Origin of the sequence: Nocardiopsis listeri NBRC 13360, from assembly GCF_001570765.1 — a bacterium.
Lineage (GTDB): Bacteria > Actinomycetota > Actinomycetes > Streptosporangiales > Streptosporangiaceae > Nocardiopsis > Nocardiopsis listeri.
Genome location: NZ_BCSH01000042.1, coordinates 1 through 57671, shown reverse-complemented (window position 1 = coordinate 57671; position 57671 = coordinate 1). Strand labels below are relative to the sequence as shown.

48 protein-coding genes (1 of these 48 running past the window's edge) are annotated in these 57671 nt (G+C 67.9%); 22 read left to right on the top strand and 26 right to left on the bottom strand.

Annotated elements, in window-relative coordinates; genetic code table 11:
* From NLI01S_RS14095 to NLI01S_RS14085, 4 genes are all read right to left on the bottom strand, one after another.
* Positions 1-813 carry the 5' portion of a DEAD/DEAH box helicase gene (locus NLI01S_RS14095; RefSeq protein WP_223809242.1) on the bottom strand. 2079 nt of this gene lie to the left of the window's left edge, so only the first 813 of its 2892 coding nucleotides appear in the window; it begins with the start codon at positions 811-813; the stop codon falls past the left edge of the window.
* Positions 814-1095: 282 nt separating this feature from the next.
* A complete protein-coding gene (locus tag NLI01S_RS14090) occupies positions 1096-2130 on the bottom strand; it encodes a serine/threonine-protein kinase (RefSeq protein ID WP_067604504.1) in 1035 nt (344 codons plus the stop codon).
* 624 nt (positions 2131-2754) lie between these two features.
* Entirely contained in the window at positions 2755-2901 is a 147-nt protein-coding gene (locus NLI01S_RS26045; RefSeq protein ID WP_190318467.1) for a hypothetical protein, read from the bottom strand.
* Positions 2898-5648, bottom strand: coding sequence for a hypothetical protein (locus NLI01S_RS14085; RefSeq protein ID WP_157091032.1), 2751 nt, complete (start codon positions 5646-5648; stop codon positions 2898-2900). The genes NLI01S_RS26045 and NLI01S_RS14085 overlap by 4 nt, the downstream gene beginning before the upstream one ends.
* 994 nt (positions 5649-6642) lie before the next feature.
* Here NLI01S_RS14085 and NLI01S_RS14080 point away from each other — a divergent pair.
* A complete protein-coding gene (locus NLI01S_RS14080) occupies positions 6643-7143 on the top strand; it encodes a metallophosphoesterase family protein (RefSeq protein ID WP_067604500.1) in 501 nt (166 codons plus the stop codon).
* Between the two features lie 222 nt (positions 7144-7365).
* Here the strand turns inward: NLI01S_RS14080 and NLI01S_RS14075 are convergent, their stop codons facing one another.
* Positions 7366-7785: a hypothetical protein gene (locus NLI01S_RS14075; RefSeq protein WP_223809241.1), complete on the bottom strand. Its 420-nt coding sequence runs from the start codon at positions 7783-7785 to the stop codon at positions 7366-7368.
* 132 nt (positions 7786-7917) lie between these two features.
* Positions 7918-8481 carry an ATP-binding protein gene (locus NLI01S_RS14070; RefSeq protein WP_067604498.1) on the bottom strand — a complete coding sequence of 188 codons (564 nt, stop codon included), beginning with the start codon at positions 8479-8481 and terminating at the stop codon, positions 7918-7920.
* A gap of 231 nt (positions 8482-8712) precedes the next feature.
* Here NLI01S_RS14070 and NLI01S_RS14065 point away from each other — a divergent pair, with 231 nt between their 5' ends.
* The 6 genes from NLI01S_RS14065 (at position 8713) to NLI01S_RS14040 (ending at position 12966) form a co-directional block, all read left to right on the top strand.
* Complete coding sequence (locus NLI01S_RS14065) at positions 8713-9573, top strand: helix-turn-helix domain-containing protein (RefSeq protein WP_067604496.1); 861 nt, start codon at positions 8713-8715, stop codon at positions 9571-9573.
* Complete coding sequence (locus NLI01S_RS14060; RefSeq protein WP_067604494.1) at positions 9573-9824, top strand: DUF397 domain-containing protein; 252 nt, start codon at positions 9573-9575, stop codon at positions 9822-9824. The genes NLI01S_RS14065 and NLI01S_RS14060 overlap by 1 nt, the downstream gene beginning before the upstream one ends.
* Positions 9825-9975: 151 nt before the next feature.
* Complete coding sequence (locus tag NLI01S_RS14055) at positions 9976-10182, top strand: hypothetical protein (RefSeq protein WP_067604492.1); 207 nt, start codon at positions 9976-9978, stop codon at positions 10180-10182.
* Positions 10179-10733 carry a DUF6879 family protein gene (locus tag NLI01S_RS14050; protein ID WP_067604490.1) on the top strand — a complete coding sequence of 185 codons (555 nt, stop codon included), beginning with the start codon at positions 10179-10181 and terminating at the stop codon, positions 10731-10733. The genes NLI01S_RS14055 and NLI01S_RS14050 overlap by 4 nt, the downstream gene beginning before the upstream one ends.
* Positions 10733-11575: a helix-turn-helix domain-containing protein gene (locus tag NLI01S_RS14045; RefSeq protein ID WP_067604488.1), complete on the top strand. Its 843-nt coding sequence runs from the start codon at positions 10733-10735 to the stop codon at positions 11573-11575. Before NLI01S_RS14050 ends, NLI01S_RS14045 begins: the two co-directional genes overlap by 1 nt.
* 251 nt (positions 11576-11826) lie before the next feature.
* On the top strand, positions 11827-12966 hold the full coding sequence (locus NLI01S_RS14040) for a methyltransferase domain-containing protein (protein ID WP_223809240.1): 1140 nt from the start codon (positions 11827-11829) through the stop codon (positions 12964-12966).
* Between the two features lie 346 nt (positions 12967-13312).
* Here the strand turns inward: NLI01S_RS14040 and NLI01S_RS14035 are convergent, their stop codons facing one another.
* Positions 13313-13804 carry an HIT family protein gene (locus NLI01S_RS14035; RefSeq protein WP_067604486.1) on the bottom strand — a complete coding sequence of 164 codons (492 nt, stop codon included), beginning with the start codon at positions 13802-13804 and terminating at the stop codon, positions 13313-13315.
* Positions 13801-14910 carry a HesA/MoeB/ThiF family protein gene (locus NLI01S_RS14030; protein WP_067604483.1) on the bottom strand — a complete coding sequence of 370 codons (1110 nt, stop codon included), beginning with the start codon at positions 14908-14910 and terminating at the stop codon, positions 13801-13803. The genes NLI01S_RS14035 and NLI01S_RS14030 overlap by 4 nt, the downstream gene beginning before the upstream one ends.
* A gap of 190 nt (positions 14911-15100) precedes the next feature.
* On the opposite strand from NLI01S_RS14030, the gene NLI01S_RS14025 reads away from it, so the two are divergent.
* The 3 genes from NLI01S_RS14025 to NLI01S_RS14015 are packed head-to-tail and all read left to right on the top strand — an operon-like array spanning position 15101 to position 16690.
* Positions 15101-15301 carry a hypothetical protein gene (locus tag NLI01S_RS14025; protein WP_067604481.1) on the top strand — a complete coding sequence of 67 codons (201 nt, stop codon included), beginning with the start codon at positions 15101-15103 and terminating at the stop codon, positions 15299-15301.
* A 1-nt stretch (position 15302) separates the two neighbouring features.
* Positions 15303-15830 carry a DUF6879 family protein gene (locus tag NLI01S_RS14020; RefSeq protein ID WP_067604479.1) on the top strand — a complete coding sequence of 176 codons (528 nt, stop codon included), beginning with the start codon at positions 15303-15305 and terminating at the stop codon, positions 15828-15830.
* Positions 15827-16690, top strand: a complete 864-nt coding sequence (locus tag NLI01S_RS14015; RefSeq protein WP_067604477.1) for a helix-turn-helix domain-containing protein — start codon at positions 15827-15829, stop codon at positions 16688-16690. Before NLI01S_RS14020 ends, NLI01S_RS14015 begins: the two co-directional genes overlap by 4 nt.
* Before the next feature lie 87 nt (positions 16691-16777).
* On the opposite strand, the gene NLI01S_RS14010 is transcribed toward NLI01S_RS14015, so the two are convergent.
* The 3 genes from NLI01S_RS14010 to NLI01S_RS14005 all read right to left on the bottom strand — a co-directional run bounded on the left by NLI01S_RS14010 (position 16778) and on the right by NLI01S_RS14005 (position 18722).
* The gene (locus NLI01S_RS14010) at positions 16778-17812 is read right to left on the bottom strand and encodes an endonuclease domain-containing protein (protein ID WP_223809239.1); all 1035 of its coding nucleotides are present in this window, start codon (positions 17810-17812) and stop codon (positions 16778-16780) included.
* 112 nt (positions 17813-17924) lie between these two features.
* Positions 17925-18446: a hypothetical protein gene (locus NLI01S_RS25270; protein WP_223809238.1), complete on the bottom strand. Its 522-nt coding sequence runs from the start codon at positions 18444-18446 to the stop codon at positions 17925-17927.
* A gap of 75 nt (positions 18447-18521) precedes the next feature.
* Positions 18522-18722 (bottom strand): hypothetical protein, encoded by a 201-nt coding sequence (locus tag NLI01S_RS14005; RefSeq protein ID WP_067604475.1) that lies wholly within the window; start codon positions 18720-18722, stop codon positions 18522-18524.
* 324 nt (positions 18723-19046) lie between these two features.
* On the opposite strand from NLI01S_RS14005, the gene pglX reads away from it, so the two are divergent.
* The 3 genes from pglX to NLI01S_RS13990 all read left to right on the top strand — a co-directional run bounded on the left by pglX (position 19047) and on the right by NLI01S_RS13990 (position 26581).
* Complete coding sequence (pglX, locus tag NLI01S_RS14000) at positions 19047-22445, top strand: BREX-2 system adenine-specific DNA-methyltransferase PglX (protein WP_067604473.1); 3399 nt, start codon at positions 19047-19049, stop codon at positions 22443-22445.
* Positions 22446-22658: 213 nt separating this feature from the next.
* The gene (locus tag NLI01S_RS13995) at positions 22659-25721 is read left to right on the top strand and encodes a DEAD/DEAH box helicase (RefSeq protein WP_067604471.1); all 3063 of its coding nucleotides are present in this window, start codon (positions 22659-22661) and stop codon (positions 25719-25721) included.
* Between the two features lie 338 nt (positions 25722-26059).
* The gene (locus NLI01S_RS13990; protein WP_067604469.1) at positions 26060-26581 is read left to right on the top strand and encodes a metallophosphoesterase family protein; all 522 of its coding nucleotides are present in this window, start codon (positions 26060-26062) and stop codon (positions 26579-26581) included.
* Positions 26582-26773: 192 nt separating this feature from the next.
* Here the strand turns inward: NLI01S_RS13990 and NLI01S_RS13985 are convergent, their stop codons facing one another.
* On the bottom strand, positions 26774-27097 hold the full coding sequence (locus NLI01S_RS13985; protein ID WP_067604466.1) for a hypothetical protein: 324 nt from the start codon (positions 27095-27097) through the stop codon (positions 26774-26776).
* 315 nt (positions 27098-27412) lie between these two features.
* Here NLI01S_RS13985 and NLI01S_RS13980 point away from each other — a divergent pair, with 315 nt between their 5' ends.
* Positions 27413-27829, top strand: a complete 417-nt coding sequence (locus NLI01S_RS13980) for a hypothetical protein (RefSeq protein WP_067604464.1) — start codon at positions 27413-27415, stop codon at positions 27827-27829.
* Between the two features lie 200 nt (positions 27830-28029).
* A complete protein-coding gene (locus NLI01S_RS13975; RefSeq protein ID WP_067604462.1) occupies positions 28030-28620 on the top strand; it encodes a tetratricopeptide repeat protein in 591 nt (196 codons plus the stop codon).
* A gap of 138 nt (positions 28621-28758) precedes the next feature.
* Here the strand turns inward: NLI01S_RS13975 and NLI01S_RS13970 are convergent, their stop codons facing one another.
* The 3 genes from NLI01S_RS13970 to NLI01S_RS13960 form a co-directional block, all read right to left on the bottom strand.
* Positions 28759-30216 (bottom strand): MDR family MFS transporter, encoded by a 1458-nt coding sequence (locus NLI01S_RS13970; RefSeq protein WP_067604460.1) that lies wholly within the window; start codon positions 30214-30216, stop codon positions 28759-28761.
* 650 nt (positions 30217-30866) lie between these two features.
* Positions 30867-31619 (bottom strand): SWIM zinc finger family protein, encoded by a 753-nt coding sequence (locus NLI01S_RS13965; RefSeq protein WP_067604458.1) that lies wholly within the window; start codon positions 31617-31619, stop codon positions 30867-30869.
* A complete protein-coding gene (locus NLI01S_RS13960; RefSeq protein ID WP_067604456.1) occupies positions 31619-34798 on the bottom strand; it encodes a DEAD/DEAH box helicase in 3180 nt (1059 codons plus the stop codon). The genes NLI01S_RS13965 and NLI01S_RS13960 overlap by 1 nt, the downstream gene beginning before the upstream one ends.
* A gap of 121 nt (positions 34799-34919) precedes the next feature.
* Between NLI01S_RS13960 and NLI01S_RS13955 the strand changes: the two genes are divergently transcribed.
* The 5 genes from NLI01S_RS13955 to NLI01S_RS13935 all read left to right on the top strand — a co-directional run bounded on the left by NLI01S_RS13955 (position 34920) and on the right by NLI01S_RS13935 (position 43719).
* Entirely contained in the window at positions 34920-36527 is a 1608-nt protein-coding gene (locus tag NLI01S_RS13955) for a TIGR02677 family protein (protein ID WP_190318466.1), read from the top strand.
* Positions 36524-37837 carry a TIGR02678 family protein gene (locus NLI01S_RS13950; protein ID WP_067604454.1) on the top strand — a complete coding sequence of 438 codons (1314 nt, stop codon included), beginning with the start codon at positions 36524-36526 and terminating at the stop codon, positions 37835-37837. The genes NLI01S_RS13955 and NLI01S_RS13950 overlap by 4 nt, the downstream gene beginning before the upstream one ends.
* Positions 37838-37899: 62 nt before the next feature.
* Positions 37900-42078, top strand: a complete 4179-nt coding sequence (locus NLI01S_RS13945) for a TIGR02680 family protein (protein WP_067604452.1) — start codon at positions 37900-37902, stop codon at positions 42076-42078.
* Positions 42075-43355, top strand: coding sequence for a TIGR02679 family protein (locus NLI01S_RS13940; protein ID WP_223809237.1), 1281 nt, complete (start codon positions 42075-42077; stop codon positions 43353-43355). Before NLI01S_RS13945 ends, NLI01S_RS13940 begins: the two co-directional genes overlap by 4 nt.
* A 148-nt stretch (positions 43356-43503) precedes the next feature.
* Entirely contained in the window at positions 43504-43719 is a 216-nt protein-coding gene (locus NLI01S_RS13935; RefSeq protein ID WP_067604450.1) for a hypothetical protein, read from the top strand.
* Between the two features lie 74 nt (positions 43720-43793).
* Here the strand turns inward: NLI01S_RS13935 and NLI01S_RS13930 are convergent, their stop codons facing one another.
* Positions 43794-44504, bottom strand: coding sequence for a DUF2267 domain-containing protein (locus tag NLI01S_RS13930; RefSeq protein ID WP_067604447.1), 711 nt, complete (start codon positions 44502-44504; stop codon positions 43794-43796).
* 128 nt (positions 44505-44632) lie between these two features.
* Positions 44633-45124, bottom strand: coding sequence for a DUF421 domain-containing protein (locus tag NLI01S_RS13925; protein ID WP_067604445.1), 492 nt, complete (start codon positions 45122-45124; stop codon positions 44633-44635).
* A 262-nt stretch (positions 45125-45386) separates the two neighbouring features.
* Here NLI01S_RS13925 and NLI01S_RS13920 point away from each other — a divergent pair, with 262 nt between their 5' ends.
* Both NLI01S_RS13920 and NLI01S_RS13915 read left to right on the top strand, forming a co-directional pair.
* Complete coding sequence (locus tag NLI01S_RS13920) at positions 45387-47225, top strand: SpoIIE family protein phosphatase (RefSeq protein ID WP_067604443.1); 1839 nt, start codon at positions 45387-45389, stop codon at positions 47223-47225.
* 413 nt (positions 47226-47638) lie between these two features.
* Complete coding sequence (locus NLI01S_RS13915) at positions 47639-49111, top strand: catalase (RefSeq protein ID WP_067604441.1); 1473 nt, start codon at positions 47639-47641, stop codon at positions 49109-49111.
* An 86-nt stretch (positions 49112-49197) separates the two neighbouring features.
* On the opposite strand, the gene NLI01S_RS13910 is transcribed toward NLI01S_RS13915, so the two are convergent.
* The 9 genes from NLI01S_RS13910 to NLI01S_RS26600 all read right to left on the bottom strand — a co-directional run.
* A complete protein-coding gene (locus NLI01S_RS13910) occupies positions 49198-49575 on the bottom strand; it encodes an ankyrin repeat domain-containing protein (RefSeq protein WP_067604518.1) in 378 nt (125 codons plus the stop codon).
* A gap of 142 nt (positions 49576-49717) precedes the next feature.
* Entirely contained in the window at positions 49718-51004 is a 1287-nt protein-coding gene (locus tag NLI01S_RS13905; RefSeq protein ID WP_067604516.1) for a DUF5685 family protein, read from the bottom strand.
* A 122-nt stretch (positions 51005-51126) separates the two neighbouring features.
* Positions 51127-52149, bottom strand: a complete 1023-nt coding sequence (locus tag NLI01S_RS13900; protein ID WP_067604439.1) for an SEC-C domain-containing protein — start codon at positions 52147-52149, stop codon at positions 51127-51129.
* 76 nt (positions 52150-52225) lie between these two features.
* The gene (locus NLI01S_RS13895; RefSeq protein WP_067604437.1) at positions 52226-54109 is read right to left on the bottom strand and encodes a hypothetical protein; all 1884 of its coding nucleotides are present in this window, start codon (positions 54107-54109) and stop codon (positions 52226-52228) included.
* Positions 54110-54491: 382 nt separating this feature from the next.
* Positions 54492-55463, bottom strand: a complete 972-nt coding sequence (locus NLI01S_RS13890; RefSeq protein WP_067604435.1) for an aldo/keto reductase — start codon at positions 55461-55463, stop codon at positions 54492-54494.
* On the bottom strand, positions 55463-55891 hold the full coding sequence (locus NLI01S_RS13885; RefSeq protein ID WP_067604433.1) for a MerR family transcriptional regulator: 429 nt from the start codon (positions 55889-55891) through the stop codon (positions 55463-55465). The genes NLI01S_RS13890 and NLI01S_RS13885 overlap by 1 nt, the downstream gene beginning before the upstream one ends.
* 137 nt (positions 55892-56028) lie before the next feature.
* Positions 56029-56679: a TetR/AcrR family transcriptional regulator gene (locus NLI01S_RS13880; protein WP_067604431.1), complete on the bottom strand. Its 651-nt coding sequence runs from the start codon at positions 56677-56679 to the stop codon at positions 56029-56031.
* A gap of 49 nt (positions 56680-56728) precedes the next feature.
* Complete coding sequence (locus NLI01S_RS13875) at positions 56729-57508, bottom strand: hypothetical protein (protein ID WP_067604429.1); 780 nt, start codon at positions 57506-57508, stop codon at positions 56729-56731.
* Between the two features lie 80 nt (positions 57509-57588).
* On the bottom strand, positions 57589-57671 hold an 83-nt coding region (locus tag NLI01S_RS26600; protein ID WP_190318469.1), incomplete at its 5' end, for an acyl-CoA/acyl-ACP dehydrogenase.

Below are 57671 nucleotides of genomic sequence, written 5' to 3'. Positions count from 1 at the left end.
CTTGTTGCGCAGGTTGTTCTCGTTGATGAGGTTGTGCGACTCGTCGATGACGACGGCGTCCCAGTGCATGCTGCGCAGGTGCTGGCCGTACTTGCCCTGGTTCTTGAGGGTGTCGATGGAGATGATGGCGCGCTTGAAGAACAGGAAGGGGTTGCGCCCGGCCGGAATGTCGCGCTGGATGCGTTCCAGGCCCACCGAGTCCAGGCGCACCAGCGGGATGGCGAAGCGGGTCCACAACTCCTGTTGGAACTGTTCCAGCACCTGCTGCGGGGTGACGACGAGAATGCGCTCGCCTCGGCCGCGGCGGATGAGTTCGGCGAGGATGAGGCCGATCTCCAGGGTCTTGCCCAGGCCGACGACGTCGGCGATCAGCACGCGCGGACGCAGGGCCTTGAGGGCGAGTTCGGCGGGGCGCTGCTGGTAGACCTTGTCGTCGAGCAGGAAACCACCGGTGGTGGCCAGGCGGCGCTCGGACTGGGGCAGCGGGGTGCGGCGCAGCACCGATTCGAGGTAGAGGCGGCTCTCCGCGTACCCGGAGGAGGGGTCGTGGACCAGGGTGGTCTCCTCCGGGCGCAGGGGTTCGATGCTCTCGATGCCGGTGAAGAAGAGCCCTTCCTCCCCGCGCACGAACTCCGAGACGCCGACGGCGCGCAGGAGGTGGCCGTCGTTGTCGGTGGGGGTGCTGGTGCGCACCATCCACTCGGCGTCGCGGACCACGACCCGGGCGCCGGGGGCGAAGTGACCGCCGCCGGGCGGGGTGGGGTGATCCTGTGCCCTGCTCGGGGGCTGGGCCCGGTCCTCGATTTCGGCCACTGAACGGCCCTCGCTCTCCGCCATCGGTTCTTCTGACCGTCACACGCGTGACGGGGAACCACGGTTGACACCTTTGGGACTCGAAGTGGTATCAACCGGGGTTCGGGCTGTGTGCTGTTGTGCTGTGCCGGTTGTGCCGGGCCGCCCCTGGAAGCGGGATGCGCGGGGTCGGCCTCGGGTTCGCTGTGTCGGGTGCTGTGGTCCGTGCCGCGGGGTGGCCGAGGGGCGAGCCCGCAGACCGACGGAACGACCGGGGTGGCCCTGGCCCGCCCGGTCGGGGCGTCAGGCCGCCACGGCGGGGCGCGCGTAGTCCCGACGCAACCGTTCGGCCACCATCTCGGCTCTTTGCGGAGCCGTCTCGCGCAGGGTGGTCTCCGGCCGGGTGGTGCGCACCCTGGTCCTGGGGGTGACGGGCACGGTGTCGGGAACCTCGGTGCCGGGCACGTGGGTGCGCTCGGCCACCAGTTCACGGGCCGCGCCCGGCGTCAGGTTCAGGGCGGCCAGGCGGTCCAGGAGACGGGCGCGGACGTGGGCCAGGGCCGGACGGTCGTCGGGGTCGATGGACAACAGGGCGCGCAGCAGCGGCAGGAGGGGGTCGGGGGCACCGTCCAGATCCGGGTCGACCTTCGGGTCGAGGATCTTCTCCCGGACCGCGAAGGCCGTGGGTCCGCTGTAGGGATAGCGGCCGGTGAGGGCGTAGGCCACGACCGCGCCCAGGGCGTAGACGTCGGCGGCCCGGGTGACCTGGTCGGCGGCGCCGAACTGTTCGGGGGCCATGCACAGGGCGGTGCCCATGTGGGCGCCGACCACGGTGAGGTCTCCGCCCGCTTCGCCGATGGCCACGAGCCCGAAGTCGACCACCTTGGGGCCGGTGGGGCCCAGCATGACGTTGGCGGGTTTGAGGTCGCGGTGCAGCAAGCCGGCCTGGTGAACGACTTCGAGGGCGTCGGTGAGCAGCAGGAACAGGCCGGTTCCGGTGGTCTCGTCCAGGGCGCCGTCGCGTTTGACGTACTCGGACAGGTCCAGGCCGGGGATGTACTCCATGGCCAGCCAGGGGCGGTCCGCGTCGGGACCGCTGGAGCCCATGAAGGCGGCGGTTCCGGGACCGGAGACCATGCCCAGGGCGGAGGCCTCGCGGTGGAAGCGTTCGCGCATCTCGCTCTGGGCGATGTGGTCGCCGAGCATCGTCTTGACGGCGGCGTGGTCCCCGTCAGGGGTCAGGCCGAGGTAGACCTGCCCCATGCCGCCCTTGCCGAGTCTGCCCAGGAGCTTGATCTCGCCCAGGAGAAGGGGGTCTTCGTCGCGGAGGGGTTGCACTCGTGTCCTGCCTTCTCACACGGGGGCCGTTGTCTCAGGGGCGGGGACGACCTGTGCACTCAGCGTATCTCCGCATATCAGAGCCGCGTACGAGGACTTTGGTCCCGGATCGGCTCCGAGCCACCCACAGGTCACCTTTTCCTCAGTTGGGGTGACGGTTACGAGGGGTAGTGAGAGCCGCAGGGCGATCGGGTCCGCGGAGGTGGAAGCGCCAGAAGCTGGCCGTAGGTTGAAGGTAGCCGTATACCCAAGGTGAACGGGATGACGAACTCGGCCGTGTCGGGCTCTCGGCCGGGCGGAGCGGGCGATGTCACGACAACACCATCGCGGAGTCGTGGTTCTCGATGCCAAAGAACGAGATGTTCCACCGGCACCGGTTCGCCCCCTGCGCCAAGGCCTGACCGACAAAACGACCGTCCGAAGAAACACGACACAGCCCGCAGCAACAACCATGCTCACAACCGGCTTCTACCCTGTGCGTGCTCTGAGCGATGGGCCGCTGCTGAGCTGAAGCAACGCTGGCGGACCCTGAAACACCTCACGCTGAGCCCTGACCGGATCGGGGCCATCGCCCAAGCCGGTCCGCCCCTCAACAAACCGTGAAAATAAACCTCACTGAGAACTTCAGTAGATCTCGATGCCTTCTTCAGGGGGGTCCTTCAAGATGGCGGTGAAGGCTTCGGCTTCCTCCTGGCTGAACCCTCGTTCTAGGTACGCTGCGATGATCTCCTCGCGCGAGCAGTTGTCCGGATCCTCTACAGGGACGATCACATCAACCCCCAGTCTTCCTTGAAGAGCTTGTCCATCGCCTGTGCGATAGGTTTGAAGCTACCATCCTGCCACTGGCGAGCCCGCTCGAACCCACCCGTGGATCTAAGACGGTTGATGGTTTCGGTCAGGACTGGGTCTTTGGTGCGCTCCGTGATCCACTGTGAATAAGCGCGGGCAAATAGTTCCTGATCTGAGCGAAAGTAAACCTTGGCCTTGGGGTTTTGTAGGTTCCCGAGGGATTCAAATTCTGGAGAATTTCTCATGGAGTCTAGCAAATTCTTCATGTTGGGTTTTCTAGCTCCCACCTTCGTTGCCATCCCAAGTCTCGTGTTCGAATCTCCGGCCTGGTCCATGGCATGTCCGATCTCATGAACCAAAGTTTCTCGAATGTTTCTCTGGCCAGGGTCAATACTGAGGGTTCCGCTTACATCGTTATACCTCCCAATAGTATCTCCCTTTAATTTTTCAAACTTGACAGTAAGCTCTCTCATACCGTCAGGGAAACCATGGACCTGACTAACGAGGTCGATGGCCTTATGGACCTCACCAATAAGGTCCGTGGGACCGGTATCATCAATCTCAACTGGAAGATCTTCTCTTTTTTCATATTCTGTAGATGTGAAATCCTCACTCTGGGGTGAATCGCCACCTTCGGGATCGAAATCACCCCTTATTTCTTCCTTGCGATCGTCTGAGTCAGCAGATGGCCTGTCGTTCGTTTCACCTTGCGTGCCGCCGATCCCACCATTTCCGCTTCTGGATTCCAGGGTGTTATCGGAGAGCCTGATGGTGAAGCTGTCTCCGTATCTGACATTCGGATCTCCGGTTGATTTACGCCCGTCCCAACGATCACTGTCGGGTTCCGCGTGATTATCTCCCCTATTCGAGGGACCTTGGTCGGGGCTGGCATCGCGGGCACTGTTATCAGCACCATATCGATCACCGTTCTGTGATTCAGTGTCGATGTTGTTCGTGCTACTGGAGTTTTTATGGTCAGCGTTTCCAACGCGATCGGCTGGACGGTCTGATCCGGAGCTGGAATTTTCGCGCTCGGCGGTCATAATGTCCGTGTCACCACCACGGCCACCAGTACCGGCCAGAAGACGGCTGTGGTCACCTTCAGGCCCACCGGAGAGGGCCTCAGCGGTCCAAGTGCCCTCCTCTGAACTCGGGGTACGGCTTGGGTTTGTTTTAGCTTTTTGGTCGACCTCGCTGATCGCACCTTGATCCGTAGCGCGGACTTGGTCACCGAAGGTCTGATTGCCCGGGTGGTCGACGATGTCGTCGAAGGCCAGCGCATCAGCCACCGTCGGATCGGCGACCGGGCGTTGGGTCGCGCGCCCATCCGCGCCCAAAGGATCCTGTCCGGGTCGAGGCCGCACCAACCCGCCACCGGAGTCGCTTCCTTCGCGGCCGGGGGAGATCAGGCGGTCGATGGAGGCCTGCACATCGGCCATCCGGGCCGGGCCGAACCCGGTGGTATCCAGCGCTCTTCCGGCCAGGTTGATCAGCGGTGAGCCCGAGCCACCAAACTGCGGAACATGGGAAACATCGGGCAGATCGATATCGGCTCCACCACCACTACCGCCGGAGCCCGATCCGCCCATCCCGTCCACGATGGACATCCCACGCCAGGCCATCAACGGCACACCCACCACCGCACCCACACCAGTAGCGGTCAAAGCCGCGCCGCCCACCAGGCCGATGACGTTCAACGCCGCCGTCCCGATCACATACCCGGGCCGATCTCCCCACTCCTCCCAGGGCACCACCGAGTGCGCCAAGTCCTTCCACGCCTGGCCCACGCCCTCCCCACCGTTCCACCCCAACGAGTCGGACTCGGCGTCATACATCCCCACCAACGAGGCCGCCGAGGTCAGGTTGTCCCAGTGGTACTCCTTGAGCGCATCCCCCCACGAAGCCTCGAACCACCCCTGGGAAGAGTGCGCGCCCACCATCGCACCCACACCCTCAACGGCGTCTACACCGAAGTCCCACACCGCGTGGCCGGCATCGACCCACCACCCGTGGTCGGTCTGGGCGCTCTCATGTCCCCAGGCCTCGGCCAACTCCGACAGGTCTTGGTCGAACCCGTGGTAGAACACGTTCGGATCGAGCTCAGCGTCACCCTCGGGCTGTTTCTCGAAGTTGGTGCGACCGGCAATCCCGTTGTTGATGGCGTTGGCGCAGGTGTTCTCGACCTCGGTGTAGTCGTTGACGATCTTCCGGCCCTGCTCGATCAGAGCATCGTTCTCCTCCACCAACGGGGCCTTACCGAACCCGGCGAACCCACCGCCTTTGTCCCAGTCATCGCCCTCGGCGGCGATACGCGAGCGCAGATCATAGGCCTCCACCCGCAGGTTGGACCAACGGGTCTTGATGTCGGCCACATCCTCGGCGAAGCTCTCCAACGCCCGGGCCGCCCGGCCCAACTCCTCACCCACCGTGTCGCCATCGGTGGCCACCGGATCCAGGACCGAGAACAAGGTCTCGGACTCCGGGGCCGAGTAGGGCCCGTTCAGCCCACCCCAGGAGCCGGTGATGTCGTTGCCGGTGTCAGCGATCGAGGTACCCAGCTCACGCAACCCCGAAGCCATGGCGTTGACGTAGTCCACCGACACCGAGGGGTCGGGAAAGGTCAACGGGCTGATGATGCCGTCGCCGTCCTTGAGGCGCCCCATCTGGTCGTCGACACTCAGAGGGGGTGCGGGGGTGGCCGCACCGGCACCGGGGTCCGCGATCGGCACAACGAACTCCAAAACATGTGGGGGAGGAGGAAGGGGAAAGAAGGGGTTAGGGGTTACATGGGCCGGCCCGGACGGGGCGTTGGGGTCGGGCACATCGCCCGATGTTGGAGCACGGAGCGCCTGGGGGCGGAACATCTCGTCGGAGTCGACCTCATCGCTGGCCCAGTCGATGGCGCGGTCCGAAGCGTGGGGTGAGTCAGAATCGGAGACCGAGATGGTGTGCCACATCCGATCCAGACAGGCCAAGGCCCGGTGGAAGTCGGTGGTGCCTCGGGTGCGCGCCCGTTCGGCGGCCGTGGCGATGCGCACCGCGGGGTGCGGTGGTCGGCCCGACTCTGGGTCCTGTTGTGCCGGGGGTGGGGGGTGTCCCCGGTCGGGTGTGTGCTCCCCGTTTCGTCGTAGACGAACGCGAACCTCACGGGCCTGCCTTCCCAAGGTGTCGATATGCGCCTGTTGCCAGATGGGTTGCCCAAAGCGTTGGTGTGGTTGTGATTCTGGTGATTTTTCCGCACCAGCGCACTCTTGGGGAGCCCTGATGTGGCGTGGATTGACGCGGGCCAAGGGCCGGATTCGTCCCCTTACTCCAGGTCATGACATTCGTGGGAGGGGAAGAATCCGAAGAGAAGAAGGGACAGCGTGACGAAGGCCACTACAAGAGAGTGGCGGCGATCAGGACGTCACGATGGGAAGCGGTGGGGATAGCGGAGAGGCACCACAAGGGCATTCGACTTGGTTCTCCGGCCCAGGCTGACCCCAGTGGTCAGATCGGGTCTCGGCTTCCTCTGAGGGAAAGCGACACAGGTCATCGATGATCCCCGTGACGTTGACCAGACAAAAGTTACAGCGGTCATGAGCTATAGGTGGGCCGCCTGGCTTCTCGAACCGTTCCCATACTCCTCCTGGCCCGTCGGGGTCGACTCCTTCGAAGCAAGTCCCCCGAAAGGCCGGCTCCAAAAGACGTCGCCTGACCTGGTCGCCGAGTACCCTGCGAGCCATGCGTCTGCTGATCATCTCCGACACCCACCTGCCGCGGCGTGCCCGCGACCTTCCTGCCCAGGTGTGGGAGGAGGTGGACCACGCGGACGTCGTCATCCACGCGGGAGACTGGTGCGACCTCGACTCGCTGCTCTCCCTCCAGGCGCGAGCCGAACGGGTCATCGGTGTGCATGGCAACAACGACGGTCCCGACCTACGCGAGCGGCTGCCCGAGGTGGCGCGCGAGGACCTGGGCGGCGTGCGCTTCGCCATCGTGCACGAGACAGGGCAAGCCAAGGGGCGGGAGAGCCGGTGCGCGAAGCGCTTCCCCGACGCGGACGTGCTGATCTTCGGCCACTCGCACATCCCCTGGGACACCCGTGCCGACACCGGACTGCGATTGCTCAACCCGGGCTCGCCCACCGACCGCCGCAGGCAGCCCCACCACACCTACATGACGGCCGAGATCGAGGACGGCCGACTCGATGTGCGGCTGCATCGAGTCGAGACCGGTCGCTGATCCGGGACCGGTCCGAGCCGTCCTCTCGCTCTGCCTTCTCTCTGAAAGCACCGACCCCCACATGTCATAGTGACGTGTGGTTCTCCTCTCGGGTATCCATCCCCGTCCATGAAGCGAGTTGTCCACAGGCCGGGTGGCCCCTGGTGGCGCCACCCGGTCTGGTCGTGGTCTTCTCGATGTATCGGGGGACTTCGGTTCTCGTCGGCTTCGTGCTGTCCTGGCTCAGATCAGCACCGGGTTCAGATGCGGACTCGTCGGGTTCAGGTAGGGCCGCAGGAACGGTGACGGAGGTGCCGGCGCGGGTTCCGGTTCCGGGGTGAGGAGACGGGTGAGGGTCGCGCCGTCGGGGACCTCGGCCAGGCCGGTGGAGGAGGCCACCCAGAAAGATCCCGTCCGTTCCCCGTACCAGATGATCAGGTGCCGGTTGCGGGCCTGGACGGAGGAGGCGAAGGCGTGTTCGTCCCGGTATTCGGCCTTGTGACCTCCCAGGATGGGCAGCTCCTCGGCGCGGATCCTGCGGCAGGAAGGGTGCGTGCAAGTGGGGCAGACCGGGCCGATGAGCGGACCGCGCCGGGGCAGACCCGGGCGGGAGCGGTAGAGCGGGTCGCTGGACGGGCGGGGCGCGGGGATAGGATGCGTCACTGATCCTGCTTTCTGAACATGTGCAAGTGTGTGGATTTTGGGATCTGAGGGCCCGGAAGGCGTTGGCGCGTCTTCTGGGCCCGTTTCGCGTCTACGGCGCGATCTGTCGTCGCCCGGGTAGGGCTCGTGTGGTTAGAGCAGGCTGTTCCAGCTGCTGCCGGACAGGTCGTAGGCGAGGAAGAACCAGACCTGTCGGGTGCCGGTGAACCCGTTGTCGCCCCAGGTGGTGGCCAGGGAGTCGATCATCGCCAGCCCGCGCCCGGATTCGGCGTCGCCGGTCAGGCGTGAGGCGTGGGTGGTCAGGTGCTCGAAGCGGTTCGGCTGGTCTTGGTTGGTGTGTTTGCTGCCCTGGTCGCGACAGGTCAGGCGTAGTCCGTTGTCTCGGCGTTCGCACTTGAGGGTGTAGTGGCCGTAGGGCTGCCCGGAGCGGGTGTGGGTCAGAGCGTTGTTGGCGAGCTCTGAGCCGAGCAGGGTGAACAGGTAGCGGTAGTCGGTGCCGCGCTCGGCGGCGCAGGTGTCCAGGAAAGCCCGAACCAGCGGCATGTACTGGACCGAGCGGCCGAAGGTGTAGCAGCGAGACTTGAAGAAGCGGATGTCGGCGGACCCGGTGAAGTAGTGCCGCTGGAATCGCGGGACGAGTTCACCGAGCGGAAGGGTCACGTCGGGCAGACCGACCAAAGGTGCGTTTACGGGCATGACGAATAGAACTCCTGTCACAAAGGTGAGGGAAATGGACAATTCGACGCGCCCGCCAGGTCAACGACCTTCACGATTTCCCGGAAGAGGGAAAGGGGCACGACATAGCCTGAGCGGCGAGGACTCTGAGTGAGGGCCCGATCACCGGCTACGCTCCGACTTTAAATCTTGAGCCTCAAGAATGTCAACGCCTTACCTTGATCGTCAATAAATTCTAGTTAGACTGATCCCATGCAACGCCCCCACAGCCCCACGCTACGCCGCCGCCGGCTATCAGCCGAGCTCAAGCGCGCACGCGAGGAAGCCAAGATCACATCTACAAATGCGGCAAAATCCCTCAAATGGGCGGCCGGCAAGCTCAGCATGATCGAGAGCGCCGAAATCCAAAAGGTCAAACCGGACGATCTCGACAAAATGCTTGATCTATACCAAATAGCCGATTCAGCGAAGCGCGAGGCACTACACGCTCTGGCCAGGGATGCCAAGGTCCGGGGCTGGTGGTCGAAATACAAGGAGGTGTTCGGACCCCAGTCACTTCCAGACTTCGAGGCAGAAGCGTCCACCATCCGCGCCTTCGAGTCCTCGGTGATCCCGGGCCTACTCCAGACCCCTGAGTACACCTATGCGGTCTTCCAAGGTGGCCGGTACACAGGCCCCGAGGAGATCGAACGACGCACCCAGGCGCGTTTGGCCAGGCGCGAGATCCTTACTCGGTTTAACCCAACGAAGTTCCGTGTCGTCCTAGATGAGGCCGCACTGCGTCGCTTTATAGGTGGCACCGAGATCATGGCTGAACAGCTGCGCCACATGCTTTACATGGCACAGCTACCAAACGTGGACCTTCAGGTGTTGCCCTACTCTGCTGGAGCACACAACGCTCTGGTCGCTCCCTTCAGCATCCTAGAGTTCCCCGATCCACTGGATCTCCCCATCATCTTCATCGAAACTGCCACAGGGGGCCTCTTCTTGGAGGAAGCCGACGAAGTGGAACAACATACTGTTACCTTCAGCGATGCCCAAGGGTCAGCGATGAGCACTGTGGAGTCTGCAAAGTTCATCGCTGACATCCTGAAACCCCTAGAGAGCGACTGATGAGCAACGATCTAGTGTTCCGGAAGAGTAGCTACAGCGGCCAGGGGCAGAACTGCGTGGAGGTCGCCCACATCCCCACCGACTTCCAGAAGAGTAGCTACAGCGGCCATGATCAGAACTGCGTGGAGGTCGCCGAACTCCCCTGTGGCGCGGCGATCCGGGACTCCAAGCACCCCACCCACGGCCACATCCCCTTCCCCTCCGCCGAGTGGGACGCCTTCATCGCCACCGCCCGCACCTTCCACCCGTAGAACCTCGTCCCACGTCCGGCTATTCGCTGGACGTGGGGCTTTGGCCGGTCCTGGACACGGACGGCAGTTGCCAGGGCGCCCATGGTGGTCAAGCATGGTGCCGTCACGCCGGCCCGTGACCAGCCACACACCGATCCGAGAGGCTTGTGTCATGCGTTTGGAGTTCCTGGGTACCGACAGCCGGGATGGTGAATGTCCCACCTTGTACCGAACCGACCGGGGAACGATCGTCGTGCAGGGATACAAGGTCACCGACCCCGAGGCGCTTGCCGACCTACGCGATCTGGCCGACGACGAAACCGTGGTGGAGATCCCCGAGAAGCTCCTCCGCTTCGCGAGCGAGGAGAAGCCCTCATGACCAAGCTCCTCACCAGAGAGGAGTTCCGCCGGCAATTTCTCGACTTCGAACACACCACCTGGAAGCTGGAGATCCGCGACCGGTACAACGTCTCGGGTGAACGGGAGGAGTTCGAGTACTGGTTGCGCACCGGAGACACCTCCCTCGAAGAGAAGCACGCCCGCACCTCCACCTGGCACCGCAACGTTCGGCGGGCCCGCGATGCCGGGAAGCTGTGGCAGCGGGTTCGCGTGGTCAGTGAGCCGTTGAGCGACTACATCCGCTGGGAGCACGCCGCCACCCGGTTCAACGAAGAAGCCGGTGAGGACATCCGGTGGCTCCCCCGGCACCACCCGGTCGTCGGGGAACTGCCCCAGCACGACTTCTGGCTCTTCGACAGCCGGTGGGTCTGCGTCCTGCACTTCGATGACGACGACGTCCCCCACCGATACGAGGTCATCGACGCCCCGGCGGCGGTCGCCCGGCACTGTCGGTGGCGTGACATCGCCTGGCGCTACGCCATCCCCCATCGTGAATACGCCCCCGACGCACCGGACCGGTTCAGCACGTAGTGTCCTACTCCCTGGAACGCGCCCGTCAGGAGATCGGACGCAATCTCCGAGAGCTGCGAACCGGATCAGGTCTGACCGGTTCGCGGCTCGCCGCGCTGCTCGGCTGGAGCCAACCCAAGGTCTCCCGGCTGGAAACCGGACGCCAGTGCCCGAGCAGTGCCGATATCCGGGCATGGGCCAGGGTGTGTGGTGAGGAAGGGGCCGCCGAGGAGATCATCGGACGGCTCGGCACCCTGGAATCGATGTACGTCGAGTGGCGGATCCAGGAACGATCGGGCATGCAGGGGCCCCAGGCCGAAGTGCACAGCAGGGACACCACGACACGGAGTCGCCGTGTCTACGAGTGCACCATCGTGCCAGGGCTCCTGCAAACGGAACCCTACATTCGCTCCGTCATCACGAAGTACGCCCGTTTTCGTGGGGTTTCCACCGGCACGGAAGAGGCGGTGAAAAAGCGTCTCCAACGCCAGGAAATCCTCTACGATCGGCGCAAGAGTTTCCGTTTCCTCATTCTGGAGTCGGTTCTGCATACCCGCTACATCGACCAGGAATCGATGGCCGAACAGCTCGACCGGCTCGCGGTGGTCTCCACACTGGCCAACGTGTCGCTGGGCATCATCCCCTTCGACCAGTGCGTGGCGTTCGAGCCCGGACACGGTTTCTGCCTCCACGACGACAGGCTCGTCACCGTGGAGACCCTGTCGGCGGAACTGCGCCTGACCCATCCCACCGAGGTGGCACAGTACACCCGGGCCTTCGACCTGTGTTCGCGCTCCGCCAGGTTCGGCCGCCAAGCCCGCGCCCTGCTGCTGCGCGCCATCGACTCGCTCCCCTCGGAGTAGCCGAATCATTCACAGATATTCATCGTGGCAGGCCATGTCCTGAAGGAAAACGCATAGGCGCGGATAAGCCTTTCCACCGGCATGAGCCCTCTCTAACCTCTTGCGAAGAGCAACAGAAAGGGGTGTGAAGACATGGCCGTGTGCTCAGGATGTGGCGGCGGAAAATACGTCTTCGTGGGAGGAGACGGATCGGGGCCGTGGTCGGACAAGGAGATGGTCCCCTGCCCCGACTGCAACGGGACGGGAGAAGCGTGAACCGCGAGGTCGAGACGTTGGAAGCACGGCGGGCCAGGCTCGCCTCCGGGCTGAAGGCAGAGGAGCGCATTCGTACGGCGTTCGCGAAAGTCCCACGCCACCTGTTCCTCCCTGACCAGATCTGGCCCAAGGTCGTCGGAGAACCCCTGGACCGGCGCACCGACCCGGAAGGCTGGGCAGACCACGCCTATGCGGACGCCCCCGTCATCACCCAGGTCAACGAGGGAGCGCGCAAGTCCGTGAACGTTCCGACCTCCTCCTCGTCCGCTCCCTCGGTCATGGCGGCGATGCTGGAGGCCGCCGGGTCCAGGACAGGCCACCGTGTCCTGGAGATCGGCACCGGGACCGGTTTCAACGCGGCCCTGCTGTGCGAACTCGTCGGCGTACAAGGGCGCGTCGTCACCGTGGAAGTGGACCCCGTCGTCATCACGCGGGCCCGCCACTGTTTGGAGGCCAACGGCTACGCGCCGACCGTCCTACGTGCCGATGGCCGCGACGGGCACCCGGCCGAGGCCCCCTACGATTCGGTCATCGCCACATGTGCTGTGGTCCGGGTCCCCCGAGCGTGGATCGAACAGACTCGGGCAGGCGGGGTCATCGTGCTCCCCTGGGCCCCCGGCGTCACCCTGCCCGGAGGGATGATGGCGAGGCTGGTCGTCGATCCGAGCACCGGTCGGGCAGAGGGAAGGTTCATCGGGGAAGCCGATTTCATGAGCCTGCGCCAACAGAGGAACCGGCGTGGTGCACCGCCCGGCCCTGACGCCACCGTCGACCGGGCATGGCGGATCTCGGGTGACGCCCGCGACCTGGTCCTGGGCGGCGCCGGTCCACAGTTGGCGCTGATGAACCCCGGTATCGCCATGGGTTTTCAAACGCAACCCGATCAGGGGTCCGGCTGTGTGTGGCTCGCGGCCACGGATTCACCTTCATGGGTACGCCTGCACTCGGACGGGCGAGTGGAGCAGGGTGGCCCCGACCGCCTCGGTGAGCAGGTCCTGGCCTCCCACGAGCTCTGGCGGGACCAGGGAAGCCCGGCCCTGACCGAGTACGGGCTCACCGTCGACGCCTCGGGCGAGCACCGGGTGTGGCTGCGAGAACCCTCCGGCCCGAGTTGGGTCCAGAGCGGGCACAGGTAGCGGTCTTGCTAGACCGGCACCCGAGCCTTCCCGTCCCAGCACCGCCAAGGCCCCCATGGGGGCACTGCCTACCCCCTTCAACGCTCCACCCCTCACGAGCAACTTCGAGCAAGGGCGTTGGCCCGCCACCGGGTGCGGGCTTTGATGGGTGTGGGGCGGCCATCCGGAACCCCGGACCGCCCTCTTCCACCCACGACCCCCACCCTGCGAGGAGGAGGCGGCCATGAACGACGACGGCAACAACTGACGACGACCGACAACCGACACATTCGGGGCGGGGCGGACCAGGTCCGCCCCGCCCCTTCCCCCGTCCCTCCCCCCGCTCACTCCACCGACACGCCTCGCCTCATTCCTCCGCCACCGCCCGCACGCGCTCGGCGACCCTCCCCAGCCAAGCGTCATCCGCGCGGACGTGGTCGTGGGAGGACAGATACCCCTGGTAGGAATCGAAGTAGCCGGTGATGGGCGAAGCCACCTCACGCCAGTCCTCGCCCTGGTTGCCGGCGGTGTGGTGCATGGGAAAGAGCTTGGCGTGGGCGTGGTCGACCCCGTACCCCTCGTACATGATCCCGGTGCGGGCCACGTCCTCGAACGCCTGGTCCAGGAGCCGGGCCACCTGTCGGGCGGCCAGGTGCAGCGCGGCGTACTCCCGCTGCTCCATCTCCACGACGTAGCTGGGCCGGTGCGCCTTGGGGATCACCACCGAGAACCCCTCGGTGTTGGGGAAGATCGACAGGAACGCCAGGTGATCGTCGTCCTCCCAGATCCGGTGGGCGGGCGCGTCCCCGGCCACGATCCGGCAGAAGACGCACTCGGGGGCGTGGGGCTCGGTACTCACAGGACTCCTTGATGTAGTGGTGTCGCGGGACGGACCTCGGCGCAGGTGGAACAACGCGGGTCACGGTCGGCGGGCTGCTCCTGGATCGACAGCTCATGGGACCACACACCCCTCCGCCGGTTCAGGGACGCCGGTACCCCGAACCCTCCCAGGTGTCGCAGGACGTCCAGTGCGGCCAGGGAGGAGGCCAACATGTTGACCGGGCCGTTGGACGGCGCCTGGTAACGGGCGTTGACCCGCCCGATGATCGCCGCCAAATCGGGTTCGTCGGCGGGTGCGCGTGCCGTGAGTGGTCGACAGTCCCAGCACCCGGTGCTTCCGGGCACCACCAACGGCCCCCACACCGCGACGTCGTTGACGTAGCAGGCGTTCAACCACGCCTGGCCGGAGTCGACGCAGTGGGCGTTCACCAGAGCGGTCAGTCCCGGTGAGTCGGCGGAGACCAACAGCAGGTCCGCCTCCGGAAGGGCTCTGAGGGCCTCGCTGTCGGTCGGCGCGCCGACGATGGTCCTGATACGGCACCCGGGGTTGCGGCGACGCAGTTCCCGGGCCAGGACCTGGCTCTTGGGCAGGCCGGTGTCGGCTTCGGTGAACAGGAACTGACGGGTCAGGTTGCTCAGTTCCACGTGATCGGCGTCCACCAGGGTCAACGCGCCGACCCCGGCGGTGGCCAGGGTGACAGCGACCAGATTGCCGATCCCGCCGCAGCCCAGCAGGAGCACGTGGGCTCGGGCCAGTCGTCGCTGTACTCGCCGTGCGTCCACGCCGGACAACTCGTAGAACAGGGCGTGCCTGCTGTAGCGGTCCTGTGGGTCGTAGGCGGAGGCGGGGATCAGGCAGCGCCCGTGTTCCAGCATCAGCATCGCCGCCTCGGCACGGGCCACCTCCACCCGACAAGGCCCGAGCAAGAACTCCAAGGCCTCGGCCCGGGTCCGTGGCTCGCGGAAGTGGTCGGCGAGCTGGACCAGCGGGCGCCACAGTTCCCGGTCCCGAACGCTCTGTTGCACGGAGCCGAAGCCGAGGAAGAGCGTGCCGTCCTGGATCCCGATACGGACGTAGGGGGCGAGTACTCGCGGGGGTGGGCCACCTGGAGTTGGAGGGTGCACCGGGGGGACCGCCTTTCGGTAGGGCCCTCAGGGCCAGGGCCGTGTCACCGCCGAACGTAGAACCGGAGAGGCACCCCGGTCCGGAAAGTTGCTCGGAATTGCTCCCACGGGCCCTACCGAAGTCTGGAAACGCGCGGTGGCGGTCGGCGAGACTGGTCTTCTCCACCCCCGAGCAGAGGAAGCCTGCCCCATGAAGCTGCGCAAGATAGGCACCACCTCACAGGACGGCGGATGTCCGACGCTGCACGAGACCGACACCGGTGACATCGTGGTCCAGGGCGATCGACTGACCGACCCCGAAGCGTTGGCCCAGCTGAGCGACGTTCTGGAAGGTGAGGAGTTCATCGTCGTCCCCCGAACCCTACTGACGCGCTTCGCCCCCAAGGAGTGAGATGGCCCCGATCCTCAGCGGAGAGGACTTCACCGACCTCTTCCGCCGCTACCGGCACACGGCCTGGCGGCTCGAAACCCGCTCCCACTACGGAAAGCTCAACGAGGATCAGCCCTTCCAGGACTGGTCGGCGGGCAAGGACCCCGGCCTGGAATGGTTCAAGCCCTGGCTGCGCATGATGCGCGAGGAGCTCGCCACCGGCAAGCGCATGGAGCGGGTAAGGCTCATCGATGACCCGCCCTCGGACTACCTGCGTTGGGAGTTGTGGGGGACTCCCTACAACCTCGGTGTGGGTGAGGACATCCGTTATCTGCCCCGTGACCACCCGATCGTCGCCGAACTCCCCGACCACGACTTCTGGGTCTTCGACAGTCGTACGGTGGCTCGCCTGGAGTTCGACGGCGACCGGTTCCTCGGAGCGAGCCTCAGCGAAGACCCCGGGTACGTGTTGACCGCTCTCCAGGCACGCGACGCGGCGTGGCATCATGCTCTGACGTTCACGGAGTACATGGCGACAAGGGCACGATGACCGACTACCAGACGGCTCGAGTCTCGCTCGGTGTCCGCTTGCGCGAACTTCGGAGCGAGGCCGGGCTGTCCGGCAGGGAACTCGCGACGCGCCTGGGTTGGCACCCCTCCAAGGTGTCGAAGTTGGAGCATGGCAGGCAGACCGCGAGTGTGGAGGATCTGCGTTCGTGGGCGCGAGTGTGCGGACGCCCACAGGCGACGGAAGGGCTATTGGCCCAGCTCCGCTCCTTGGAGACCCACTACGCGAGCTGGCGCCGGCAACTCGCCGGCGGCCACGGACCACGTCAACGCTCGTACTCACCCCTGGACGCACGCACCCGATGTTTCCGGATCTTCGAGACGGCGTGTGTTCCCGGGCTCCTCCAGACCAGCGACTACGCCAAGTTCATGTTCCGTCGGGGAGTGCGTCGCCACCGCACACTCGACGACGTGGACGAGGCGGTACGCGCCCGAATGGAACGGCAGGGCATCCTCGACCTGCCCGACAAGACCTTCCGTTTCCTGCTCTGGGAGCCCGCTCTACGAATCCGGCTGGGCCCGGACACGGTCATGGTCGAACAGCTCTCCCGCCTCGCCTCGGAGATCGCTCGGGAAAGGGTGGAGATCGGGGTGATTCCCCTGGCCGTGAGCATGGACGTGGTGCCCTCGCATGGGTTTTGGATCTTCGACGACGACCGGGTGTTGGTGGAGACGATCGGGGCCGAACTCTGCCTGACCGAGGAGGTGGCGGTGACGCCCTACGTGCGGATGTTCGACGAGCTGGCACGTTCGGCGCTACGTGGTCTGGCCGCCATCCGTTTGGTGGAGGCGGTGCGCCGCGACCTGGGTAGGGGTACCAAGACCTCGCCCGACAGGAAGTGAACACGCCGCTTCTCGTCGGTCAGGGGCCACCGATCGCGAGCAGGTGCGCGTGGTGTTCCTAACGCTCCCCCCCGTTGGGCGCCACCTTCACCCCCTTCCGATGGCTCCGGGTGGGGGGAGCACCTTCGCCTCTCCCGCGCCACCCCTGCCCGTCACCAGCGCCAGGATGTAGCCCGGCCTCCTCAGGTCCGCCCAGGTGAACCGGACGATGCGCACGTCCGGGTACAGCACCTGTAGGGCGTTCTGTCGCTCCCGGTCCCTGGCCAGGGCGCGCGCGGTGCCGTGCGGTCCGAGCCCGTCCGCCTCTCCGATGAGCCGGGTCTTTTCCCACCAGAAGTCCACCACCGCCACGGTCCTGCCCGACCGGTCGGTGAAGCGGCGCTGAAGTTCGTCCGGGGGCACCCCACCGTCCTGGCAGATCAGCCGGATGCGTGTCTCCAGCGGGCTCTGCGCCCTGCCATCGGCCAGCCTCCACCACCGCCGCACGTCCACGCACCTCGCCCGCCCCCGCATCACCCGGTTCATGGGCTCGATGTCCTCCTGCCTGAGTAATCCTTGATTGAGGGCCGAGTCCATCAGGCACACGGCGCTCTCGCGGTCCAGAGCCGGGACGGTGTCGCGCAGGGTCCGTCCAGGGTCGGTGACCCTCAGCCCGTCGCCGAGCACGGTGATCTCCTCGGGGCGCACGTTCCAGCCGCGCAGGTCCACTCTGGTCAGCTTCCGTGGCTTCTTCAGGGCGGGGATGACCATGTGGACTCGGCGGCCATCCCACCGTTCCAGGCCCCGCATGCCCCACAGCCTGGCGGCGGTCGGTCCGGCCGCGCACGCGCGCGACCCCAAAGCGAGCTGGGCGGCCATGACCAGGCAGCGCAACCGTTCGGGTGTGCCAGCTGCGGGCATGAGGTGGCGCACCACGTAGACCTGAAGGTGGGGGTGCAGCCACTCGCCTCGTCGAACCATCCGCCGGAGGTCGTACTTGTGCAGCCCGCATGCTTGGGCCTGCGGGTAGGAGAGGACACCGTACTGGGCGGCCGCGACCGTGAGGGCCGCCGCCATGGGGTCCAGGGTGGGAGAGCTCGGCGGGCCAAGGCCGGGGAGGTCGGGGCGCTGGGGGTGGCTCATTCCTCCACTATCCGCGCGCCCCGCCCCTGGCACCATGGCCGATGCGGCGCCTGTGGACAACCGGCGCCGCATCGCACCAACCCGCCTCCCCGCGCCCCGGGCGGGCAAGACCTCAGCCCACCGGCACGGCCTCGGGAGCGGTGAACCCGCGCGGCAACAGCGCCTGTTCGGCGTCGGCGATGACGCCCGCCGGACGACCATCCAGGGTGACGGGGCCCTGCGGGCTGTGCATGGGGAACAGCAGCCACAAGCCGTACGGGACGCCGTCGGCCTCCCTGGCCGCTGCGATGAGCTCACCGGGCAGGGCGGGAAAACGTGAGCGGACCCGGTCCCGGATCTGTTCGGGGGCGACTCCGAGCCTGCCCAGGGAACCGATGGCCTGGGTGATGCGCAGGGCCCGCTCCAGGTCCAGGGGGTACAGCTCCAGGCGCGGGGTCGCCTCGCCTCGGCCCGGCCCGAGGCGGCCGCGGCGATCTGTACCAGGGCGGTGTCGGGGAAGGGTTCCATCCCTTCGAGTGCGGCCACTCGTGAGGTGTCGCGGAACCGCTCTCCCGCCCTGTCCCAGATCTCCGACAAGGCTTGGGAGGGGATCGAAACACCCTTGAACAGTACGGATCAGACCTTGTTCACGCACGGGGTTCGATGCTGCGCGCGGTTGTTCCGGGGCCGCGAGCGACGGCCCCGGAACGTCGGGGTGGGCACGATGCCCTCACACGACCGCGACGACGACGCCGACCATGGCGATGAGCACGGTCATGGTGGCGATCATCGCGCTGAAGGACGACCGCAGCGCCACGGGCAGGGACTTCTTCTCCTCTCGGGCGAGGGTGAAGGCTCCGAAGGCGCACAGCAGGGCCAGGACGCCGGCGACGAAGAGGGAGATGAGAACCACGAGGAGCTTGGCGGGCATGTGTCGATGACCTCTATTCGTAAGAGCATTACGGAGAGCGACGAACTGGGGGTGTGACTCTAGGCGCCTGAGCGGGTCACGGCACAGGACTGGTTCTACGATGACCACAGTAACGCCCCGATGCAGCACGCACAACTATTTACCGCACTCAATGCATGGTTTACACTAAAGGAGACCCCCGGGGCGACCCTCCGAGGACACCAAAATCCCACCTGACCAGGAATTACGGCAAACAACGAGACGGGGAGCATGAACGAGACTCTGCCGCTACATGAGCTCCAAGACCTTGTCCGCACCTTGCGGGAGGGTCTTCAGTCAGCTCCGATGAACGATCGAGCCACGGAGACCGAGACCGAACACGCCGCTGTCATGTGGGTACTCACCAGCGCGTTCATCACTTTCTGTGAGGAAAACGGACTCGTAGGGCCCACCGCGCTCACACGAGGGAACGCATCGACCGACGCCCACGGGACCGACTCACTGCGTGTCATCGAGCAGGCCATGGCGGAAGTGGTCGAAGTACATCCGGCGCTCACGGAGGTCTTCCATGGTCACTCGGAAACTTGGCGTGCGCGCCGTCCGGATGAGGCCGCGGCACGGAGGTTGGTGACCTACTGGCGTAACAGGACCCGAACACTCTCACGACCTGGATCCACGCACTGGCGCGCCGGGACGGAGCTGGACACCCGCCACTTCGGCGATCTCTACCAGCACCTCTCCGAGAGCTCGCGCAAGGGTTACGCCCTGCTGACCACCCCCGACTTCGTCATCGACCTGGTTCTCGACCGCTCGTTGGGGCGGGCCTTGGAGGACGTCGGCAGCGTCACCGAGCAGGGCCTTCGCTACATCGATCCCGCCTGCGGTTCTGGCGGCTTCCTCCTGGGTGCCTTCCAACGGGTGCTGTCGAAGATCCACGAGGAAAGGCCCGCTCTGCCCGGAGACGAGGCCGTGGCGTTGGCCCTGAGATGCGTGCACGGAGCCGACCTCAGTCCGATCGCCGTCATGGTCAGCCGCTTCCGGCTCGCGATCGAGGCGATCAGGTGCTCCGGCGGTGCCTCCGTGGAGGCCCAACGGCGATGGCGCGTCCTCGTCGTCGAGGCGGACTCACTGCTGGAGGGTTCCGGTGCGCCTGTCGCCCTTCGTCAGCGCCCGCCCTCCAAGGGTGGCGTGCCCCCGTACACGGCCGGTCACGAGAAGGTGCTCGGCCGTTCCACCTATGACGCGGTGGCCACCAACCCTCCCTACATCGTCTCCAAGGACAAGGACGCCATGGAGGCCTACCGCGAGGGGTACCCGAGCGCCCGCTCCGGCCCATTCGCCCTGACCGTCCCCTTCACCGAATGCGCCTTCGCCCTGGCCCGGCCCGGGGGACGTGTCGGATTGCTGATGGCGAACTCCTTCGCCAAGAGGGAGTTCGGCAAACCCCTGGTCGAAGACTTCCTGCCCCAGGTGGACGTGGACGGTGTCATCGACACCTCCGGCGCCTACATCCCCGGCCACGGAACGCCGACCCTCGTCCTCACCGGGCGCGACCGTGCGCCGTCCCAGGCCTCGACCGTCACCATGGTCAGTGGCAAACGTGGTGAGCCCTTCGCGCCGGAGGTCCCGAGCCAGGGCAAGGTGTGGACCTCCATCAAGGACCGTCTGAACAAGGTGCCCAGCGAGGACGGCTGGACGGCCTCGCAGGAGCGTCCGCAGCAGGAGTTCTGGTCCCACCCTTGGCGGCTCGGCTCCGCTGAGACCGATGCCGTGTTCCGGTCACTGCGTTCGAAGACCCTGTTGAAGGACCATGTCCACCGCATCGGATACATCGCGAGCACGGGGGCTGACGACCTGTTCTCGATGACCTCCGCGTCGATGCGGCGTTGGGGGGTGGAAGCGACGGCCACCATCGACCTGGTCACCGGTTCCCAGGTCCGGGACTGGCAGGTCCGCAGCGAGCTTCGGGCCTTCTTCCCCCGCACGTGGCAAGACCGCCGCGAACTGGTCGACCTGCGAAGGCTCCCCGGACACCGTAGAAGGCTCTGGCCCTACCAGAGCGTCCTCGCAGGACGCTCCCGCATCTCTCCCCAGAAGTGGTACGACTGGCACCAGCTGACCACCAACCGGGACGTCTCCTCGTGGTCGATCGTCTTCCCGTGGGTCGCCACCCACACGCATTTCGCCCTGAACCGGATCCCGAACGCTCCACTCAACTCGGCTCCGGTCATCGAGCTGCCCTCCTCCATCACCGAGGACACGGCCTTGGGGCTGCTCGGGGTCCTCAACAGCTCCACGGCATGCTTCTGGCTGAAGCAGGTCAGCCAGAACAAGGGCAACCCTCGCGGGGACCAGATCAGGTCGGGAGATGGTTGGGAGGCGATCTACGAGTTCACCGCCTCTCGGATGGTCGACCTGCCGATCCCCGCTCTCAACGAGATCGAACTGCCTCGCGAACTGGCGACGCTCGCGCAGCGGCTCCTGGATCTACGTACCGAGGTCGAATCCTCGGTCACTCCACCGGCCGCTGAACGGATCGCCGAGCTGGGTGAGGAATGGGACGCGACCCTTCAGCGCATGATCCTTCTCCAGGAGGAGCTCGACTGGCGTATCTACGAGTCCTACGGGCTTGTCCCCACGGGGACCCTTCCCCACGTACCCCTCGACTCGCTGCCTGCCGGAATCGTCCAGGGGCAACGGGCCTTCGAGTTCTCACTGGCCCGCGAGGGATTCGACGACCCCGAAGAGTTCGAGGAAGAGGAGTGGTTCACCAGGAACGCCATCGATCGCTTCACTGAGCTTCCCGACCATTGGTCGGCCGACTACCGCCTTGCCCTACAGCGGCGTATCGACGTTCTTCGTGAACACCCCTCACTTCGGGTCTTGGAAAGCCCGACCTTCAAACACCGGTGGGTCACGCCCTCGTGGGAGTCCGTGTGGCGCCCCGCCATCGCCTCCTGGCTCCTGGAACAGTGCGAAAGACGAGAATTCTGGTACACGCGGGGAATGGACGGTGTCGACCGTCCCATCGTGCGAACGGTGTCGGAACTGACGGGGCTGTTGGAGAAGGATCCGATCGTGGTCGCCGCGGTCGAGGCCTACAGCCCCGGCTCCACCATGAGGAACCTGCTGCCAGAACTGCTACGGGAAGAACACGTTCCCTTCCTCTCGGCTCTCAGGTTCCGAGCTGCGGGATCGCGCAAGCACCGGGAGTGGACTCGGATGTGGGAGCGACAATGGTCTCGGGAGAACGCTCAGGACGAAACCCTCGAACCACCCGAACCGTGGGTCGAGAAGTCCCCGCCCAAGTTCACCGCCGCAGACTTCCTCAGAAAGTCGTACTGGGCCAACCGGGGCAAGTTCGACATGCCCAACGAAAGGTTCACCTCCTACTCCATCAACGCCTCCCCCGGACTCACCGCGACCAGTGTCCTCGGATGGGCCGGATGGGACGCTCGGGAACGAGCCTGGGCCCTGGTGGATCTCATCGAGCAGAACCTGGCTCCGCCCCAGGCCACAACGGAGACCTTGATCCCGTTGCTCGCGGGGCTGGCCGAGGTCCTGCCCTGGGTCGACCGGGTGGGCGCCGGGATCGGCCCTCGGCACTCTCCGGGCGACGCCCATGAACTGAAGGAACGATTCGGCGGGTACCTGGACCGGCTGGAGCTCACACAGGAGTTGCTCTCCTCGTGGGCGCCGCCCGCGCCTCGTCGCGGACGTCCGCCGAAACACGCTGGAAGCTGACCGGTCCGAACGCCCAAGCCATGGTCGGACACCAGAGGAATCCGGTACCGCCGGACGGCCACCATGCCCGGGGAGGTCCGTTATTGGCCGGAAGCGGCCACCGGACGCTCTGGCTTCGGGGACCCCGTTCCGAAGCTGGTAGGAACGTTGGGTGATCACCTTGGGCGACAAAGGTGATCGGGAGAACTCGAACGGCGGTGCGAGGAGCAGTGCGTGGGCAAGGATGACGAGCGGCGGGCCAAGGTCGTCGACTTCTGGCGCGCGGTGGAGATGTTCGAACCCACGGACGTGCCGTATCCCACCAAGAAAGGCGCCTACAGGCCGGTGATCGACCTGCGGGAGGAAGCACCCCTGCCGTGGAGTCCAGAGCACCGTTACCAAGGTGGAGAACAACCTCGGGCGGGGCAGCAGTGGAGGCACACCGTGTACTGCGGAGTGTTTCCGTTGGAGTCGGTCCAGCACCTTCTCGAAGAGCGGTTCGGACGAGACGACGAGGACGCCGACGACTACGCCCCTGGGGACGCGGCGCTCTTCGCCTTCGAGGTCGACCATCTGGGCCGAGCGCTCTTGGAGAGCGATTCCCTGTCCAGCTGCGGTTGGTCGGTCGGCCGGACCGTCGGGGTCGGACCGGACTCTCCTGAGTGGTTGAACGGGTTCGAAGCCGCCCAGGAACGCTGTCGTCTACTGTTCGAGTGGCTGGTGACCGAACCCGCCCCGGGGCCGGCACGTGCCCTGATGTCCTTGGTGAGTGGGGAGGGCTTTCTCGAACTCTCCCTGGGGGAGCTGTGGGACCTGGCAGAGGAGGTCCTGGACGGTATCCGTCGTGAGGACGACGAGGACTCCGGTCAGGCCCTGTTCCCGGGGTTGGGCGAGGAAGTCGATGCCCCGCACGGGCGCCGTCGAAGGGTGCTCGGTAAGGAGGAGCTGGAGGCGTGCCTGAGCGTGGCGCTCACGATCAGCGGCGCCGACTCCTTCGTGCCCTCGACCCTGCGAGTCGCCAGTCGCCGGATCTCGGACGCGGGCGCCACCAAAGAGGAGACGCGCCAGCTCGCGGTCCTACAGCAGCGGGCCGCCGCCCGAGACGAATGCGATTTCCCCGAGAAGCCCCCGCAGCCGGGTGAGTCCGTCTTCCTCAACAGTTTCATCTCCGAGGACCTGGGACGTGTGGCGACCGCCCTTCGAGAGGGCGGCGCCGGAGAGGCCCTGCGCACCTACCTGTACTCGGAGTCCGAGTGCGAGGCCATCGAACGGGTGGACCTTCGTCAAGAGGGTTCGGAGCTGCTGCGACGCGTCCTGCCCGAACGCATGCCCTTGGGCCGATGGCCCAGCAAGGACACCCATCCCTTGGCGCTGAGTCAGCAGATCGCGGTCAACAGCATCGTGGGCAGGATCGGCGACGATGCGGGGATCTTCTCCGTCAACGGCCCTCCGGGAACGGGCAAGACCACGCTCCTGCGAGACCTGATCGCCCATGTCGTGGTCGAACGGGCCATGGCCCTGAGCACCCTGGCCCGACCCGAGGACGCGTTCACGGACCCGACCGGGTGGAGTACCGAAGACGGCTCCACCACCGTGTACCCGTTCATTCCGCCCTTGACCGGACACGAGATCGTGGTCGCCTCGGCCAACAACGGCGCGGTGGAGAACGTGACCAGGGAGATCCCCTCCGTTGAGGCCGTGGACGAACAGTGGCTCGACCGCGCGGACTTCTTCGCCGAGATCGGCGGACGGGTGTTGGGCAAGCCCGCTTGGGGGACGATGGCGGCCCGGCTCGGCAACATGACCAACCGGAACCACTTCGCGCAGCATTGGTGGCAGGGCGGTTACGGGGAAAGAGTCAACGGCCGATACGTGCCGCCTCCCGGTGGGATGCGCGAGTTCCTCAAGGACGCAGCGGGCACCAAGCGACCCAAGAACATCAAGGCCAAGCGGTGGCGCAAGGCCGTAGAGACGTTCACGGACGTGGTCCGCAAGGCCGAGGACCTGCGCACCGAGCAGAGCGACCTCACCCGGTTGTGGAACCGAATGAGAAAGCTCCAAGGGTCCTCCTCTCCGACGGACCAGGCCGAACTGGAGCGCTTGCGTGAGCGGAACCACCGCGCCAGGGCACGCTTCGGTGACCACATTCCGACCACGGCGCTGCTCGAGGATGACGCCGAACGGGAACTGAGCTCTCCCTGGAACGATCCGGAGACCACGCGAGCACGCACCGAGGTCTTCCTGGCCGCGCTGCGACTGCACCAGGACTTCATCGAGGCCGTGCCGGGAAAGATGTTGCGCAACCTCCAGGCCGCCGAGGCGGTGTTGCGGGGCCGTGCGCCCGGGGAGGCGTCGGAGCAAGCGATCCTGTCCGCTTGGCAGAGCCTGTTCTTCGTCGTCCCGGTGGTGTCGACGACCTTCGCTTCCTTCGCCCGGTTGTTCGGCGGGCTGGGTTCGGAGTCACTCGGCTGGCTGCTGGTGGACGAAGCCGGACAGGCCACACCACAGCAGGTGGTAGGTGCCCTGTGGCGTTCACGCAGGGCGGTCATGGTCGGCGACCCACTTCAGTTGGAACCGATCTGCACCCTGCCGTTCACCACCCAGCAGGCGCTTCGCCGCAAGTACGCGGTGGACGAGAAATGGCTGCCGGTGTGGTCGTCGGTACAGACGCTGGCCGACCAGGTGAACCCGTTGGGTACCGAACTGGTCGGCGCCGACGGAGACGAGATCTGGGTCGGGGCGCCCTTGCGTGTTCACCGGCGCTGCGACGACCCGATGTTCAGCGTCTCCAACAAGGTCGCCTACCAGGAGATGATGGTCCACGGCACCCCGCAGCGGTCACCATCGAAGCTGTACCGGAGCCTGTGGATCGACGTCCCCAACCGTGAGGGGCACAGCGAGGAGAGTTGGATCCCCGCCGAGGGCCAAGCCCTGAAGCGTGTTCTCACCCAGTTGGAGGGCACGGGACAGAAGATGAACCAGGTCTTCGTGATCTCCCCGTTCCGCACGGTGGCGAAGAAGGCGTTGGGGATCGCCAGGGCGTTCGGGGTCACCGATGGCGGAACGATCCATCGGACTCAGGGGCGTGAGGCGGACGTCGTGGTCTTCGTACTCGGTGGGGACCCGCGTAGGCCCGGTGCCAAGCGGTGGGCCGCGAAGAAGCCCAACCTCGTGAACGTGGCGGCCAGCCGTGCGAAGCGGCGACTTTATGTGATCGGAGACCACGCCTCCTGGTCACAGCTGGACCACTTCGATGTCCTGGGCAGTGAGCTGGATACCTGGGAGATCACCCTGTAAGGGCCTCCTCACTCATCGACTTCGGGCACTCCCCGCGATACGTCCCCGGGGGTCGGCTCCCTCCCTGTCAGGGCTTACGTCGAAGTCGGTCGGAATCATTCGTTGACCGCGGCGGTGTGCCCGGCGGTCTCGCACCGTACCGCGAGTTCGTCGTAACAAGTGGGTACCGGCCGGTAACGCTTGAGCCGGTTGATATCCCTACAGAGTAGGGCTGCACCTTCCGCTGAAGGAAACATGGCGATCAAAAATCTCATATCCGCTACTCGGGGAGGGCCTCTCCCGTCTCCAGCTCTCTCCTTAGGGGTCACCTGCCCAACTCTCCGAGTACTCTGCGGGCCATGCGTTTGCTGATCATCTCCGACACCCACCAGCCGCGACGCGCCCGCGACCTTCCCGCCCAGGTATGGGAGGAGGTCGACCGCGCGGACGTCGTCATCCACGCGGGAGACTGGTGCGACCTCGACTCGCTGCTCTCCCTCCAGGCGCGAGCCCAGCGGGTCATCGGCGTGCATGGCAACAACGACGGTCCCGAACTGCGCGAGCGACTGCCCGAGGTGGCGCGCGAGGAGCTGGGCGGCATGCGCTTCGCCATCGTGCACGAGACAGGACAGGCCAAGGGGCGAGAGAGCCGGTGCGCGAAGCGCTTCCCCGACGCGGACGTACTGGTCTTCGGCCACTCGCACATCCCCTGGGACAGCCGCGCCGACACCGGACTGCGATTGCTCAACCCGGGTTCGCCCACCGACCGCCGCAGACAGCCCCACCACACCTACATGACGGCCGAGGTCAACGACGGCCGGCTCGACGTGCGGCTGCACCGCGTCGAGACCGATCGCTGCTCCTCGCACCCGACCCGCTGAGGCTCCCGCGCGGGTCCAGAACCTCGGCCTCACCTCATTCCCCGGGATCGCCCTGCCTGACCGCCCCCGACCGCTCCATCACCCACACACCCGAGCCGACCGAAGTGGGTCACGGTGTGACAGGGCGTGCACACGCAGATCAGCCACCGCAGGGCCTGGACATCGATCCGTTCAAGGAACGAACGGGTCGCGTCAAGTTCGGAGGGCGAGAGTCCTCCGGGCATCGGCCCATAGCCGGTCGAACTCCCGCGCGGAGATCTCGCGGGCGTGCGGTTGCTCCCGCCAACCGTCCAGACGGCCCTCCGCGAGCACGCCGTATCGACGCTCGTACCGGCTCATCGCCCCCAGGTCACCGTGATCGCGCAGGCTCAGCACCTCTTCCAAGGAAGCAGCCGTCATCGGCACCGCATCCGCTTCTCGAACCTCGACCTGGCGGACCGCCCAGTCCTCGCCGTCGACCTCGAAGTACCGCCGAAGCCCCTCGTCCTCGTCATAGACACGGAACCAGTCGCTCATGCCACCCTCTCCCCTTGGCCGATCACTCATCCTCGCAGCCACCGGCGGCCACGGAGACGACGGTGGGTTCGGCCACGGCGACTCGAAGCTCTCACTCCCGCCCCGTGACCTCACCACACCCTCTGGGCCGGCGCCCACGAGCAACTTCGAGTGAGGGCGTCGGCCGGCCACCGAGCACAGGCTTTGATGAAGGTGAGACAGCCGCTCAAAACCTCGAACCGTCCCGCGTCCACCCGTGCCCTCCACGGCTGAGACCGGGGGCCGCACCACTGAGAAACATCAACAGCGATACGGCGAAGTGGCTACCGTCACCAGATGGTGAACATCCGTAATTTCCGGCATACCTGTTACACGGTTGCCCGTCTCACGGGCGGCAAGGTGGTCGGATTCCGCATCGCTAACGGGGTCATACCCAATTTCCACCAAGGTCTCATCGGTTACCACGACCGCACGGTCGCCGTGGCCTGCACGCGTGATTCGGCGATACTGGCCGTGGCAGAGCCTCCAATCACCGACTTCGCCACCGGCTTCGTGGAGTCGGGCCCGTTAATGTTCGTCGACGCTCCCGCGCTGACGGCCGCCTTGGCGAAGACGTCAGGGTTTCAGGTGCTGACCCCGGCCGAATTGAACGGCCCGTTCGATGCCGCGGCCTGGCCTGAGGTCCTGGCGAGCGACATCGAGTATTGGCGGCCCGAAAGCCTCGGTGAGGCGCTCTTCAACTACTGGGACTGACGAGCGACAGAGCTTCGCCGTTCTCCGGCCGCCGTCGATCCCGAACCACACCGTTCGCGGTCCAGGGTGGGTGCGTACACGCCAGGGCCGTTGATCGGGGTTTTTCGGGCGGCGCAGACCCCGGGCCCGGACCGAGTCCGACCTGTGCACTGGGCAACCTGGTCCGCTGTTTCCTTGAGCCGGGTCAGCGGGAGGAAGCGGTGGTTCTGTCCGATCAGGCTTTGCGCATCCACCGAGAGACGAAGGATCGGGCGAGCGAGTTCGCCTGTCTGACCGCCGTGAGCACCGCCCGAAGGGAAGAAGGTCAGGCCGAACTCGCTCTGGTCTTGACGCAGAAGACCTTGGATATCGCCCACGAGCTCGACCTGGCCGTCTATGAGGGGTTCGCCCACCTGGAACTGGGCCGGGTCCGCGCGATGCTCCACCACCACGAAGAGGCCTTGGCCCACTTCCACCAGGCGGCGTCTGTGCACCGTTCGATCGACGAACACGTCCGTGAGGCCGAGTCCTTCGAGGGCGTGGGCGAGGTCCATCAAGCCCTCGAACGCCCGGATGAAGCGGTGCGCTTCTTCCGACAGGCGGCCAACGGCTATCGAAGGCACGGGGCCCGGTGGAACCCGGCCATCTGCCTGGATCGTCTGGCCACCGTGTTGGAGGCCTCCGGGGAGCATGGCAGCGCCCTCGAACACCGGCGCGAGGCTCTCGCGGCCTTGGACGGCTTCACCGATCCCCGCGCCGAGCGCCTACGCGAACAGATCACCGCCCATGCCCCAGACGGCACCACGTCCTGAGACCACCCGGGTACGCACCCACACCGTCCGCGAGGCCCTGCTCGACGCATGGGTTCGATACCGGAGAGGCGACCGGCCGTGAACCTCCGCTCCCGGTGAGGTTCAGGGCTCGGTCACGATGAACGCCCCTTCCGGTCGCTACTCGGAGTTCGCCGGCTGTGAGCCGCGCCCGTGTGAGTCCTTGATGAAGAAGGAACCGACGATACCGAACACACCGATGATCGCGGCCACCAGGAACGAGACGTTCGCGCCGTGGATCAGCCCTTCCGCTCCGTACACCTCGGGGTCACGGGCGGCCATGGTCATGACGCTGACCAGGACCGCCGTTCCGATCGAGGAGGCGACCTGACGCATGGTGTTGTTCAGCGCCGTCCCGTGTGGGATGAGTCGCTGCGGAAGCTGATTGAGCGCTGCCGTGGTCACCGGCATCATGACCATGGAAACACCGAGCATGCGCACCATGTTCACCGACGCGAGGTAGGCGAACGACGTGTCCACGGTCAGCACTGCGAGCATGAAGGTGGTGACGGTGAGCAGGGTGAATCCGATGACGGAAAGCCACTTCGCTCCGATGGCGTCGAAAATTCTTCCGGTGACCGGCGACATCAACCCCATCACGGCGGCACCGGGCAAAAGGGCCAGACCCGATTCCATCGCGGTGAAGTCACTCATGTTCTGCATGTACAGAGGCAGAATCAACATGCCTCCAATCATGGTGATGAACACGAGCATCCCCAGCACCGTGTTGAGGGTGAACATGGGGTACCGGAGCACTCGGAGCTCAAGGATCGGTTCGTCCAGTCTCAGCTGACGCCAGATGAAGAGGGCCAACCCGATCGCACCGACGATCAACGGCAACAGGACCAGGGGGCTCGCCCATCCCGCGTCTCCGACCGTGCCGAAGCCGTAAAGAAGGCCACCGAATCCCACGGACGAGAGGATGATCGACAGAACGTCCAGACGCGGAAAGGTTCGTTCGGTGACGTTTCGAAGGATGAAGTACGCGACGATCAGCACGATGATGGCGATCGGCAGCATCATGTAGAACAGGACCTGCCAGGGGAAGTGATCGACGATCCACCCGGACAGGCTCGGCCCGATGGCGGGGGCGAAGGAGATGACGAGCCCGAAGGTGCCCATCGCCGTACCGCGCTTGTCTCGAGGGAAGATCGCGAAGAGGATCGTCTGCATCAACGGCATGATCATCCCACCACTGGCGGCTTGGACCACCCGCCCGATCAGCAGAACGGGGTAGACGGGCGCCAGGGCGCAGATCAGTGTTCCGGCAACGAATATCCCCATCGCGGCCAGGAACAGGAAGCGCGTCGTGAAGTTCTGGATCAGGAACGCGGTGATCGGGATCATGATCCCGTTGACCAGCATGAAGGTGGTCGTCACCCATTGCGCCGCACTCGCGGTGATCCCGAAGTCCCGCATGAACGCGGGCAGCGCCGTGTTCAGCAGGGTCTGGTTGAGGATGATGACGAAAGCACCTGAGACCAGCACGGCCAGGACCACGTTCCGGTTCACCGGATCCGGATCGTGTGCGTCAGCCCGTTGGGCGTCCCCGTTCGTCAAGGTGAAGTCTTCTCTCATGTGGTCATTGGTCCTGGACGGTGTGTCCGCCAGGGTTCCCGTTGTTCTCGGTGGGCGGGTGGCGTCGAGTGGCCGGCCCTCGATGCGCCGGCCCTCGATGCGCCGGCGTGACCGGGCCCACGCGGCGGGCCCACGCGGGCATCAGCGTCGATGATCAGGCATACGGCCTCGATGACCTTATTCCCGCCCCGGGCCGTGTCGCGACGTGGCCGGGCGATCGGCGCCGCATCGGCGACCGGGGCCCCGCCAGGGACGTCCACGACCTTGGTCCCGCGCTCGTGGGAGCGTTCGGACCGCCTGTTGGTGATCGGTGAGGCCGGTGCTCCCGTCCCACGCTGGGAGTTCCGCCCACGCGCGGGCCGCCCGGGGCAGGAACCACCTCACAGAATGGTGGATAAACCAACCTGCACAAAACCGACACCCTTGACATCGTGGCCCCAGGTGATCGGTCGACCTCCCCCGAAGTCTCGGGCAGGCTGAACGGTGCTCTCGAAGGCGAGGAGTTCATCATCGTTCCTCCTACCCCGCCGGCGCGTTCGGTCGCCAAGGAGTGAGAGAACCAGCTCACAAGGGGAGGGCCTCACCGGTCTCTTCCGCCACCACCGGCAGAGCGTCCGGCGCGCCCCGCGTTCCAAGAAGGGCCGAGCTCCTCATTCCCGGTGCCGCGAGGATCCTTCCGTGTCGGCGTCTTCGGGGCGTGCCAAAGCCGCGTACATCAGGGTCAGGCGGGAGGCCACCCCGGTGGTGGCGCCCTCCCAGTACGCGAGGGGATCGAACGGGCGAGGGTGGAGCGGGGCGGGTGCGACCTCCCGCTCCCAGAAGTCACCGGCGCGGTCGACCAGGGGTTCCACCTGCATGGACAGTTCCCCCGAGGGCTCATCGGCGGCGGGCCCCAGCGCGTCGAACACCGCCTCCTCTGGCCACCCCGACCAGGCGAACAGCGCCAGGGGGTCATGGTCCGATCGTTCGGCGAAGGCGAAGAGGACGGCGGCGCCGTGCTTACAGGGGTGTCCACCGTAGTCCGGACAACTGCACGTGATGGTGAGGTCGTGGACGGAGTCGGGGAAGAGCAGAGCCCCGTGGCGAGCGAAGACGTCCTCGACGTCCTCGGGCATCAGGCCCTCCAGCAGGTCCGCGCGGGCGTGGGGAATCCGACCCAACTCGCCCAGGGCCCCTTCCCAACCGGTGTCGGACGGACCACCGATCGCCACCCGGTAGGGGCGCCCCCGCGAGCCTTGGACCTGAGCGGTGACCCTGCACCGGTCGGGGTCGATGGTGAGCCCTTGGACCGCGCCCCGAACGAAGTAGGGGCGGCCCCGGGAGCGACGGACCCGATCCCCGTCGTCCACCCCCCTCAACAGACGCAGCGCCCACCAGTTCTCGGGGGCGGCCTTGCCAACCATCACGCCACCGCTTCGGGGGCCAGGCGGATGGTCTCTCGGAGCTGCTCGACGCTCATGTCCGTCAAGGGACTCTCCCCACTGCCCACGGCCGCCTCGGCCAGCTGTTTCTTGCGTTCGAGCATCTGGTCCACCCGTTCCTCCAGGGTGCCCGCGCAGATCATCTTGCGCACCTGCACGTCACGTCGTTGTCCGATGCGGTAGGCCCGGTCGGTGGCCTGGTCCTCCACTGCCGGGTTCCACCACCGGTCGATGTGCACGACCTGGTGGGCGGCGGTCAGGTTCAGGCCGGTGCCGCCGGCCCTGAGGGAGAGCAGGAACACCATGGGTCCGTCGTGGACCTGGAAACGCTCGATCATCTCCTCGCGTCGGCGTCGGGGGATGCCTCCGTGCAGCCACAGGACGGGGACGTCGAGTTTACCTTCGAGGTAGGGGGCGAGTCGGGTTCCGAACTCGGTGTACTGGGTGAAGCACAGGACCTTGTCGCCGCCGGCGACCATCTCGGCGAGCAGTTGTTCCAGGCGGGCCAGTTTTCCCGAACGCCCGGCCAGGCGGGATCCGTCACCGAGCAGGTGCGCCGGGTGGTTGCACACCTGTTTGAGCTTGGTCATGGTGGCCAGGATCAGGCTCTTGCGTCGCAGCCCGGTGGCCTCGTCCACGAGTTCGGTCATCTCCTCGACCACGGCCTTGTACAGGGAGGCCTGTTCGGGGGTGAGGGTGCACCAGACCCGCATCTGGTGTTTGGCCGGCAGGTCCTCGATGATGGAGCGGTCCGTCTTGAGCCTGCGGAGCACGAACGGGGCGGTGACACGGCGCAGCCGCTCCGCCGCGGCCTTGCCCGTGTCCCGGGTGGGATCGCGGTGCAGGTCCACCACGCCTTTCTCGAAGCGTTCGCGTGAGCCCAACAGTCCGGGGTTGGCGAAGTCCAGGATCGACCACAGCTCACCCAGGTGGTTCTCCACCGGGGTGCCGGTGAGGGCGATCCGGGAGGCCGCGGGGATCGCGCGGACCGCCTCGGCCTGCTTGGTGTGGGAGTTCTTGATGTGTTGGGCCTCGTCGCACACCACCCGGGCCCAGGTGGCCTGGCCCAGTTCGGCGGCGTCGCGCACCGCCACACCGTACGTGGTCACCACCAGGTCGACGTCGGTCAGGGCCTTGGCCAGGGTCTCGCCTCGATACCGCCCGGGTCCGTGGTGGACGAGCACGCGCAGCTTGGGGGTGAAGCGTTCGACCTCCCGACACCAGTTACCGACCACCGAGGTCGGGCAGACCATCAGGGTGGGCGCCGGAACCTCGTCGGCGGCCCGTTCGTCGGCCAGCAGGGCCAGGAGTTGGATGGTCTTGCCCAGGCCCATGTCGTCGGCCAGGACCGCGCCGAGCCCGAGTCGGTCCAGGTAGCGCAACCAACCGGCCCCTCGCCTTTGGTAGGGGCGCAATCGCCCGACCAGGCCCGGTGGTTCGGTCATCGGGGTGAAGACTCGTTCGGCGCGGCCGTCCAGGAGGGCGCCGAGGTCACCGGTGGCTTCGACCTCGACGGGGAGGTCCTGGTCGGGGCCGGGGATCAACGCCATGCGCAGCGCCTCCCCCACACGCACGGTGCCCTGCCCCTTTCGGGTGATGAGGGAGGCGGCGCGGCGGAGCCGTTCGGGGTCGAAGCGCGCCCATTCCCCACGTAGGCGGATCAGGGGGCGTTTGAGGCGGGCCAGTTCGGCGAGTTCCTCGGCGGTCAGGTCGCTCTCGCCCAGGGCGAGACGGTGGTCGAAGTCGATCAGGGTGGAGCCGTCCGACGCCCCGGTGGTGAACGGTCGCGGCTCGTGCTCGGAGAGGGCGAGTTTGACGCTCATGCCCACTTCTCCGATCCATGGGGGCAGGAGCACGCCGAAGCCGGCGGCGCGCAGCGCCTCGGCGTGCCGGGTGAGGAAGTCACCGGCCTCCTCGGTGAACAGTTCCAGGTCTGCGGGTTCTGGCGATTCGTGTTCGGGGTTCAGGAGTGGGCAGGTATGGGCGGCCCGCTCCAGTTCCCGGGTGAGGGCCGGGGACGTGGCCGGTGGTAGTCGGTCGGTGCCCTCCCCCGCCCGTAGGTCCGACAGGGGGATCATGAGGGAGGGTTCCTCCACCGACTGGACCAGGATCCTCAGTCGCCAGGGTTGATCGACCGGGATGTAGAGGCCACCGGAGGCCCCGATGTCGGCGTGGACGTCGACCTCCTCGGACTCCTCGGTCGGCTCGCCAACGGCCTCTTCCAGGTCATCGACCGGTTCCCCGTCGATCTCGCCGCTCGGTTCGGGGACCGGTTCGACCAGGCGGAACACGAGTCGTACCGCGCCGGCGTACCGGTGCGCGGCGGTGAACCAGGTGTGGAGTTCCTCGGCGAAGCGGTCGGGGGCGCTGCCCGGTATCGGGGCCGGATCCTCTAGGGCCGAGTCCGCCTCGGTGAGTGCTTCCAGCCATCGGTGTTGGAGGCGTTGGTGGGCCGGAAGGTTCGGGCGATGCTCGGTGAGGCGTTCCCGGGCAACCAGGTCGGTAAGGGCGCACAGGGCGCCCAGGGCGTCGGCCATCGCGTCGGCGCCCGCCTCGTTGGGAGTCAGGTCCGGGGTGTGGTGGGCGCGCGCCACCGGTGGCAGGCCTCGTACGTGCTCGCGCAGCCAGGCCAGGGTGATGGCGTCCAGCAGGGGGCGCCACCGGGCGTGGAGTTCGGGCGCCGAACTCGGACCTTCCTGTGGAACGTGTTCGGCCACCAGACGTGGGATGACGCGACGTGCGTCGACCAGGGCGACGCCCGTGGCCAGGAGTTCGGCCAGAACCCGTAGGGATCGGCTCCGGGGCAGGACGTCGAGGTGGCGTAGGAGGGTCAGGACGTCGCCGCCGCTCAGGTCGAGGGTGGGGACCCGCCAGGGCCGCACCGTGACCTGGGTGAGGCGGAAGGGAGGCGCGGCGCGCATCACAGGCAGGTCCGGGGGTGGGACCGGGTGCCGTGGGATGCCGGGCAGGTGCAGGACCGCCTCACCGTGTCGGGGCCGAAGTGGCGGTGATGAGGAAAGACACTCGGCCAGGCCGTGCCCGTCCAGGGCGTAGGGGTGGGGTCGGATCCGTTCCTGGGAGCGGGTGGTGGCACTGAGTGTGGAGTCCAGGCCCCACACGCGCAACCGGTCTGCTTCCCAGAAGGCTTCGATGGTGCGCACCCACCCATTGTCGGTGACGGGGCTCAGTGGTGTGGATGGTTTCGGTGGAACGTCGTGCCTGTCGGTCGCCGCGGGTACTTTGGGCGGAACAGGTCCTCACGGAAGGCGGGAGCGGGCGACGGTGCGTGGATTCGAACGACTGCCGGCACGGATCTTCGACTTCACCACCGGTGGTCGGCGCGACCTGTACTTCGCGATCCTGCACGTGTTCAACGACGCCAACGAACGGTTGGAGACAGCGCTGTTGTTGGAACAGGTGCGCTCCCGGCTGTTCGAGACCGGCTACACCGATCCCGTCGAGGAGGCCGAGGTGGAGGCGGCGCTGCGCCATCTGGAGTCGCTCTTTCTGGTGGAGTCGTCGCAGAGCTACACCGCCGGGTACGCCACCGCCGCGGAGTTCGAACGCAAGAACGTGCAGTACACCCTGACCGTGCGGGGCGAGGCCGAGTTCGCGGGCGTGCTGCTGGTCCTGGAGCGGTTGCGCGAGCGCGGTGCCCTCCAGACGGCGGTGTTGGACGCCATCGCCGACCGGTTGGACGACCTGTACGCCTTGCAGGGCGATGAGGATCCGGGGATGGACAGTCGTGTGTTCACCACCGTCCAGGAGTTGGAGGGGCACCTGGACTCACTGCGCGACAACACCAAAAGGTTCAACAACGAACTCCAGCGGTTGTTGCGTTCCGAGGGCGCCGATCTGGACACCTTCCACGAGGTCAAGCGGGCCACCGTGGGCTACCTGGACGCGTTCGTGGACAACCTGGAACAGCGTGCGCGGACCATCGCCGACGCTCTGACCCGGGTGGAGGGTCGTGGTGTGGAACGGTTGTTGGAACGGGCCCTGAGGGGGGCGAACCTACCGCCGAGCGCCACCGACGCGGTGCGCTCGGACTGGTCGCAGGCCCGACGCGCCAAGTGGTCGGGGTTGCGCCTGTGGTTCGCGCCCACCGAGAACGGCCAGGAGGGGGTGCGTCGGCTGCACGAGGTGGCGCGCGGGGCCATCGGTTCGCTGCTGGAGTCCTTGGAGCGGATCACCGAGTCACGGCGGCGGGCCTCCAGTACCGCCGAGGACCTTCGGACGGCGGCCCGCTGGTTCTCGGCGGCCGAATCGACCGAGCAGGCGCACCGGTTGTGGTCGGCGCTGACCGGGCTGTCTCCGGCCCGGCACGCGGTCTCGGGGCACGCCGATGGCGAACTCATCCCCGCGGGGACCTCGTGGTCGCGGGCCGACCCCGTCCCGGTGTCGGCGAACCTGCGCTCCTCGGGCCGTTCGGGGCGTGTGGCCCGCACCGCGCGGGTGCGTGACGTCGCGGAGACGGCCCGGCGTCGGAAGGAGCGGGCACTGGCCCAGCGGGCGCAGGTGGAGCGGGCACGACGGTTGTTGGCCACCGACGGCCCGGTACGGCTGTCGGCCTTCGATGGGCTGGACCATGACGTCTTCGAGGAGTTGTTGGCGCTGTTGGGGCGAGCGTTGTCCGAACCGGCCGGTGGTGACGGCGCCCGGCGTGCCCTGACCTCGGACGGGCGGTTGGAGATCGTCCTGTCCGTGCCACCGGACGGGCGTGAGGCGACGGTGCGGACACCGCGCGGGACCTTCACCGGTCCCGACCACGTGGTGTCGATCCACGTCCCCGGAGGCGCCCCCGTGTCCGAGACGCCCATGACCGGGACGCCCATGACCGGGACGCCCATGACCGGGACGCCCGCGACCGAGGCGAGGGGGCTCTCATGAAGGGATGGTCGCCGATCCGTACGGTCAACCGTCGGGTGACCCAGACCAGGGACGAGATGGCGTTGGGCATCCGCGCGCTGCTCACCTGCCCCCTGCTGACCCGTGAACACGACGAGGTCGCCTTCACCGCGGTGCGACGCAGGCGCACCGAGTTGATCGCCTGGTTCGACTACTTCTGTGGGTGGACGTTGACGGTGGAACCCCGCCAGGGGTACGCGCGACTGGCCAAGGTGCGCTCCGACGACTCCCACGTGGCGGTGCCGCGTCCGGCCCGGCGGGTGCGAGGCACGGGGGCGCCCTTCGACCGGCGTCGGTACGCGTTGTTGTGTCTGGCCGCGGCGGAGTTGACGGTGGTGGGACGGACCACCATCGGGTTGCTCGCCCAACGGGTGGCGCGTACCTGCGCGTTGGCGGAGGGGATCCCCGACTTCGACTCCTCGGTGCGGGCCGAGCGTGCCGCCCTGGTGGACGCGCTCTTGTTGTTGGAGGACTACGGCGCCCTGACGGCGGTGGACGGCAGCACCGAGTCCTACCTGGTCGGTGATGACGCTCTCGTGTTGTACCGGGCCGACACTGCGCGTTTGGCCCGATTGATCAGCGCTCCGGTGCCTCCTTCCCGTATCGGTGGGGACGGCCCGGATCCGGCGGGGTTGTTGGTGGAGGAACGGTACGGCCCCGCGGCGGAGGAGACCGATGGTGCCGTGGATCCGGTGGCGGGCACCGGGGGGACTCCGGACGAGCCGTCCTCGGAGGACGACACGACGATGGCCCCCACCCACAATCAACGGTTGTTGCGGGCTCGGCACCACCTGATGCGCCGCCTGTTGGACGACCCGGTGGTGTACACGGCGGACCTGAGCATCGCGGAGGCCGAGTACGCGGCGACCCTGACCGGCCGGGGCCTGCTGCGCAGGGCGGCGGCCGAGGCCGGGTTCGTCCTGGAGGAACGGGCGGAGGGGTACCTGCTGGTGGACCCGCAGGGGTGGGCGACCGACGACGTGTTCCCCGGTGAGGGCAACGTGAAGCAGACCGCCTTGTTGTTGCTGGACGTGCTGTTGGCGGCGGCCGACCCCCTCGCGTGGAGCGCCCTGGTCGGTGAGGTCGAGGGGTTGTTGGAGCGCAAGCCGTCGTGGGCGCGCAGCTTCCGTGGTGAGGGCGGGGCCGAGCGGTTGACCCGGGAGGCGTTGGCGGTCCTGGTCGGGCACGGTCTGGTCAGGTACGCACCGGACCCGGCCGGCGCCGCGTATCCGTGTTACCTGCCCTTGCCCGCCGCCCACCGCTACGCCGTCGACCGGGAGGCCTTCGCGTGAGCCGATCGCCCGCGTCCACCCGACCGGACCCGGCCCCCATGAGAACGAGTGAGAGGGAAGGCATGACCGACGCCCCCGCCCAGGCCTTCGAGACGCGTTGGCGCCCCACCCGCGCGGGCGTCCTCAACGTGTGGCGGTACTACCGGGAGGTCTTCACCTTCCACCGGGGCCGTCTGTTGTTGCGTGGCCGCAACGGCACCGGCAAGTCCAAGGCGCTGGAGCTGTTGCTGCCCTTCCTGCTGGACGCGAGCCTGCGACCCAACCGGTTGTCGACCTTCGGCGGCAACGAGCGCGCCATGCACTGGAACATGATCGGGCACGGCCACCCGAACGCCACCCGGGTGGGGTACGTGTGGTTGGAGTTCGAACGCCCCACCGCCGACGGCACCGAGTACCTGACCCTGGGCGCCCGGTTGCAGGCCACCCGGGACACCACCTCGGTCAAGCCGACCTACTTCACCTCGACCGGGCGGGTGGACCGGGAGCTGTCCCTGCTCACCCCCGAACGACAGCCGTTGACGGTCAAACAGCTCAAGGTCGCGGTCGAGGAGTCCGGGTTCGGGACCGTTCACCCCGGCCCGGAGGAGTATCGGTCCGCGGTGCGGTCCCTGCTCTACCCCCGTCTGGACCAGGCCCGTTACGACGCGCTCATCACCGCGTTGTTGCAGCTGCGCACCCCCAAGCTGTCCGAACGACTGGATCCGGGTCTGTTGTCGTCCCTGCTGTCCAGCGCGCTTCCTCCGCTGGGGCACGGGGAGCTGGCCGACATCGCCGGTGGGTTCGAACGGTTGGACCGGCACCGGGAGCGGCTGCGGGGCCTGGCCGAGGAGGTGGGGGCGGCCAAGGTCCTGGCCGACCGGCAGCGCGTGTACGCCGCCAGGGTGCTGCGCGGCGCCGCCGCCGAGGTCACCACGGCCACCACCGAGATGGGCCGCCGTTCCGAGGAACTCAAGGGGGCCGAGGCGCGCAAGGCCGAGGCCGAGGAGGAGCTGACCCGGCTGACCGAGCGTGAGGGCGAACTGGAGGAGCTCTCCGACACGGTCTCCGCGGAGTTGCGAGGGCTCAAGGACAGTGAGGCCTACCGGGCCGGGGCCGGCATCGAGGTTCTGCGAAGCCAGTCGGAACGGGCCGCGGAGGAGGCTCGGAGGCTGGCCGGGGAGAGCGAACGGCGCCGGTCCGTGTCCCAGGCCACGGCCACACGGGTGGGGGACTTGACGGAGGAGGTGTCCCGGGCCGAGCGGGGTGTGGACGCCGAACGCGCCCGAACCGACCGGGCGGCGTCGCGTGCGGACCTGACGGGGGTGTTCGAGGAGGCCGAACAGGTGTCGTCGACCCGCACCGGGGTGCCGCAGGCGCGTCGGTTGCTGCGCGCGGCCCTGACCCACCGGGAGGGGCTGATCGAGGAGGTGCGTTCGGCGTTGGACACGCGTGGGGATCGGTTGCGACGCCGCGCGGAACTGGAGTCGGACCTGGGTGAGGTGGTCGAGAGGTTCACCGAGGCCGAGGAGACCGAGGCCACCGCCGAGACCGCGCACGAGGCCCGGGTGGCCGACCTGGCCGAGGCCTTGGCGGCGTGGGCGCGCGACCGCGTCGAACTTCCGGCGTTGGACGTGGAGGAGTTGGTCGCGGGGATCGACGTCGAGACGGGGACCGGACCGCACGGTGTGGTCTCCGCCGCCCGGCAGCGGGCGGGCGAAGGGTTGGCGGCCCTGCGGCAAGGGGTCCGTCAACGCGCCGAGGCCGTGCGACGGGAGCGGGACGAGGTGGCGGAGCGGATCACCGCCCTGGAGCGGATGACGGTGGTCGATCCTCCGGTCCCCCACACCCGGACCGCCGACCGTTCGACGCGTCCCGGAGCGCCGTTGTGGCGGCTGGTGGGGTTCGCCGAGGGGGTTCCCGAAGGGGTGCGTGCGGGGGTGGAGGCCGCTTTGGAGTCCTCCGGCGTGTTGGACGCCTGGGTGATGCCGGACGGGTCGGTGCCCGACGTGGTCGGTGACACGTCCCTGTCGGCCGTGGCGGCGCCGGTGCCCGGCCCCGCACTGACGGAGGTGTTGGTGGTGGAGGAGGACGCCCCCGTCCCCTCCGAGCACGTGCGCGCGGTGTTGGCGGCGATCGCCTACGCGCGGCCGGCAACTTCGGAGCGGGAAACGGCTTCGTTGGCGGGACGCGGCGAGCCCATCGGGGTGGGCGCGGACGGCCGGTGGTGGGCGGGGCACCTGCGCGGTCACGCGGTCAAGGAGGTTCCGACGCTGATCGGCGCGAGGGCCCGTGAACGCAACCGTGCGCGCCTGATCGGCGAACTCACCGCGAGACTGGCCGAGATCGACGCGGAGGCGGAGGCGGTGGCCGACCGGGAACACGCCCTGATCGAACGGCGCCGACTCCTGGACGCCGAGGTGTCCGACCTGCCCTCGGACAGGGCCACGAAGGGCTCGGCGGGTGCGTTGCGGTCGGCCCAGGAACGGGTGGCCCTGCTGGGCACGGAGGTGGAGCGGCGGCGTGGGCGCCTGACCGAACACGAACCCCTGGTGGTCCGGGCGGAGCGGGAGTTGCGCGCGGTCGCGGACCGGCACCGTCTCCCGGTGGAGCGGGCGGCGTTGGATTCCGCGCGTTCGGCGTTGGCCTCGTTGACCACGACGGTGGAGGACTGGCTGGACGGGCGGGCGCACCTGTTCGATCTGAACGAGCACTTGGAGCGGGCCCGGGTGGAGGCCGCCACCGCCGAGGAAGAGGCCCGGGCTGCGGCGAGGTCTGCCGTGGAGTCCGAACGTGGGGCCAAGGACCTTCGCACCCGTTTGGAGGCGATGGACGCCACGCTGGGGGTGGAGCACCGTCGGGTCCAGGAGCGGGTGGTGGTGGCCGAGCGCAGGTCGAAGGAGCTGGATCGGGAGGCGAGGGAGGTGCGTTCGCGACAGCGTCTCCTCCAAGGGGGCCACGGGGAACTGTTGGCCGAGGTCCGTGTCCTGGCCGACCGGAACGAGGCCGCGATCACCGCACGGGACACGGCCGCCGACCACTTCCGGGAGCTGGTGGCCACGTCCCTGTTCGAGGATTCGGGCCTGGAGGTGTCGGTGGAGGAGGTGGCGACGGTGCGGGGCGTGTTGGACACCGCTCGCGCGGTGGCCGCCACCTCCCAGCGCGCCGACCACTCTCCCGAGCGCGTCAGCGGGGCCAGGGCCAGGGTGGCCGAGACCGTGCACGCCGCACGAGACGTCCTGGTCGGGCGCACCCACCTGGAGTTGGTCACCACGGGCCGTACCCAGCGGGTCAGCGCCCTGTTGGACGGTGTACGCGTGGGTGCGCGGGGCCTGCACGAGGCGCTGGTGGAGGAGCAAAGGGTCCGGGCGCAGGACCTGACCGAGGAGGAGCACGCGCTGTTCGATCGGGTACTGACCGGGGACACGCGACGGCACCTGGCCGAGCGGATCCGACGGGCGACCGGCCTGGTGGAGGGGATGAACGAGCGCCTGGGTCGGGTGCGGACCGCCTCGCGGATCTCGGTTCGGCTGCGCTGGGAGGTGGCCCCGGACGCGCCCGAGGGCACCGAACGGGCACGCGCCCTGCTGCTCCGGGACCCGCGCGGGCTGGACGACACCGACCGGGAGGCCCTGCACGGCTTCCTGCGCGAACGCATCGACGACGCGCGTGCGCAGGACTCGGCCACGGGTTGGGAGGAACACCTGATCCAGGTGCTGGACTACACCTCCTGGCATCGGTTCACCGTGGAGCTGGACCGGGACGACGGTCGAGGGTGGCAGCGGCTGACCCGACGTGAACACGGTGGGCTCTCCGGTGGCGAGAAGGCGATCGCCCTGCACCTGCCGTTGTTCGCGGCGGTCGCCGCGCACTACGCCACCGACCCGGGGTCGCCACGCTTCATCCTGTTGGACGAGGTGTTCGTGGGGGTGGACTCGGCCAATCGGGGACAGATCTTCGCGTTGCTGGTCGATCTGGGGCTGGACCTGGTGTTGACCAGCGACCACGAGTGGTGCACCTACGCGGAGCTGGACGGGATCGCCATCCACCAGTTGATTCCCGCCGACCCCGACGAGAACGACGACGCGGTGACCAGTGCGCGTTGGGTGTGGACGGGGTCGGCCCTGGAGGAAGCCGAGTCGGCGCCGGAGGCGACCGCGAAGGGCGAGGAAGGGAGCGGGGCTCCTCCGGGAGGCGAGGAGGACGCGCGCGAGCGGATGGACCCGGGCGTGGGCGCGGCTTCCTCCGGTGAGGGGTGGGGATGATGGAGCGTCCCCACGCTCGCCCTGAACGGCACGACGACGAAGGCGGGTTCTCGGGTGTGCCCGCGCACCTGACCGCGAAACCGCTGCTGCCCCTGTGGCTGGCTGTGCACGAGCGGTTGTCGTCGGGACGTCCGGTGCGGTCGGTGACCTTGCGTGGCCTGGACGAGGAGGCCCAGGCGGCTCTCGCGGACCTGTTGGGGTCCTCGTCCTATCCGGGTTCCCGAGTGACCGTGCGGCTGGACCGGTTGGACGCGGCGCTGGCACCGCTCGGGGTGGACGGACGGGCGGTGGCGAGTGTGGCCGTCGGCCCGATCGGGAACCGGGCGGCCGAGCGTGAACGTCACGCCCGGGAACGCGTCGGGTTGTGGTCGTGGTTGTCCGCCCATCCGGTGGTGGTACGTCAACCCGCCCTGACGGAATGGGTGGACCGGTTGCGCGCGGACGGGGTGCCCCGGGAGGGCGTGGCTCGGCTACGAGAGCGATGCGAAGGGGCCTTGGCCGTGTTGGAGGTGCTTCCCTTGGCCGAGAGTCTGCCCCTGCCCGCCCTCGCCGCGCGTGTGGTCGGCGACCCTCACGCGTTGGACGACACCGCTGCGCTGCCCTCCCTGGTGCTGCGTGCCCTGGCTACCTTGCGGGGGCTTCCCGTGCCCGGCAACGCCCAGGATCGACGTGCTCTGTGGGGTGCGTTCGGGGTGGATTGTGATTCCCATTCCACCTCTGTTCTGGCCTTGGGTTTGCGCCCCGTCGGCGATGGTCCCTTGGCGGCCACCCTTCGGATGTGGGCCGACGCGGGGCACGCCGTCTCCATCACCTTGGACCAGCTGGCGGGGGCCGGTGGTGTGCGGCAAACGTGCCCGGTGGTGCACGTGGTGGAGAACCCTTCGGTGTTGGCCCTGGCTCAGCGCCGGTTGGGGGCGCAGGCTCCCCCACTGGTCTGTGTGTCCGGTTGGCCCAACAGCGCGGCGGTGGCCCTGTTGGGCCGGTTGGGCGAGGACGGAGCGCTAGTGCGCTATCACGGGGACTTCGATGGGGAGGGGTTGCGGATCGCGGCCCACGTGATGGCGCGGACCGGGGCGGTGCCCTGGCGGATGGGTGCTCGGGACTACCTGGCGGCTTTGGGGAAGGCCGGCGCCTTGGGTCCCGCGCCGGGGAGGATGAGCCCCGCGCCCTGGGACTCGGAGTTGTCCGACCTTATCGGTGAACAGGGGGTGACCGTCCCCGAGGAGCGGGTGGCGGATCTGCTGGTCGACGACCTGGTGGCCGTGGCTCTTGGGTGAGCGGGGCCGGCGGGTCCAGGTGGAGGTGCGGGGCTCGTGCGCCGTGAGCACGCGGTCGGGTGCCGCATGTTTTGCCTGCTCCTGCTCGTACGTTGACGTTCGTTCGGGCAGGGGCACCACGAACCACACTCGACACCGAGGGAACCTCATGATCGCGAAGCTGTCCGAACTCGGTCTCACTTCCGAGATGGCGTACACCGCCGGCACCGCCAGCATCGGCCTGGCCTTCCTGAGCTGGGTCATGTCCAAGAAGAAGGAGGACGCGGAACTCGACCGGGCCGACCGGTGGGGCATCTTCGTCGGCCAGTGGGCCCCTACCTTCTTCGCCCTGGGCGTCGCCCTGCGCCTTGAGGAGAAGAAGTAGCGCCACAGCGACGAGCGGGACCCGACACGATCGTGTCGGGTCCCGCTCTTCTTCGGCCACGGACAGCGGGAGCCTCAGCCCCCGGAGCCGATCTTGGCGATGGCCGCGTCGATGCGCTCGGCCATCTCGATGTCGCGGGTGGTCACCGCGCCCACCGAGGCGGTACGCACGGTGAAGGAGATCCCGGTGTCGGTGGTGTGGTGCTCGAAGCCGTGGCCGAGCTCGCGCGCGGACTTCTCGGCCTGGTTCAGCAGCGGTGTGAACCGGTCGGCGGGCAGGTCCACGGTCCTGGTCAGACCCTCGGTGTCGCCCTGCCAGTAGGTGAGCCGTTCCAGGGTCCGGCCCAAGGTGGCCTGGTCGAGGCGGCTGGGCGTGTCCGTCTGTCCGGTGTCGGCCCGCCCACTCGTCCCTTGAGGGTCGCGGGCCCATTCTGCGAGTTCGTCGGGGAGTTGGGAGGCCAGTTCCTCGGCGAGTTCCGGTTCCTCACGATGGATCCCGGAGAGCACGGCACCGGCCAGGCGCACGCCTTGTTCCCGAGGGCAACCGACGCGGCGGGCGACCTCCTCGGACAGTTCACCGCTCTCCATCGCCGGCGCGCCCGGTTGTTCGGGGATGTGGTCGCGCAGCGCCGCGGGCATGAGTCGGCGCAGGTGTTCGCGGGTGTCCGGGTCGGTTTGCCGGGCCAGCGCCTCCGCCGTTGCCTCCAGCGCCCGTCGCGCCTCCTCGTTGTCGGAAGCGCCGCCCTCTCGGGCCACGTGCTCCATGAGCTCCTGGTAGGCGATCATGTTCCCCCCTCGCGTCGAGCGATGATCGACTTGCATGGTCATCCTGACCTGTGGTTCGGCCACCCAAACTCAAGGCTCCGTCGCCGGTGACGGTCGATTCCCCACCACCGGCCGAAGACGCCCGAGGGTCACGACTTCTTGTCCGGTTTGGGGACGATGCTGATCATCCCGTTGGGTTCCAGGTAGGCGCGCGCGACCATGTCGAGATCGCTGTAGCCGTGGAGCCGCAGTTGGGTGAGCACCTCCTCTTCGGTGATGAACTCGCGCCGCATCACCCGGTGGTCGAGTCTGCCGTCCAGCACGAGCGGCCGTGGCCGAGGCTTGACCAGGTGGGCGACGGCCGGCCAACGGTAGGCGACCGCGTCGAGCGTCACGCTCCAGAACAGCATGGTGGCGGCCAGTACCAGGCCGTCGCCGATCGTGTCGGCGTTTCCGGTCATGCCCGCGCTGGCGGCGTTGGCCATGAGCACGACCACGAGCAGGTCGGTGATACCGAGGCCGCCGGACTCCCGTTGGCCCACGATGCGCAGCAGCAGGGCCAGCACGAGGAAGGTGACACTGCCGCGCACGATGAGTTCGAGGACCGACTCGCTCGGCGGCACGATCGTGCTCCAGTCCATGGGCGTCCTCCTCGGCGACGACGGTGGGGCTGCGGTTCGCGCGTCCCCAGTCTGGCCCCGATGATCCGAACCGGGCGGAGGCGACACGGAGGTTCGCTCGGGCACGTGGCCCGAGGGCCGTTTCCCCGTCTTGGTCACTTACGGAGATTTTGCGTGTACCTACCGTTCGATCGGGTATTCCGATGCGACCCGATGTGGTCTGGGGCCGGGCCGACACGGGCCAAGGGGAAGTTTCACGGGGCTGCCGCCGGAGGTGGAGACTATGGGCGACACCGGTGGACCACCGGAGACCGACATGTTGCGCGCGGTGTTCGACGGGGTGGGGGCGGGGTTGTTCGTCATCGACGCCGCGGGCCGCATCACCGCGTCCAACCCGTACGGGCGACAGATCGTGGGCCGAGACGAGGAGCAACTGCTCGGCGCCGACGTACACGATCTGCTGCATCGCGACGCCGAGGGCAAGGACCTTCCTCGTGAGGAGTGCCCCGCCCACATCGTGTTGAACAGCGGCCGGCCCGCCGAGGGCAGCGATGAGTTCTACCTGCGGGGGGATGGCACTCTCGTACCCATCATCTGGGCGGCGACCCCCCTCCAGGACGTGGGCCACCCGGAAGGCGCCGTCATCGTCTTCCACAACTTCAAGAAGCACCGGGACGCCATGGAGCAGACCGCCGCGCACCTGGCGGCGTTGGAGGAGCTCACCACCCGGCTGACCATGGTCGCGGAGAGTTCCGTGCTGCTCATCTCCACCTCCAACATCGGTGAGGCGTTGGACCAGCTGGTGCGGCTGTTGGTGCCGGAGCTGGGCGACTGGGCGGTGGTCGACGTGTTTCCGGACGGGGACGCCGAACAGCGGATGCGGCGTGTGTCCGTGCACTCCCTGCGCGACCCCGATGTCAACGAGTCGTTGAAGGGACCGTTGCCGCCGCCCTCGCACCCTTCGCGTTCGGCGTTGGCCCGTGCCCTGCGCGGGAGCCACCCCGTGTTGTTGGACGCCCGGGTCCAGGCCAACGAGCCGGACGAGCCGTTCGCCCACGCGCACCGGTGGTTGTTCGAGGTCCTGGGAGAGGGGACCGCCGTGGTGGTGCCGTTGTACAGCAGCAGGAAGGTCTTCGGCGCGCTCACGGTGGGGCGCACCGGCGCGGGCGCCGGTCACACCGACGCCGAGATCCTCGTGCTGGGCGACATCGCCCGCCGTACCGGTCTGGCCGTGGAGAGCAGTCTCCTCTACGAACAACAGCGCGACATGGCGGTGACCCTCCAGCGGCAGCTACTGACCCCGTTGCCGCAGATCGACCACCTGAGGTTCGCCGCCCGATACCAACCGGCGCAGCGGGCCGCGGAGGTCGGTGGGGACTGGTACGACGTGTTCCTACTGGCCGACGGGGCCACGACCATGGTCATCGGGGACGTGGTCGGGCACGACCTGCACGCGGCGGCGCACATGGCGGAGGTCCGCAACATGCTGCGCGCCCTTGCCTGGGATCGTCAGGAACCTCCCAGCGGGCTCATGCGACGCTTGGACGAGGTCATGACCAACACCAGTGACGCGCCCATGGCCACCGCCGTGATCGCCCGTATCGAGGGGCCGGACGGCGGTCCGTGGCACCTGCACTGGGTCAACGCCGGGCATCCTCCACCGTTGCTCATCGAACCGAACGGGAACGCCCGGTACCTGGCGACCGGGCACGGCCCCCTCATCGGTATCAGCGCCGCCCTGCACCTGGGGTTGGAGTGGACCGACGCGTTGGAGGAGCTTCCGGAGCGGTCCACGGTGTTGTTCTACACCGATGGTCTGGTCGAGAACCGCCATGAGCATCTCGACACGGGGTTGGAGAAGCTGCGCGGGCACGCCATGGACCTGGCCCACCTCGGGTTGGAGGACCTCCTCGACGAACTCCTGCTGCGCATCGATCCCGGTGGGGACGACGTGGCCCTGTTGGCGCTGCGGATCCCGGAGGCGGGTGAGGGTGTCGGGGACGGCATGGCGCCGCCTCAGCACGCGCACAATCCGGCCGCCCCTGATCGGGGTGCGCCCGGTTCTCGGGTGGAGGAGACCCCGGTGCGTGACACCTCCGAGCCGGACTCCACCCCGAACTGACGCCAGAGCCGTGAGCCGGAACGCTCACGGCCGGAGAGCGAGGGCCATCCCGTCCTCACCGGCCCCGCCGCTCCCCGTGTCCGGGACCGGCGAGGGCCCGAGCCGGTGCGGTAGGACGCGAAGCCGTTCCGGAACTCCCCTCGCCCTCACCCGAGGGCGTCCCGCGCGTGAGCCACGACACACCTGTGTGCCCGATTCGGGCCGCGATACACACCCTGCCCCAAAACGGATCCGCTCTTAGTTTGGAATCACTCCAGAAAACTGATTCAATACTTGAAAGCACCAGAGCGGTCCCGGCCGGAGGCGTCGAGCGTGGCACGACGAACTCCACCGCGAAGACCACTCGCGTGGGTGACACGAGACCCGACACCTGTCGGTGATCCCACCGCCTTCCGTGGAGGTACAAGGAACACATGTCGTACCAGGACAACACCAAGCCGCTGACCACGGCGAACGGTGCCCCCGTCGCCAACAACCAGGACAGCCTCACGGCCGGTCCGCGCGGCCCCATGCTGCTGCAGGACCTGTGGTTCCTGGAGAAGCTCGCCCACTTCGACCGCGAGGTGATCCCCGAGCGGCGGATGCACGCCAAGGGCTCCGGCGCCTTCGGTACCTTCACGGTCACCAAGGACATCACCCAGCACACCAAGGCCGCGATCTTCTCCGAGGTCGGCAAGCAGACCGAGATGTTCGCCCGCTTCTCCACCGTCGCCGGTGAGCGCGGCGCGGCCGACGCCGAGCGCGACATCCGCGGTTTCGCCCTGCGCTTCTACACCGAGGAGGGCAACTGGGACATCGTCGGCAACAACACCCCGGTCTTCTTCTTCCGTGACCCGCTGAAGTTCCCCGACCTCAACCGCGCCGTCAAGCGCGACCCGCGCACCAACATGCGCTCGCCCGAGAACAACTGGGACTTTTGGACCAACCTCCCCGAGTCCCTGCACCAGGTCACCATCGTCATGTCGGAGCGCGGCATCCCCGATGGCTACCGTCACATGCACGGCTTCGGCTCGCACACCTTCTCCTTCATCAACGAGGAGAACGAGCGCGTCTGGGTCAAGTTCCACTTCCGCACCCAGCAAGGCATCAAGAACCTCACCGACCAGGAGGCCGCCAAGCTCGTCGCCGACGACCGCGAGTCCTCCCAGCGTGACCTGTACGAGGCCATCGAGCGGGGCGACTTCCCCAAGTGGACCATGTACATCCAGGTCATGACCGAGGCCGAGGCCGAGGAGTACCGCTTCCACCCCTTCGACCTCACCAAGGTCTGGTCGAAGAAGGACTTCCCGCTCATCGAGGTCGGCGAGTTCGAGCTCAACCGCAACCCGGAGAACTACTTCGCCGACGTGGAGCAGGCCACCTTCACCCCGGCCAACCTGGTCCCCGGTGTCGGTGTCTCCCCGGACCGCATGCTCCAGGGCCGCCTGTTCTCCTACGGTGACGCCGCCCGCTACCGTGTGGGCGTCAACCACCACCAGATCCCGGTGAACTACCCGCGCGGCGCCAAGATGGTCAACACCTACCACCGTGACGGCGCCATGCGCGTGGACGGCAACCAGGGCGGTGTCCCCGGCATCGAGCCGAACTCCTACGGTCGCTGGCAGGAGCAGCCCGCCTACGCCGAGCCGGCCCTGGGTGTGGGTGCCAACGCCGACCGGTTCAACTACCGCGAGGACGACGACAACTACTTCGAGCAGCCGGGCGACCTGTTCCGCGGCATGAACGCGGAACAGCAGCAGGCCCTGTTCTCGAACACCGCGCGTGCGATCGACGGGGCCTCCGAGGCCACCATCGAGCGCCACATCGCCAACTGCACCAAGGCCGACCCGGCCTACGGTGAGGGCGTGCGCAAGGCCATCGAGGCCCACAAGTCCGGTCAGCTGTAACGCTTTTCGGTCCTGATGAGAAGAGCCGGCACGGGCGACCGTGCCGGCTCTTCGGTGTTTCGTGCCGATGGTGGGATCAGGGAAGTTCAGGGAAGCAGTTCGGTGCGTTCGAACATCTGCGCGGTGGCGCGGGCGCTGGGCGTGCCGGCGTCCAGGTCCGCCCCGGCTTCGACGAGGGCCTTGACGACCTCGTCCTCACCCTTGAAGAGCGCTCCGGCCACCGGTGACTGATCGCGGCCGTTGCGCAGGTCCACGTCGGCTCCACGCCCGATGAGTTCCCGGACGGTCTCCCCGTTGCCGTGGTAAGCGGCGAGCATCAGCAGGGTGTTGCCGTCGTTGTCGCGGACGTCGACGGCGAGCCCGTGGTCGAGGAACTCCAGGAGTTCGGTGGTCCGTCCCTCTCGGGCCATGTCCATGGCCAGGGTGATCACCCGGTCGACCTGCTCTGGTGACAGTTCGTTCATGGTCCCCATGCTAGAAGCCCCGACCAGGCCTCCCCTACGTTCCAGGCCGGGTTTTCCACAAGCCCTCCGCGAGATTTCCCGCAGTGGTCGGTCGGGCGCCGGGCAGGGGTGTCCGGTCCGCCAAGGTGACCCGCGGCCGAGGTCAGTCACAGCAATTGCAGTCGCAGTCCTTACAGCGAGAACAGCCGCCACAACAGTCACAGCAGGTGCCGCAGGTATCCCCCGCACATGCGCAGACGTCGCACCAGGCTTCCCGAGGCTCGCCCGACCAGGGGCCGGGGTGCGGGCCACGGCAGCAGAGCTGGCAGGTGCAGCACATGAACAGGGCGGCGGCGCAGCCGGCGAAGAAACCACGGGACCGGGGTGGTGTCTCCAGGGCCGGGGTTTCACAGGCGCAGGTGCAACAGCCGCCCTTGTTCCGGTGGCCGCCGTCGCCACCGGAACCGTGCCCGCCGTGACCGTGCCCGTCGTGGCCGTGCCCGTCGTGACCGTGTCCTGGGCCCGAGCCCCCGCCGTGGTCGCCGGAACCATGACCGGGGTGGTACCCACCCGGGCCAGGGCCGTACCCGGGGTGGCCCGCGTGGGCGAAGGTGCGGGAGACCGCGCGGCTCAGTTCGGTGACGAGCAGGGCGCGGACCAGGCGGTCATCGGCGAACTCGGTGGCGTCCAAGGCCAGACGCACGCCCAGGACGGCGTCGTCGCAGAGCTCACGGGCCCGATCGGCTCCGGTCTCGGTGGCGGTCAGGGGATTCCAGGAACCGTTGGTGAGATCGTCCTTCTGATCCTCCACGGCGTCCAACAGGTGGGCGATCCTGCCGAAGAGCCGACCGGCCTCGTGGAGCGGTTCGGCGTTGGCGGGACACTCGGCCAGCACCGCGGTGTACGCGAACGCCTCGGCGGTGGCCTCCTCGGTGGGCGCCGTCACGGTGAGGACGTCGGTGCCCGGACCGGCGGCCGCCTCGACCTCGCTTTGGCGATCCATGACGGCGGTGAGCGCGGAGGTGTCGAAGCCCAGACCGGTGCCCGCCTCCCTCGCATCCTGCTGCCAACGTCGCGCCATCCTCCCGGCGACAGCGCGCACACCGGGCCGGGCGAGGCGCCCGTCGCCGTCCTCGATGTGGTCGCTGATCTTGCCGCAGGCCAGCATCAGCGACACCGTGGCGGCCAGGTTCGCACCGGTGCCGTCGGCGACCCGCGCGGTGCGCATGCCGCGCAACAGACAGGGGCCCACGGCCCGGGTTCCGGCCTCGGCCCGGGACTGTGCGGCGGTCAGTACCGAGATGACCAGACCGTCGTGGTTGGTGGCCAGGCGCGAGGCCTGACCGTGCCCATCGCGCAGGGCCAGGCAGAGCCCGCACAGGTGGGACATCCACTCCGTGGCCAACCCGCCGGGCAGAGTGTGCCGACAGGGCCGCAGGATTCCGAACACGACCGCTCCCATTTCCTCACGGAGTCCCACCTGGGGACTCTCACGCAACGGTGTACGACTCCCGTCACGGGCGTTCGGTTCGGATTATCCCGCCATCGGCCCTTGGCGCCCGCTCTGGCGGGTCAGCGCAGGGAGGGGGACCCGCAGCACTTCTTGTACTTGCGCCCCGAAGCGCACCAGCAGGGGTGGTTGCGTTCGGGCGGCCAGGACATGCGGCGGTCGGAGTCACCGGGGACCTCGGCTTCGCTCCACGCCATCAGGGTGGCCGCCTCGGACGGGTCGAGTCCGCTACGCTCGGTGTAGTCCACCACCTCGGCCACCTCCGCGGTGAGCACGACGAAGTGCACGTCCGGCCGTTCCCTGGCCTCGGCGCGCAGCTCCCGCTCGGCGTCGAGGAAGTAGGTCGCCTCGGTCCGTTCGAGCCGGACCCACCCGCGTTCGAGGGCCTCGGGCAGCGCGTTGCGGGAGAAGACCACCTGAACGGCGACGATCTGTGCGGGCGGCTCCTCCGCGTCGTATTCGAGGAGTTCGTCGAACGGTTCGGGGGCTTCCAGTGGGTTGGCCGGGAGCCGCTCCTGCGCGGCGATGGTGGCCACGTCGTGTGCGTCGGCGGGCATCCCGAGCGCCCGCCGGACCCGTGCCCGGCCCTGGAGCGGAAGCAGCTCGTAGGCGCTCAGGTCGGCGATCCGCGCGGCCGGGAGCGCCAAATGGTCGCGTGCTCCGATGTCGAAGCAGCGCAGTGCCTTGTCCGTTTCGCCCTGGGCATCGAACTGTTCGGCGAAGAGCGCGGCGGGTCCCGGTTCCAGGTCGTCCAGGTCCGAGAACTCAAGCAGCAGTCGGGTCGCCTCCCTCTCGTCCCCCTCGTCCTCGTGTAGGCAGATGAGGTCGAACAGGGCGTACTGCCCGTCCTCGGGGGTGGGCGGGTGGGCGTGGACCGCCTGGAGCAGGAGCCCGGACAGATCGGAACGCTCGGTGGCGAGGAGGTGTTCGCTCGCTATCAGGAGGGTCTCACCGATCTCCTCGGGACCACTCGTGTCGATGTCGTCGAGGATCTCCGGTGGCAGGTCGAGCTCGTGGATCAGTTTCCTCAGCTCGGGGGCGAGGAGATCGGTGGTCCCTACCGGTCGGGGTTCGTCGGGTGTCATACGTGCACGTTAGCCAAGGCCGAGGACCCGCGACTCCAAAAGTCGTGATCGGCCCCGGCCCGAGTGAGCCGCCGTATCAGAGCGGGAACCCGGGGATGGTGCGCAGCAGGTCGAGGACACCGGTGTCGGTCCGTGCCCCCGTCTCCATCCCGCCGGCGAAGATCACCACGAAAAGCAGCGCCAGGAGCAGGTAGCGAGGCAGGCGGCGGGAACGTCTACGTGCGGCGGCGGGGTCGGCGTCGATCCAGGATTGGTCCAAGCGAGCGATCTCCCTGCGTAGTTCCTGGACCTCGGAGTGGTAGTGGTCGCGTTCACCGCGTACACGTCCGAGTTCGGCGCGTTCGGCCCGGATGGCGGCGCGCGCGTCGGCCACGTCGGTGCGGGCGCCTTCTGGCCCGCGTCGCCGGTGCCAACGTTCCAGACGGGCCAGCGGCAGGTCGACGTAGTGGGTGGGCCAGTTGTCGTCGGAGTCGGAGTATCCCTCACCGGCCTCCGGTTCGGTCTCGGCTGCGTAGTCGAGGGGTTCCTCGCCCTCCCCCACGACCGTTTCGGTGGCCGCGTCGAGGACCGCCAGGGGCGGGGCGTCGGCGGGGACGCGGCCTTCGGGCCGCTCGGGGGCATCGGGTTCGGGGTGGTCGGGTTCGGGGTGGTCGGGTTCGGGGTCCGGGTCGGGGTTCTCGGCGACCGTGGAGCCCGAGGAGGCGCCGCTGGTCCAGGCCGGTTCCGGTTCCGGGGCCGGGGCCGCTTCGTGGTGGTGCTCCGGTTCGGGCGGCTCCGGTGATTGGGGCGGGCCCGTTTCGAGGTCGTCCCGGGGCTCGGGGAGCGGTTCGGGTTCGAGGGAGTCCACGGGGTCGGGGAACTCGCGTTCCTCGGGTCCTTCCTCGGTGTCGGAGAACGGGTCGGGGGCCTCCCGAAGTTCCTCCTCCGCCTCTGTTTCCGGTGGCTCGGCGACCCGGGCGGACGCCGTCGGACGCGGGTCGAGCCAGTCGTGGAGTCGGTCGAGCCGGCCCGCGAAGGTGGCCCCCTCGGGAACACCCCGGGAACGCAGGTGTTCGGCCAGGGCGTCGCCGCCCTCCTCTCGCAGGACCGTGACCAGGCCGTCGGCGACCTTGAGGTACTCGGCCGGGGTCGGGTCCGGGAAGGGGCCCTTGGCGGAGGTGAGGTCACCGGGTGGCCCGAAGACCAGGTGCGGACCGTCCTCCACTCCCAGGACCGGGTCGTAGGTGGAGAAGGACCAGCTCCAACCGGCGGCGGGGATCGCGGCCCGTGGCGTCAGGACCTCGTGCAGGATCCGGTGCATGCCCCAGAGGAACCGCAGCTGGGTGGCCTGCCACAGGTCGGCGCGTTCGGGGTCCAGGGTGATGTGGATGGGCCGGTCGGGGTGGGCCAGGGCGCGGGCGATCGCGCCGACGAGGAGTGGTTCGTCGCCGATGCGGGTCTCGGCGGCGCGGCGGTCGCGGGTACGCAGGGCGCCGGGCGCGGCGGTCGGTTCCCAGGGGTCGGGTGTGGCCAGGGAGCGCATGGTGGCCCAACCGGGTGTGGGTGGGCGGCTCTGCGCGGGTCGGGTGTTGGGGTTCTCGTGCAGGGCCAGGACGCGCGAGAGGGTGAGCCCGCCGGTGGGTCCGACGATGGCCCAGGCGTGGGCCTCGCGGACGTCGCCGGGCCACCGGTAGACGAGGGCGCTCTGCCCGTCGGGGTAGTGGTGCGCCCACAGGGTCTCGGGGTAGTCGCCGGGGTCGACGCCCGGCAGTGCGGACCGGTAGTCGGCGGTGAGGGCGGGCAGCAGCCGGTCACGCCAGGAGCGCAGGACCGGTTGGTCGCGTTCGGGCAGGGAAGTGGCGGCGGGTCCGGGCCCGACACGGCCGAGGAGGGTGGGTTCGGCCCAGGCGAAGTGGATCTGCTCGTAGGCCTCGCCGTCGGCGCCCGAACGCCGGTCGGACGACTCTGTGCTCTCGGGCAAGTGACCCCTCCCACGGGTTGGCGACCCGGCCGGTCGCGCGCCTCCCTAGGGAAGGTATCCGTCACAAGCGTCAAGAAACCGCAAAAGCAGAGCTACGTGTATCTTTGCGACGTTTGCACTGATTGTGCGATTTTGTGGGCTTCGCCAGAAGAGGGCGGCTTGACCGAGCGCTCTCCTCCCGACGAAGCCGCCCCGCCCCGCGCCGCGCTGCGAGGCCATGGACGCACCGGCCGGAGCACCCCCGCTTCGAACCCACGCCTGAAAGCGCTTCCCACGATTCCGGGCGCGAACGTCTGGACGGGCTCCGCGCGAGGCCGTGACCGAAAGCGCTTTCCACCCCTTCCGGCCACGGCCCCTCCCCCGTTCTCCGTGCGGGCCCTCCTCAGTGCGCGGCGGTGAGGCGCTCGTGCTGTTCGGCGCTCAGGCGCAAGTCCACACCTTCCAGGACCTCGTCGAGCTGGCCGATCGAGCTGACCCCCACGAGCGGCACGATGGCCGGTTCGTGATCCAGCAACCAGGCGAGCACCACCTGGTTGCGGCTACCGCCGGTCTCCTTGGCGACCTCGTCGAGCACCGCCAGGCGCGCCGCGGTGCCCGGGTGGTCGTAGGCGTACTCGAACGGCCGGTCGGGCCGGGTGTAGGCCCCCGAAAGCAACGAGTTGTAGACCAACAGGGTGTACTCGCGCCCCTGAGCCGCCTCGGCCCGGATGTGGTCGAACAGTTCCGGGGTGGCGAAGGTGTGCCCGGGCGAGAGCAGGGGCACCTCGTTGCGGGCTTGCAGGTAGGTGTAGCGGTATTGCAGGACGCGCGGGCGCGGCCATCCGTGGTTCTCGGTCGCGGCGCGGGCGCGTTCCAGCCGCCACGTGCGGTGGTTGCTCATCCCGAGCTCACGGACGTGTCCGCGCTCGACCAGGTCGGCGAAGACGCCCATGGTCTCCTCGACCGGGGTGAGGGGGTCCTCCCGGTGGGCGTAGAGCAGGTCCAGGGTGTCCACGCCCAGTCGTCGCCTGCTGCGTTCGACCGCGGCGGTGACGGCCCGGGGCGACAGCCCTTCCTGGACCTCCAGACCGGCGCCGGGGATGGTGGGCTGGGCGCCGACCTTGGTCGCGATGAAGACCTCGTCGGTGATGCCGCGCTCGCGCCGCCACCGTCCCAGTAAGGTCTCGCTCTCGTGCCCCCGGCCGTCCTCGACCCAGAACTGGTAGCAGTCGGCGGTGTCGATGAACGTACCGCCGGCGTCGACGAACCGGTCGAGCAGGGCCAGGGAGGTGTCGGGGTCGGTGGTCGAGCCGAACTGCATCGCGCCCAGGCACAGGGCGCTGACGGTGCGGTCGCCGATGGTGGTGTGGCGCATCAGCCGGTCTCCTTCACGGGGGTGTCCATGGAACCTTCGGGGCGCCGAGCGGGTTCGGGACGTTCCGAGAGCACCCCGAGGTAGTAGTCGATCTTGTGGCCGATGGCCTCCTGACGTTCGCGCATCCGTTCGATGTGCGCGTTCAGCCGGTGCTGGTGGCTCTGCAACACCTCGACCCGTTCGGGGATGGTGTGGTCGCCCTCGCGCACGAGTTCGGCGAATTCGCGCAGCCGGGAGATGGGCATGTCGGTGTCGCGCAGGCAGCGCACCAGGTGGAGGAGTTCGACGTCGTCGGCGCGGTAGCGGCGGTGTCCGCTGGGCGCGCGGTCGACGCGGCGCAGCAGTCCGGCCTTCTCGTAGTAGCGGAGGGTGTCCAGGGTGAGATCGAAGCGTTCGGCGATCTCACCCGGGGTGAAGTAGTCCTTCATGGGAGAAAGCATGGGACCTGGAGCGCGCTCCAGGTCAAGTCCTCGACCGGAAAACGTCGACGAACCCCGAACACCGCCGATGGGTCGGCGTGTGGTGGGTTCGGCGGAGGAGGTGGCCCCGGGCCGCCCCGTAGTCGTCAGTCGGAACTGCCGCGGATGGCGCCCACCACGGCCGCGGTGAGGTCCTGGATGATCTCGTCCTCGCCGACCTCGGGGTGTTCGAGCCACCACTCCCCCGCCGCCTGGACCATGCCGACCACGGCGTGCGCGGCGATCTGGGCGCGCAATCGGCCCTGGATACGGTTCTCGAGGAGGAGCAGGTCGGCGAGTTCCTCTCCCAGACGACGGACCATGAGGCCCAGGTCGCTGCGGGTGCGCACGTCCTCGGAGGTGGCCCTGTCCATGAGGAACCGGTACAGGTTGAGGTTCTGGGAGATCATCGACAGGTACGCGCCGACGGTGGCTCGGGCCCGGATCTCGAAGTCGGTGTGCTGGTGCAGCTCGGCGCGGATGCGCTCGATGAGCGGGTCCACGTGGCGTCGGGCCAGCGCCTGGTAGAGGCCGCCCTTGTCACCGAAGTGCCGGTACAGGATGGGTTTGCTGATGCCCGCCTCGGTGGCGATGGCGAGCATGGAGGCGTCGTGACCCTCTCGTTGGATCACCCGGTCGGCGGCGTCCAGGATGGCTTTGCGCCGTTGGGGGTCGCGTCCACGCACGTTGCGTCCGCGGCGGGGGGCGGGGGCGCCGTTCTCACCGGGCACCGTCTGTCGGATGTCTTCGAAGGCCACAAGGGTTCACCGTAGCGGTTCCGGGACGGCGCGGGGCCGCCGGGCGGGTTCAGGTCCTCAGCGCGATCCAGGTCGCCCGTGCCTGGGCGAGGAGCCCGCCGTCGGCGTCGTACAGAGCGCTTCCGGTGTGGACCTTGCGGCCGTCCACCGACACCAGCCGGCCCATGACCACGGTGGTCTGGCCCACCTTCGGTGCGCTGAGCACCTGGGCGGTGAAGCGGCCCAGCAGGATGGGGCGGCCGGTGATGTCGTGGGACCAGCCGCCGGGGCAGTCCAGTGCCGCCCACACCTGGGCGAACGCGGCGGTGCCGGTGCCGTCGTCCGCCGCTTCGCCGACCTCCCATGGGCAGGCGACGGTGTTGCCGACGTTGGCGCGACCCTCGCCCGGTAGGACCTGACCGGGGAACAGGCGCAGCCCCTCACCCTCCTCGCGTTCGGGACCGCAGCTGTAGCAGCGTGGGAAGGGGTGGTCGTCGAATCCGGGGTAGAACCGGCTCGCGTTCTGGGCCTCGGCGACGGAGACGGGGCCACCGGGGATCACGCCGCGGTCGAAGGGTGCCACGCGCACCGCCTCGGCGATCAGGTTGGCGCCGCCTGACTCCTCGGTCTCGTCCCCGGTCAGGAGCAGGGTGTCCTCTCCGTCGGGTTCGACGGTCAGTGGCCGATCCAGCGGCGGCGGGGTGCGCAGGGTGACCTGGACGGCCGTGCCACCGACGCGGGTGAGCCGTTCGGCGAGCAGGCCGGCACTGTAGCCACCGTTGCCGGATCCGTCGGGACCGTTGAATCCGAGGGGGATGGTGATCGTGGGGGCGCCGCTGCCAGGTTCCATGCGCCAAAGGGTAGTGGGCGTATCCGGAACGTCCACGCCCACCCCCTTCCGTTCCTGGGAGGCCCTGGACCAGGTCGCCCCTAGCGCACGGGCAGGCCGGTGATGGTGCGGCCGATGATGAGCTTCTGGATCTCGCTGGCGCCCTCGAAGATGGTGAAGATCG

Excerpts from the sequence above, each read along its gene's own strand:
- NLI01S_RS14020 (WP_067604479.1), top strand. The coding sequence starts at position 15,303 with ATGGCCCCGATCCTCAGCGGAGAGGACTTCACCGACCTCTTCCGCCGC.
- NLI01S_RS13875 (WP_067604429.1), bottom strand. The coding sequence starts at position 57,508 with ATGGAACCTGGCAGCGGCGCCCCCACGATCACCATCCCCCTCGGATTC.
- NLI01S_RS14025 (WP_067604481.1), top strand. The coding sequence starts at position 15,101 with ATGAAGCTGCGCAAGATAGGCACCACCTCACAGGACGGCGGATGTCCG.
- NLI01S_RS14065 (WP_067604496.1), top strand. The coding sequence starts at position 8,713 with ATGCAACGCCCCCACAGCCCCACGCTACGCCGCCGCCGGCTATCAGCC.
- NLI01S_RS14080 (WP_067604500.1), top strand. The coding sequence starts at position 6,643 with ATGCGTCTGCTGATCATCTCCGACACCCACCTGCCGCGGCGTGCCCGC.
- NLI01S_RS13930 (WP_067604447.1), bottom strand. The coding sequence starts at position 44,504 with ATGATCGCCTACCAGGAGCTCATGGAGCACGTGGCCCGAGAGGGCGGC.
- NLI01S_RS13925 (WP_067604445.1), bottom strand. The coding sequence starts at position 45,124 with ATGGACTGGAGCACGATCGTGCCGCCGAGCGAGTCGGTCCTCGAACTC.
- NLI01S_RS13885 (WP_067604433.1), bottom strand. The coding sequence starts at position 55,891 with ATGAAGGACTACTTCACCCCGGGTGAGATCGCCGAACGCTTCGATCTC.
- NLI01S_RS14050 (WP_067604490.1), top strand. The coding sequence starts at position 10,179 with ATGACCAAGCTCCTCACCAGAGAGGAGTTCCGCCGGCAATTTCTCGAC.
- NLI01S_RS13985 (WP_067604466.1), bottom strand. The coding sequence starts at position 27,097 with ATGAGCGACTGGTTCCGTGTCTATGACGAGGACGAGGGGCTTCGGCGG.
- NLI01S_RS13890 (WP_067604435.1), bottom strand. The coding sequence starts at position 55,463 with ATGCGCCACACCACCATCGGCGACCGCACCGTCAGCGCCCTGTGCCTG.
- NLI01S_RS13970 (WP_067604460.1), bottom strand. The coding sequence starts at position 30,216 with ATGAGAGAAGACTTCACCTTGACGAACGGGGACGCCCAACGGGCTGAC.
- NLI01S_RS14055 (WP_067604492.1), top strand. The coding sequence starts at position 9,976 with ATGCGTTTGGAGTTCCTGGGTACCGACAGCCGGGATGGTGAATGTCCC.
- NLI01S_RS13920 (WP_067604443.1), top strand. The coding sequence starts at position 45,387 with ATGGGCGACACCGGTGGACCACCGGAGACCGACATGTTGCGCGCGGTG.
- NLI01S_RS14060 (WP_067604494.1), top strand. The coding sequence starts at position 9,573 with ATGAGCAACGATCTAGTGTTCCGGAAGAGTAGCTACAGCGGCCAGGGG.
- NLI01S_RS13940 (WP_223809237.1), top strand. The coding sequence starts at position 42,075 with ATGATGGAGCGTCCCCACGCTCGCCCTGAACGGCACGACGACGAAGGC.
- NLI01S_RS13935 (WP_067604450.1), top strand. The coding sequence starts at position 43,504 with ATGATCGCGAAGCTGTCCGAACTCGGTCTCACTTCCGAGATGGCGTAC.
- NLI01S_RS13915 (WP_067604441.1), top strand. The coding sequence starts at position 47,639 with ATGTCGTACCAGGACAACACCAAGCCGCTGACCACGGCGAACGGTGCC.
- NLI01S_RS13965 (WP_067604458.1), bottom strand. The coding sequence starts at position 31,619 with ATGGTTGGCAAGGCCGCCCCCGAGAACTGGTGGGCGCTGCGTCTGTTG.
- NLI01S_RS13990 (WP_067604469.1), top strand. The coding sequence starts at position 26,060 with ATGCGTTTGCTGATCATCTCCGACACCCACCAGCCGCGACGCGCCCGC.
- NLI01S_RS14010 (WP_223809239.1), bottom strand. The coding sequence starts at position 17,812 with ATGAGCCACCCCCAGCGCCCCGACCTCCCCGGCCTTGGCCCGCCGAGC.
- NLI01S_RS13910 (WP_067604518.1), bottom strand. The coding sequence starts at position 49,575 with ATGAACGAACTGTCACCAGAGCAGGTCGACCGGGTGATCACCCTGGCC.
- NLI01S_RS13945 (WP_067604452.1), top strand. The coding sequence starts at position 37,900 with ATGACCGACGCCCCCGCCCAGGCCTTCGAGACGCGTTGGCGCCCCACC.
- NLI01S_RS14005 (WP_067604475.1), bottom strand. The coding sequence starts at position 18,722 with ATGCCCGCCAAGCTCCTCGTGGTTCTCATCTCCCTCTTCGTCGCCGGC.
- NLI01S_RS14070 (WP_067604498.1), bottom strand. The coding sequence starts at position 8,481 with ATGCCCGTAAACGCACCTTTGGTCGGTCTGCCCGACGTGACCCTTCCG.
- NLI01S_RS13980 (WP_067604464.1), top strand. The coding sequence starts at position 27,413 with ATGGTGAACATCCGTAATTTCCGGCATACCTGTTACACGGTTGCCCGT.
- pglX (WP_067604473.1), top strand. The coding sequence starts at position 19,047 with ATGAACGATCGAGCCACGGAGACCGAGACCGAACACGCCGCTGTCATG.
- NLI01S_RS14015 (WP_067604477.1), top strand. The coding sequence starts at position 15,827 with ATGACCGACTACCAGACGGCTCGAGTCTCGCTCGGTGTCCGCTTGCGC.
- NLI01S_RS13900 (WP_067604439.1), bottom strand. The coding sequence starts at position 52,149 with ATGACACCCGACGAACCCCGACCGGTAGGGACCACCGATCTCCTCGCC.
- NLI01S_RS13950 (WP_067604454.1), top strand. The coding sequence starts at position 36,524 with ATGAAGGGATGGTCGCCGATCCGTACGGTCAACCGTCGGGTGACCCAG.